Origin of the sequence: Streptomyces sp. NPDC059224, assembly GCF_042754285.1 — a bacterium.
Classification (GTDB): domain Bacteria; phylum Actinomycetota; class Actinomycetes; order Streptomycetales; family Streptomycetaceae; genus Streptomyces.
The window spans coordinates 1-50756 of the sequence record NZ_JBHZAN010000055.1 but is presented as its reverse complement, the minus strand read 5'-3'; the positions used below and the strand labels follow the sequence as shown (position 1 = coordinate 50756).

At 71.3% G+C, this 50756-nt stretch carries 42 protein-coding genes and 2 pseudogenes; 17 read left to right on the top strand and 27 right to left on the bottom strand.

Features of this window, described 5'->3' with window-relative positions; genetic code table 11:
• Window positions 1-213 precede the first annotated feature (213 nt).
• The 3 genes from ACFXI4_RS40155 to ACFXI4_RS40145 all read right to left on the bottom strand — a co-directional run bounded on the left by ACFXI4_RS40155 (window position 214) and on the right by ACFXI4_RS40145 (window position 3743).
• Complete coding sequence (locus tag ACFXI4_RS40155; RefSeq protein ID WP_385001268.1) at window positions 214-2133, bottom strand: protease pro-enzyme activation domain-containing protein; 1920 nt, start codon at window positions 2131-2133, stop codon at window positions 214-216.
• Between the two features lie 324 nt (window positions 2134-2457).
• Window positions 2458-3081 carry a DUF305 domain-containing protein gene (locus ACFXI4_RS40150; RefSeq protein ID WP_385001256.1) on the bottom strand — a complete coding sequence of 208 codons (624 nt, stop codon included), beginning with the start codon at window positions 3079-3081 and terminating at the stop codon, window positions 2458-2460.
• Window positions 3081-3743, bottom strand: coding sequence for a DUF3105 domain-containing protein (locus tag ACFXI4_RS40145; protein ID WP_385001253.1), 663 nt, complete (start codon window positions 3741-3743; stop codon window positions 3081-3083). Before ACFXI4_RS40145 ends, ACFXI4_RS40150 begins: the two co-directional genes overlap by 1 nt.
• A 170-nt stretch (window positions 3744-3913) precedes the next feature.
• Here ACFXI4_RS40145 and ACFXI4_RS40140 point away from each other — a divergent pair, with 170 nt between their 5' ends.
• Window positions 3914-4357 (top strand): Rrf2 family transcriptional regulator, encoded by a 444-nt coding sequence (locus tag ACFXI4_RS40140; protein WP_385001251.1) that lies wholly within the window; start codon window positions 3914-3916, stop codon window positions 4355-4357.
• Between the two features lie 17 nt (window positions 4358-4374).
• Here ACFXI4_RS40140 and ACFXI4_RS40135 read toward each other — a convergent pair whose 3' ends face one another.
• Complete coding sequence (locus ACFXI4_RS40135) at window positions 4375-5568, bottom strand: globin domain-containing protein (protein ID WP_385001248.1); 1194 nt, start codon at window positions 5566-5568, stop codon at window positions 4375-4377.
• A gap of 313 nt (window positions 5569-5881) precedes the next feature.
• Here ACFXI4_RS40135 and ACFXI4_RS40130 point away from each other — a divergent pair, with 313 nt between their 5' ends.
• A complete protein-coding gene (locus ACFXI4_RS40130) occupies window positions 5882-7243 on the top strand; it encodes a glutamine synthetase family protein (protein ID WP_385001245.1) in 1362 nt (453 codons plus the stop codon).
• A gap of 182 nt (window positions 7244-7425) precedes the next feature.
• Window positions 7426-8193: a calcium-binding protein gene (locus tag ACFXI4_RS40125; RefSeq protein WP_385001242.1), complete on the top strand. Its 768-nt coding sequence runs from the start codon at window positions 7426-7428 to the stop codon at window positions 8191-8193.
• A gap of 69 nt (window positions 8194-8262) precedes the next feature.
• Here the strand turns inward: ACFXI4_RS40125 and ACFXI4_RS40120 are convergent, their stop codons facing one another.
• From ACFXI4_RS40120 to ACFXI4_RS40105, 4 genes are all read right to left on the bottom strand, one after another.
• Entirely contained in the window at window positions 8263-9282 is a 1020-nt protein-coding gene (locus tag ACFXI4_RS40120) for a TolB family protein (protein ID WP_385001265.1), read from the bottom strand.
• Between the two features lie 5 nt (window positions 9283-9287).
• Window positions 9288-10556 carry an MFS transporter gene (locus ACFXI4_RS40115; protein ID WP_385001239.1) on the bottom strand — a complete coding sequence of 423 codons (1269 nt, stop codon included), beginning with the start codon at window positions 10554-10556 and terminating at the stop codon, window positions 9288-9290.
• A gap of 1 nt (window position 10557) precedes the next feature.
• Window positions 10558-11430 (bottom strand): alkaline phosphatase family protein, encoded by an 873-nt coding sequence (locus ACFXI4_RS40110; protein ID WP_385001262.1) that lies wholly within the window; start codon window positions 11428-11430, stop codon window positions 10558-10560.
• Window positions 11431-11614: 184 nt separating this feature from the next.
• The gene (locus tag ACFXI4_RS40105) at window positions 11615-12124 is read right to left on the bottom strand and encodes a pyridoxamine 5'-phosphate oxidase family protein (protein ID WP_362730401.1); all 510 of its coding nucleotides are present in this window, start codon (window positions 12122-12124) and stop codon (window positions 11615-11617) included.
• 145 nt (window positions 12125-12269) lie between these two features.
• Here ACFXI4_RS40105 and ACFXI4_RS40100 point away from each other — a divergent pair, with 145 nt between their 5' ends.
• Window positions 12270-15290 carry a bifunctional [glutamine synthetase] adenylyltransferase/[glutamine synthetase]-adenylyl-L-tyrosine phosphorylase gene (locus ACFXI4_RS40100; protein WP_385001235.1) on the top strand — a complete coding sequence of 1007 codons (3021 nt, stop codon included), beginning with the start codon at window positions 12270-12272 and terminating at the stop codon, window positions 15288-15290.
• Window positions 15291-15492: 202 nt separating this feature from the next.
• Here ACFXI4_RS40100 and ACFXI4_RS40095 read toward each other — a convergent pair whose 3' ends face one another.
• The 3 genes from ACFXI4_RS40095 to ACFXI4_RS40085 all read right to left on the bottom strand — a co-directional run bounded on the left by ACFXI4_RS40095 (window position 15493) and on the right by ACFXI4_RS40085 (window position 17832).
• The gene (locus ACFXI4_RS40095) at window positions 15493-15699 is read right to left on the bottom strand and encodes a hypothetical protein (RefSeq protein ID WP_385001232.1); all 207 of its coding nucleotides are present in this window, start codon (window positions 15697-15699) and stop codon (window positions 15493-15495) included.
• A gap of 197 nt (window positions 15700-15896) precedes the next feature.
• Complete coding sequence (locus ACFXI4_RS40090; protein WP_385001229.1) at window positions 15897-16718, bottom strand: phosphatase PAP2 family protein; 822 nt, start codon at window positions 16716-16718, stop codon at window positions 15897-15899.
• Between the two features lie 70 nt (window positions 16719-16788).
• Window positions 16789-17832 carry a LacI family DNA-binding transcriptional regulator gene (locus ACFXI4_RS40085; protein WP_385001227.1) on the bottom strand — a complete coding sequence of 348 codons (1044 nt, stop codon included), beginning with the start codon at window positions 17830-17832 and terminating at the stop codon, window positions 16789-16791.
• Between the two features lie 394 nt (window positions 17833-18226).
• On the opposite strand from ACFXI4_RS40085, the gene ACFXI4_RS40080 reads away from it, so the two are divergent.
• The 5 genes from ACFXI4_RS40080 to ACFXI4_RS40060 all read left to right on the top strand — a co-directional run bounded on the left by ACFXI4_RS40080 (window position 18227) and on the right by ACFXI4_RS40060 (window position 24930).
• Window positions 18227-19501, top strand: coding sequence for an extracellular solute-binding protein (locus ACFXI4_RS40080; protein WP_362718491.1), 1275 nt, complete (start codon window positions 18227-18229; stop codon window positions 19499-19501).
• A 102-nt stretch (window positions 19502-19603) separates the two neighbouring features.
• Window positions 19604-20608 (top strand): carbohydrate ABC transporter permease, encoded by a 1005-nt coding sequence (locus ACFXI4_RS40075; RefSeq protein ID WP_385001223.1) that lies wholly within the window; start codon window positions 19604-19606, stop codon window positions 20606-20608.
• Between the two features lie 13 nt (window positions 20609-20621).
• Window positions 20622-21533, top strand: coding sequence for a carbohydrate ABC transporter permease (locus ACFXI4_RS40070; RefSeq protein WP_362718498.1), 912 nt, complete (start codon window positions 20622-20624; stop codon window positions 21531-21533).
• Between the two features lie 210 nt (window positions 21534-21743).
• Window positions 21744-23405 (top strand): glycoside hydrolase family 13 protein, encoded by a 1662-nt coding sequence (locus ACFXI4_RS40065; RefSeq protein ID WP_362718501.1) that lies wholly within the window; start codon window positions 21744-21746, stop codon window positions 23403-23405.
• Between the two features lie 151 nt (window positions 23406-23556).
• Window positions 23557-24930 carry an alpha-amylase family protein gene (locus ACFXI4_RS40060; protein WP_385001218.1) on the top strand — a complete coding sequence of 458 codons (1374 nt, stop codon included), beginning with the start codon at window positions 23557-23559 and terminating at the stop codon, window positions 24928-24930.
• Between the two features lie 67 nt (window positions 24931-24997).
• Here ACFXI4_RS40060 and ACFXI4_RS40055 read toward each other — a convergent pair whose 3' ends face one another.
• The 4 genes from ACFXI4_RS40055 to ACFXI4_RS40040 form a co-directional block, all read right to left on the bottom strand.
• Window positions 24998-25588 (bottom strand): DUF4232 domain-containing protein, encoded by a 591-nt coding sequence (locus ACFXI4_RS40055; protein WP_385001215.1) that lies wholly within the window; start codon window positions 25586-25588, stop codon window positions 24998-25000.
• Window positions 25563-26093 (bottom strand): carbohydrate-binding module family 20 domain-containing protein, encoded by a 531-nt coding sequence (locus ACFXI4_RS40050; RefSeq protein WP_385001259.1) that lies wholly within the window; start codon window positions 26091-26093, stop codon window positions 25563-25565. Before ACFXI4_RS40050 ends, ACFXI4_RS40055 begins: the two co-directional genes overlap by 26 nt.
• Window positions 26094-26196: 103 nt before the next feature.
• A complete protein-coding gene (locus ACFXI4_RS40045; RefSeq protein ID WP_385001212.1) occupies window positions 26197-26715 on the bottom strand; it encodes an alpha amylase C-terminal domain-containing protein in 519 nt (172 codons plus the stop codon).
• A gap of 2 nt (window positions 26716-26717) precedes the next feature.
• Window positions 26718-26948, bottom strand: coding sequence for a hypothetical protein (locus ACFXI4_RS40040; RefSeq protein WP_385001209.1), 231 nt, complete (start codon window positions 26946-26948; stop codon window positions 26718-26720).
• Window positions 26949-27148: 200 nt separating this feature from the next.
• On the opposite strand from ACFXI4_RS40040, the gene pulA reads away from it, so the two are divergent.
• The 3 genes from pulA to ACFXI4_RS40025 all read left to right on the top strand — a co-directional run bounded on the left by pulA (window position 27149) and on the right by ACFXI4_RS40025 (window position 34617).
• Complete coding sequence (gene pulA, locus ACFXI4_RS40035; RefSeq protein WP_385001206.1) at window positions 27149-32521, top strand: pullulanase-type alpha-1,6-glucosidase; 5373 nt, start codon at window positions 27149-27151, stop codon at window positions 32519-32521.
• 72 nt (window positions 32522-32593) lie between these two features.
• A complete protein-coding gene (locus ACFXI4_RS40030) occupies window positions 32594-34216 on the top strand; it encodes a SpoIIE family protein phosphatase (protein WP_385001203.1) in 1623 nt (540 codons plus the stop codon).
• Between the two features lie 35 nt (window positions 34217-34251).
• Window positions 34252-34617: a 5-carboxymethyl-2-hydroxymuconate Delta-isomerase gene (locus ACFXI4_RS40025; RefSeq protein ID WP_385001200.1), complete on the top strand. Its 366-nt coding sequence runs from the start codon at window positions 34252-34254 to the stop codon at window positions 34615-34617.
• 151 nt (window positions 34618-34768) lie between these two features.
• Here ACFXI4_RS40025 and ACFXI4_RS40020 read toward each other — a convergent pair whose 3' ends face one another.
• From ACFXI4_RS40020 to ACFXI4_RS40010, 3 genes and pseudogenes are all read right to left on the bottom strand, one after another.
• The gene (locus tag ACFXI4_RS40020; protein ID WP_362731235.1) at window positions 34769-35458 is read right to left on the bottom strand and encodes a TetR/AcrR family transcriptional regulator; all 690 of its coding nucleotides are present in this window, start codon (window positions 35456-35458) and stop codon (window positions 34769-34771) included.
• Between the two features lie 56 nt (window positions 35459-35514).
• Window positions 35515-36066 (bottom strand): annotated as a pseudogene (locus ACFXI4_RS40015) (flavin reductase family protein); the annotation flags it as partial.
• Between the two features lie 52 nt (window positions 36067-36118).
• Entirely contained in the window at window positions 36119-38047 is a 1929-nt protein-coding gene (locus ACFXI4_RS40010) for a hypothetical protein (protein ID WP_385001197.1), read from the bottom strand.
• Between the two features lie 159 nt (window positions 38048-38206).
• Here ACFXI4_RS40010 and ACFXI4_RS40005 point away from each other — a divergent pair, with 159 nt between their 5' ends.
• Window positions 38207-38614, top strand: a complete 408-nt coding sequence (locus ACFXI4_RS40005) for a hypothetical protein (protein ID WP_362727852.1) — start codon at window positions 38207-38209, stop codon at window positions 38612-38614.
• Between the two features lie 83 nt (window positions 38615-38697).
• Here the strand turns inward: ACFXI4_RS40005 and ACFXI4_RS40000 are convergent, their stop codons facing one another.
• The 9 genes from ACFXI4_RS40000 to ACFXI4_RS39960 form a co-directional block, all read right to left on the bottom strand.
• Window positions 38698-40251: a DUF1996 domain-containing protein gene (locus ACFXI4_RS40000; protein WP_385001194.1), complete on the bottom strand. Its 1554-nt coding sequence runs from the start codon at window positions 40249-40251 to the stop codon at window positions 38698-38700.
• A gap of 173 nt (window positions 40252-40424) precedes the next feature.
• A complete protein-coding gene (locus ACFXI4_RS39995; RefSeq protein WP_385001191.1) occupies window positions 40425-41075 on the bottom strand; it encodes a LuxR C-terminal-related transcriptional regulator in 651 nt (216 codons plus the stop codon).
• Complete coding sequence (locus ACFXI4_RS39990) at window positions 41060-42334, bottom strand: sensor histidine kinase (RefSeq protein WP_385001188.1); 1275 nt, start codon at window positions 42332-42334, stop codon at window positions 41060-41062. The genes ACFXI4_RS39995 and ACFXI4_RS39990 overlap by 16 nt, the downstream gene beginning before the upstream one ends.
• A 172-nt stretch (window positions 42335-42506) precedes the next feature.
• On the bottom strand, window positions 42507-43514 hold the full coding sequence (locus tag ACFXI4_RS39985; RefSeq protein ID WP_385001185.1) for an NAD-dependent epimerase/dehydratase family protein: 1008 nt from the start codon (window positions 43512-43514) through the stop codon (window positions 42507-42509).
• Window positions 43515-43579: 65 nt separating this feature from the next.
• Complete coding sequence (locus ACFXI4_RS39980; protein WP_385001182.1) at window positions 43580-44182, bottom strand: winged helix-turn-helix domain-containing protein; 603 nt, start codon at window positions 44180-44182, stop codon at window positions 43580-43582.
• 328 nt (window positions 44183-44510) lie between these two features.
• Window positions 44511-45449, bottom strand: a complete 939-nt coding sequence (locus ACFXI4_RS39975) for a DUF6891 domain-containing protein (RefSeq protein WP_385001179.1) — start codon at window positions 45447-45449, stop codon at window positions 44511-44513.
• An 82-nt stretch (window positions 45450-45531) separates the two neighbouring features.
• Window positions 45532-46563: a glutamine synthetase gene (gene glnII, locus ACFXI4_RS39970; protein ID WP_360493662.1), complete on the bottom strand. Its 1032-nt coding sequence runs from the start codon at window positions 46561-46563 to the stop codon at window positions 45532-45534.
• Between the two features lie 284 nt (window positions 46564-46847).
• Window positions 46848-47558 (bottom strand): hypothetical protein, encoded by a 711-nt coding sequence (locus ACFXI4_RS39965; RefSeq protein WP_385001175.1) that lies wholly within the window; start codon window positions 47556-47558, stop codon window positions 46848-46850.
• 130 nt (window positions 47559-47688) lie between these two features.
• On the bottom strand, window positions 47689-48057 hold the full coding sequence (locus ACFXI4_RS39960) for an arsenate reductase family protein (RefSeq protein ID WP_362728590.1): 369 nt from the start codon (window positions 48055-48057) through the stop codon (window positions 47689-47691).
• A 144-nt stretch (window positions 48058-48201) separates the two neighbouring features.
• Here ACFXI4_RS39960 and ACFXI4_RS39955 point away from each other — a divergent pair, with 144 nt between their 5' ends.
• The 4 genes and pseudogenes from ACFXI4_RS39955 (at window position 48202) to ACFXI4_RS39940 (ending at window position 50679) form a co-directional block, all read left to right on the top strand.
• Window positions 48202-48612, top strand: a complete 411-nt coding sequence (locus tag ACFXI4_RS39955; RefSeq protein WP_385001172.1) for a hypothetical protein — start codon at window positions 48202-48204, stop codon at window positions 48610-48612.
• Window positions 48612-49256, top strand: a pseudogene (locus ACFXI4_RS39950) (caspase domain-containing protein); the annotation flags it as partial. The gene ACFXI4_RS39955 and the pseudogene ACFXI4_RS39950, both read left to right, overlap by 1 nt.
• Window positions 49257-49616: 360 nt before the next feature.
• On the top strand, window positions 49617-50168 hold the full coding sequence (locus ACFXI4_RS39945; protein WP_362728594.1) for a peptidylprolyl isomerase: 552 nt from the start codon (window positions 49617-49619) through the stop codon (window positions 50166-50168).
• A 196-nt stretch (window positions 50169-50364) separates the two neighbouring features.
• Window positions 50365-50679, top strand: coding sequence for a hypothetical protein (locus tag ACFXI4_RS39940; protein WP_385001169.1), 315 nt, complete (start codon window positions 50365-50367; stop codon window positions 50677-50679).
• Window positions 50680-50756 lie beyond the last annotated feature (77 nt).

Here is a 50756-nt window from a genome sequence, read left to right as displayed (position 1 = left end):
GGGGGGGGGGGGGGGGGGGGGGGGGGGGGGGGGGGGGGGGGGGGGGGGGGGGGGGCGGGGGGGGGGGGGGGGGGGGGGGGGGGGGTGGGGGTGGGGGGGGGCGGGGGGGGGGGGGGGTTTCGGGGGGGGGGTGGGGCTCTGGCTCTGGGTTGTCGTTTGTTAATCAACCCCCCCGCCCCCTGCGCTCAGCCGCTGAAGGCAGCGGCGGCGGGATCAGTGCTTCCGGTGCGCCTGAGCCTTGTACGACTCGACGTAGCCGCCCGCGGGCGAGCCCACGCCCGTCACGTCGTCGTAGCCCTTCACCGCGGACAGGGAGCTGTCCTTGCCGAGGCTGCGGACCGAGGTCAGCAGACCGTCGGCGGCGTCGACACCGTTGGCGAAGTCCACGCGGGCGACCGCGAGACCCTTGCCGGTCGGGTTGTCGGTGACGTCGTGGAAGACGCCCTTCTTCCCGTACTTGGCGTAGATCGACGGGTTGGCGAAGCCGAGGGCCTTGCCGCCGGCCGCCTCCTGGGCGAGCGCCTGGACCGCAGCGATGGTCGGCGCGGCCAGCGAGGTGCCGCCGATGCGGTACTCGCTGTACTGCTGCGACCCGTCGGGGAAGGTCTGGGTCTGGCCGACCAGGAAGCCGGTGTTGGGGTCGGCGATCGCGGAGATGTCCGGGACCACGCGGTTGCCGGTGGCGCTGTTGGCCGTCGCCAGGGAGTTCGGGACGACGTCCTTCTGGTAGTACGGCTCGGCGACCGTCGCGCTGGTGCCGCCGCCCGCGCCCGAGGTGAAGGCACCCGGGAAGGAGGTCCAGCTCTTGCCGTCCGCCGACAGGGTCGCCTTCTGGGTGCCCCAGCCGGTCTCCCACTGGTACTTGTCGCCCTTGCCGACGGCCAGCGAGGTACCGCCGACCGCCGTCACCCACGCCGAGTTGGCCGGGGTGTCGACCTGCTTCGTACCGGTGTTGGCGACCTCGTCGCCGTTGTCACCGGAGGAGAAGTAGAAGCCGATGCCCTGCACCGCGCCCAGCTGGAAGACCTGGTCGTAGGCGGCCGCGAGGTCCGGGGTCTGGTTGGCCTCGATGTCGCCCCAGGAGTTGGAGACGATGTCGGCCAGGTGGTTGTCCACGACCTTGCTGAGCGAGTCGAGCAGGTCGTCGTCGTAGCAGGAGGCGGCGCCCACGTAGGTGACGTCCGCGTCCGGCGCGACCGCGTGCACGGCCTCGACGTCGAGGGTCTCCTCGCCGTACCAGCCGGCCGCCGAGCACTCCTCGGTCTTGGTGTACGTGCCCGGCAGCACCTGGTGCAGCTGGCTGGTCTTCCAGGCCGCGTCGCCGTTCTTCTTGGCGTAGGTGCCGGCGTCGAAGGCGATGGTCGGCGAGGCGTACGCGTCGGTGATCGCGACGCGGACCTTCTTGCCGGTGTACTTGCCGGCGCCGTAGGCCGCGCGCAGCTGCTTGCCGGTGTAGCCCTTGATCGCGTAAGGGATCTTCGAGCCGTAGGCCGACGGCAGCGTGGTCGCGGTCTTCGAGCCGTAGTACGACGAGAACGGCCCGGCGTTCTTGAACACGGCGTCCGGGGGCGGCAGCGTGTCGTCGTGGCTGGCCTTGTGCGGCGCGCTGTCCAGGCCGGTGACGGTGAGGATGGAGCTGCTCACGGCCGCCGGCACCGAGGCGGTCTTCTCCGGCGCGCGGTAGGTCTTCGAGCCCTTGGCGTAGTTGTGCAGCTGGGTGCCGAACGCCTGCTCGACGGCGGAGACGTCGCCGGAGACGGCTATGTAGTGCTGGGTGACGCCGGTGACCTTCAGGCCGGACGCGGTCAGCCAGGACTTGACGGCCTTCACCTGGGCCGCGGTGGCGCCGAAGCGGGCCTGTGCCTGCTTGGCGCTGAGGTACTTGCCGTAGTACGGCGAGCTGGGGTCGGACACGGCCTTCGCGTAGGCCGCGAGGCCGCTGGCGTTCCGGCCGGCCAGGTAGACCCGGGCCTTGACCTGCGCGCTGTTGGAGGTGGCGCCCTTGTCCGCCTTGGCCGTGGCCCAGGTGGGCTTGGTGCCCTTCAGGGTGTCACGGGCCGGGCTGTCCGCGGCGTGCGCCGCGGGTATGCCGAGCGCGAGCGCGCCGGCGATCATCGGCAGTGTCGCTGCCATGCTCACGCTGGCCCGCACCTTGGCACGGTTCGATCTCATACTGCCCCCTGCTATGCGGTTCGACGCATGGAGTGGTCGGTCAGGCGTGATCATCAGGAGGCCAGCGGCGGAACGGCCCGTGAATGGATCACACGATGGGGGTCACTCTTGCGGTGAACTGTTCATGCCAGGGGAATGAAAAGGCCAAGGAAACCCCAAGTCGGCGATAATTAGGGGTCTTTGGCCCGATTTTGATGCCGCACCGAACGTTACGGATCGATTGCGATTGTCGGCTTGCTCTTGCGGTGCCGTTAAGTCGACAAATCCCCCACCCGGCAGGGCGGTTCAGTCACGCGGCTCGGCGCCGCGCTCCTTCAGCATCTGCGCCATCGTCGTCAACTCCGACTGCTGCGCGTCCACCATGCCCTGGGCGAGGCTCTTCTCCACCCCGACGGTGCACTTGGCCACGCATCCCTCGGCCATGTGGATACCGCCCTTGTGGTGGTCCGTCATCAGCTGCAGATAGAAGATCTCCGCCTGCTTGCCGTTCAGGGTCCCGAGCTTCTTCAGCTCGGTGTTGGTCGCCATGCCCGGCATCAGCGAACCGTCCTTGCCGGAGGCCATGTCACCCATGCCCATCCAGGTCATCGGCGGATCGGCCGACACCTTCGGCAGCCCCCACAGGTCGAGCCAGCCCAGCAGCATGCCGCGCTGGTTGGCCTGCGTCTGCGCGATGTCGTAGGCGAGCCGCCGCACATCGGCGTCCTTCGTGCGGTCGCGCACGATGTACGACATCTCGACGGCCTGCTGGTGATGGACCGCCATGTCCCGTGCGAACCCCGCGTCCGCGGAGCCGGCGCTCGGGACCGCGCCGGCGCCGTCGCCGTCCTCGCCCGCGACCGCGTAGGTGATCGCGCCGGCCGCGACCAGCACCGCCACCGCGGAGCCCGCGATGAGCACCGACCGCATCACTGGCCCTTGCCGCCCGTGCACGCGGCACCCGGCTCGGGCGTCTGCTTGCCCTGCACGAACTCCTCGAAGAACTTGCCCACGTTCGGGTCGTCGGCCCCGGTCACGGTGCGCTGGTGCGCCCACGCCGTCAGCATGATCGGGTCCTTCTGCTTGTCGTCCGGGCTCATCAGCGTGTACGGCGTCTGCTTCACCTTCGCCGCGAGCGCGTCGACGTCGGCCTTCTTCGCCTTGCTGTTGTACGTCACCCAGACCGCGCCGTGCTCCAGGGAGTGCACCGCGTTCATGTTGTCGAGGGCCTCGGTGTAGACGTCGCCGTTGCAGTTCTGCCAGACCGGGTTGTGGTTTCCGCCCACCGGAGGCTCGGTCGGGTAGTGCACGGCCGTCGTCACGTGCGTCCGCCCCAGTGTGCCCTTCCAGGTGTTCACCCCGTCCTTGCCGGCCACGAAGTGCCCGGAGGTCTTCGCGTCGGCCGCCGCGGTGTCGTCGCCGGACCCCTTCTTCACCAGCGCCACCCCGCCGACCACGAGACCGGCCACGACCACCACGCTCGCGGCGATCACCAGGATCCGGTTGCGACGCTCGCGCGCCTGCTCCGCGCGCCGCATCTGCTCTATGCGCGCCTTGCGTTCGGCGTTGCTGCTCTTCTTCGCGGAACCCATGGGGTGTGTCCTTCTGGGGGGTTGAGAGGTGTGAGAAGTGGGCCCGCTGATCGTAATCGGGAGAGGGGGCCAGTCGTAGGGAGGGCACAGGAAAGGCCTGGAAAGTCCTGTGATCCGACAGGAAACCGATAATTTGAACGACGGATGCGTATTAACCTACGCTGGCCGGTATGAGGCTGTTGCGCTCCACCGACCTGGCCCTGCGGCTCCTGATGCGGCTCGCCGTCGCGGGCGAGTCCAGCCCCACGACCCGCGAGGTCGCCGGCGACATGGACGTGCCGTACACGCACGCCGCCAAGGTGGTAGCCGAACTGCAGCACCTGGGACTGGTCGACGCCCGGCGCGGCCGGGGCGGCGGGCTCACGCTCACCGAGCAGGGCCGTACCGCCTCGGTGGGCGCGCTCGTGCGGACCTTCGAGGGGGACGGTGACGTCGTCGACTGCGAGGGCACCGCCCCCTGTCCCCTCCACACCGGCTGCCGGCTCCGTGGCGCCCTGCGCCGGGCCCGGGAGGCCTTCTTCGCGACCCTGGACCCGGTGACCGTGACGGACATCGTGCGGGAGCCCACCGGGCCACTGCTGCTGGGGATCACGCAGCGACCGCACGACGGCTGAACGCCGACGGGGTCCTTTCAGCCCCGCGCGAGCCACAGGTCGGGGCCGAACACCTCGTAGTGGATGTCGGCCGGTGCCACGCCCTTCTCGATCAGCCGCGTCCGGACGGCGCGCATGAAGGGCAACGGACCGCACAGGTACGCGCGCGTGCCCGGCCGCACGAGGACGTCCGCCCGGTCGAGGTCGACCCGGCCGGGGTGGCTGCCCGGAGCCGCGTCGCGTTCGTAGAAGAAGTGGACGGCCGCGGCCGGGAGCTTCGCCGCGTAGGCCTCGTGGTCGGCGCGCAGGGCGTGGTCGGCGGGGGAGCGGTCGCCGTGCACGACGGTGACCGGGGCGCGGTGACCGTCGGCCGCGAGGGCGGCGAGCATCGCCACCATCGGGGTCACGCCGATGCCGGCGGAGGCGAGCAGCAGGGGCCGGTCCGTGGCGCCGTCGAGGACCAGGTCGCCGTAGGGTTCCGACAGTTCGAGGACGTCACCCTCCCGTACGCGCGCGTGCAGGTGCCGGGAGACCTCGCCGTCGGGCGCCGTGCCGTCGCCGCGCACCCGCTTGACGCTGAACTGGCGGACCGACTCGCCCGGCGCGCCGGACAGGCTGTACTGGCGTATCTGGCGGGCGCCGTCGGGGAGCGTGACGCCCACGGAGACGTACTGGCCGGCCCGGAAGCCGCGGACCGCCCCGCCGTCGGCCGGCCGCACGCGGAAGGTGACCACGTCCGCGGTCTCCCTGATCCGCTCGACGACCTCGAAGGGCCGCGGACCCGTCCCGCCGCTCTCCTCGTACAGCCGCTTCTCGATCGCGACGAGCGCGTTCGCCATCAGCCAGTAGACCTCGTCCCAGGCGGCCGCGACCTCGGGTGTGACCGCCTGGCCGAGCACCTCGGCGATGGCGGCGAAGAGGTGCTCGTGCACCACCTCGTACTGCTCGGGCGCGATCCCGAGGGAGGCGTGCTTGTGGGCGATGCGGCCCAGCAGGGCGTCGGGCCGCTGCTCCGGGCGGTCCAGCAGATGGGTGGCGAACGCCGCGATGGAGCCGGCGAGGGCCTGGCGCTGGGTGCCGGCTGCCTGGTTGCCGCGGTTGAAGAGGTTGCGCAGGAGGTCGGGGTGGGCGTCGAAGAGCCGGGCGTAGAAGCGCTCGGAGATCTCGCCGATGGCCGCGCCGACGGCGGGGAGGCTGGCGCGGACGGTGATTGCGGACTTCTCGGACAGCATCGGGGCTCCTTGGGGCGTGGCGCGGTGCGACGTCTCGCACGCTATTAAAACTTGCATCTGAGATTCAAATTAAAGGGCCGTGGTGTCCGTCACCCCGGAACCCGATCAGCCATTACGGATGTCGGCGCGAGCAGGCAAGATGGGCGCCAGGGCGGTACACCTGCCGTACGGGAGCCGTTCAGGCCGAGGGCGTCGGGGCGATCATGGTCCGCAACGCGCATGAAATGCTGTTGTGGTGTGATGCTCAGGTGCCCGACCGCCTCCCGTGGGACCGGGAGAGGCGGCCTGACCAGCAAGGATGGGGAAGCGGAAGATGGACAAGCAGCAGGAGTTCGTGCTCCGGACCTTGGAGGAGCGGGACATCCGGTTCGTACGTCTGTGGTTCACGGACGTGCTGGGTTTCCTCAAGTCCGTCGCGGTGGCCCCGGCCGAGCTGGAACAGGCCTTCGACGAGGGCATCGGCTTCGACGGCTCCGCGATCGAGGGCTTCGCCCGGGTCTACGAGTCCGACATGATCGCCAAGCCGGACCCGTCCACCTTCCAGGTCCTGCCGTGGCGCGCGGAGACCCCCGGCACGGCCCGCATGTTCTGCGACATCCTGATGCCGGACGGTTCCCCGTCCTTCGCCGACCCGCGCTACGTCCTCAAGCGGGCCCTGGCTCGCACCTCCGACCTGGGCTTCACCTTCTACACCCACCCGGAGATCGAGTTCTTCCTGCTCAAGGACCGTCCGCTGGACGGCTCCCGCCCGATCCCGGCCGACAACTCGGGCTACTTCGACCACACCCCCACCAACGTCGGCATGGACTTCCGCCGCCAGGCGATCACCATGCTGGAGTCGATGGGCATCTCGGTCGAGTTCTCCCACCACGAGGGCGCGCCCGGCCAGCAGGAGATCGACCTCCGCTACGCCGACGCGCTCTCCACGGCGGACAACATCATGACGTTCCGCCTGGTCATGAAGCAGGTGGCGCTGGAGCAGGGGGTGCACGCGACCTTCATGCCGAAGCCGTTCTCCGAGCACCCCGGCTCGGGCATGCACACCCACCTCTCCCTCTTCGAGGGCGACCGGAACGCGTTCTACGAGTCGGGCGCGGAGTTCCAGCTCTCCAAGGTCGGCCGTTCCTTCATCGCGGGCCTGCTGAAGCACGCGGCGGAGATCTCGGCGGTCACCAACCAGTGGGTGAACTCCTACAAGCGCATCTGGGGCGGCTCCGAGCGCACCGCCGGCGCCGGCGGCGAGGCCCCCTCGTACATCTGCTGGGGCCACAACAACCGCAGCGCGCTGGTCAGGGTCCCGATGTACAAGCCTGGCAAGACGGGCTCGGCGCGCGTCGAGGTCCGCTCCATCGACTCCGGAGCCAACCCGTACCTGGCCTACGCCCTCCTGCTGGCGGCCGGCCTCAAGGGCATCGAGGAGGGCTACGAGCTGCCGCCCGGCGCCGAGGACGACGTCTGGGCGCTCTCCGACGCGGAGCGCCGCGCGATGGGCATCGAACCCCTCCCGCAGAACCTCGGCGAGGCCCTCACCCTGATGGAACGCAGCGAGCTGGTCGCCGACACCCTCGGCGAACACGTCTTCGACTTCTTCCTGCGCAACAAGCGCCAGGAGTGGTACGAGTACCGCTCCGAGGTCACCGCCTTCGAGCTGCGCAAGAACCTGCCGGTGCTGTAGGCGCGGGCCGGGGCGCGTTCCCGGCGTCCCGGTGCGAAGGCCGGCGGTCGTGGATCGCCGGCCCTTTCGCGTCCCGGGCGGACGGGCGGTGAACAGGGCGCGGCCCGCCGTACAACCAACAGGCCACCTCGCGTGTCTTCCGCACGCCCGGACGAGGATCCGGCTGATCGTGTGGGAGAGAGATGCACATCCGTACGGCCGCGGCCGCCGCCGCGGGCACCCTGGCGGTGCTTGCCCTGTCCGCCCCCGCCGCGCAGGCGGACACCCACAAGGGCGACACCGCCTTCACGTCGGTGATCTTCAGCAAGTCCACCGTCTATCTCGGCGTCAGCAAGGGGCACGGCCTGACGGTCACGGCGACCGTCAAGGACAACTCCGGCATCAAGAACATCTACGGCGACAAGCTGGTCAGCCCCGCCGGCCGCATCGCCTTCGCCAGGAGCGCCGACTGCACCAGGCCCTCGTCGACGACGATGAAGTGCGTCTTCACGTACGCCCTGGACCCGAACGGCGCCGACTACGAGAACCTCAGGAACGCCGACGCCGGCACCTGGCACCTCGACGCCGAGGCAGCGGCCTACGACGGCGACTACTACCAGCTGACCACCAGCAAGTGGATGAAGGTCAAGCGCTACGCCCGGCTCACCGCGACCCAGGCGGGTCCGGAGCCCGTGGCCAAGGGGCACGCGCTCACCGTGACCGGGGCCCTGACCCGCGCCGACTGGACCACCGGCGCCTACGCCGGCTTCGGCGGCCAGCACGTCGCCCTGCAGTTCAAGAAGGCCGGCTCCTCGACGTACCGCACCGTCAAGACGGTGACCACGGACGGCGGCGGGAAGCTGAGGACGACCGTCACCGCGGACTCGGCCGGTACATGGCGCTGGAGGTTCGCGGGCACCGGCACCACCGGCGCGGCGAACGCGGCCGGGGACGGCGTGGCCCTGAAATAGCGGCTCCGGGCATTCGCGGCGGACCGGCTCCCAGGGCTTCGGGGGCCGGTCCGCGCCGTTCCGTGCCGGTCAGGGCAGGTACGCCGGCGACACCGCCGACACGCTGATCTGCCGCGGCTTGCCCGTGCCGTCCGCCGGGATCTCGTACAGGTCCGCCCCGTAGTCGCCCGGCATCGCGTAGACCAGGGTGTGGTCGTCCTTCCAGACCGCCTGGTCGTCGACGCTGCGGGGCTCCGCCAGGGGGGTCTCGCGCATCGTGTCGAGGCTGAGGACGTACAGGTGCCAAGGGGCGTCCTTCGGGAGGCCCCTGACGCGCTTCTTGTAGGCGATGCGGGTGCCGTCGGGGGAGAGGGACGGGCACTCGACGTTCGGGTGGAGGGTGGTGACGGTGCGGGTGGAGAGGTCGCCCCGGACCAGGTAGGTCGAGCCCCTGGTCGCGAGCGTGGCGTAGAAGGTGCGGTCGTCGGACGCGAACGTCACGCCCCAGAAGTTGGCGTCCGCCGAGTGGTGGACGCTGCCGTCCTTCACGATGCGGAACGCCTCCAGGGAGGGGATCAGCGTGCCCGTGCGGGTGTCGGCGATCGCCGTGCGCGTGGAGAAGTCCGTGCCCGCGTACGAGTCGCCGCCCACGAACGCCGTCCAGGCCGCGAAGCGGCCGGTGGGGGAGACGCGGGCGCGGGACGGGATGCCCGGGACGCCGTAGTGCGCGGTGGTGTGCAGCCTCGCGTCCAGGATCAGGGCGCGGTAGGTGTCCGAGACCGGGCCGTGGACGGCCTGGAGGCAGACGCCGGTGCCCGCGGCGGCGTGGAAACGCAGGCACTTGAGGCCCGACGCGGTACGCGGGGCCGACGGGTCCGACGCCGGGACCGTCGTCAGTTCGTCGCGGTGCGGGCCCCATGCCATGTTGCGGAAGACCATGCGGCCGGGGGCGGTCAGGGTGACCGTCCCCGCGGTGACCTGGGGACCGCCCGCCTGGGCCTGGTCGCGGCGCTCCGCCCGCGCCGACGCGTGCAGGACGGCGGTCAGGGCGACCGCCGCCAGGACCACCAGCGCCGAGAGCAGGATCACGACGCGGGAGCGGAACGTCATCGGCGTCATGCGGCGGCCTTCCGGAAGGGGCGCAGGAAGACGGCATAGGCGGCGCAGGCCGTGAGGGCGGCCGTGGCCAGCAGCAGCGCCGTACGGTCGCCCCACAGCGTCCACGCCGCGCCGAACGCCAGTGAGCAGGCGAAACGCGCCCCCGCCTGGCCCGTCTGGACCAGCGCCAGGCCCGACGAACGCAGCCCCTCCGGCACGCTGTCCGACGCGGCCGCCATCAGCACCCCGTCGGTCGCCGCGTAGAACGAGCCGTGCAGGGCGAGGACCGCGTAGGGCAGGGCCGTGCCGTGCCAGGACGTGAGCAGCAGGGCGTACACCAGCAGCAGGGCTGCGTGGCCGGTCAGGAAGACGCGCCAGCGGCCCCAGCGGTCCGCCAGGCGGCCCAGGGGAACGGCCAGCAGGAGGAACGCGGCCGCCGTCCCGAGGGGGAGGAGGGCGAACCAGCGGTCCGGGACGCCGAGCCGGCGTTGCAGCAGCAGGTAGACGAAGGAGTCGCTCACCGTCGCCAGGCCGAGAAGCAGCGCGCAGACCGTGATCCGGCGCAGGCCGCGGTGGGTGAGCAGGGCCAGCGCCGCGCGGAGGGTGGGAGGGGTGGCGGAGGGGGCCGCCTCGCCGCGGCCTCCCGGCACGAAAAGGACCAGCACCAGGACCCCGGCCACCGCCACGCAGAAGCTCACCGTGAACACCGCGTCGTAGCCGTCCACCGTCGCCCGGAGGATGAGAAAGGCGGCCAGGGGGCCGAGCAGGGCGCCCGCCGTGTCCATGGCGCGGTGGACACCGAAGGCGCGGCCCCGGTTCTCCGGGGTGCTGGAGAGCGAGATCAGGGCGTCGCGCGGAGCCGTGCGCAGGCCCTTGCCCGTGCGGTCCGCCGCCAGCACCAGACCGATGGGGGTGAGGGTGTGGGCGATCAGCAGCAGGGGTTTGCACAGGGCCGACAGGGCGTAGCCGGCGCCCGCCACCCACTTGTGCCGGCCGCCGCCGCGGTCGGCGAGATGGCCGCCGGCCAGGCGTACGACCGCCGAGAAGCCGTTGTACACGCCGTCCAGGAGGCCGAAGCCCAGCGGGGACAGGCCCAGGCCCGCCACCAGGTACAGCGGGAGGACCGCCGTCACCATCTCGGAGGACACGTCCGTGATCAGGCTGACCGTGCCGAGGGCGAGGACGGTGGGGGCGACCGCGGTGCGGTACCGCCCGGCTGTCGTCGGCCGGGCGGTACCTTCCGCGGACGCCGCCGGAGTGCTCGCGCGGCTGTCCGCTACGTACACGTCAGGACGCCCAGATCCCGGTGATGTCGTCGGCCGAGGCCGCGTTGCCCGCGTGCGCGCTCAGGCCCTGGCCGTCCTCCAGGGTGCGCAGCAGGTCGTAGTGGTTGTAGGTGGTGGCCGAGGTCGCCCCCGCCTTGACCGGCTGTCCGTACAGGACCGTCGGGATGCGGTTGCCGGCCAGCCGGTTGTCCTCGTCCATGGTGACGACGAGGAGGCTGTTGTGCGTCTTGGCCCAGGTCGCGTACGCGCCGAGCTTGTTCTTCAGCCAGGTGTCACCGGTGGACACCGAGCAGTCGTGCATGTCGCTGCACAGGTTCGGGGTCACGAAGGAGAGCTGGGGCAGGGTGGTGAAGTCGGTGGGGAACTGGGCGAAGGTCTTCGCGGTCGACGTCGGCACGTTCTTGAAGCCGAACCACGGGTTGTGCTTGCGCGCGTAGTCGCCGCTGCTGCACGTGGTCGAGCCCTGGCTGGGCAGCGTCTCGTTGTAGCTGGCCCAGGTGCGGCCGGCCGCGAGCTGCTCGGAGGCCAGGTTCGCCGCCGAGGAGAAGCCCGCGGTGTAGCAGCTGTCGTCGGTGATGCCCTGGGTGGCGCCGGAGAACAGGGCGAAGTAGTTGGGCTGGCTCGGGTGGGTCTCGGCGTACATCTGGGTCAGGTTGGCGCCGCCGGCCGCCAGCGAGTTGATGTAGGGGGCACTGGACGAGCCGACGACCTGGCTGTAGGCGTGGTTCTCGAAGACCACGACGATCACGTGGTCCGGGGTCGGTACGGCACTCGCGGCGTGCGCGGACGTACCGCCGAGCCCGGTCCACAGGCCGACCGCGGCCGCGGTGAGGGCGGTGGCGGAGGCCACCGCCGTACGGGCTCGGCGCAGCATCGCCGAACGTGCGGAACTGCCGGACACATGAACCTCCGGTGCTGGAGAAGGGGGAGGGGATCGGTGGCGGTGCGGAGACAGCATGCGCACGCCAAAGATCTCCCGTCCCACCGCGCCCGGCCGGACGGATGAAGAGCGGGTGAACTGCTCCCGCCGGACGCCCGGGAGGGCCGAACGACAGGTCCTAGTCGCTCCAGGTCCACTTCGTCTGGCTGAACGGCTCGCCCTTGCCGAAGCCGAGGACCTTGCGGGGCCGGACCGCGAAGACCAGGGCCCGGCCGGGCCCGTGCCGGAAGCAGCCGTCGGCGACCTCGTAGTGCCAGACGGGGCCGTACTTCGCCTCCCAGGCCGCCGCCAGCTCGTGCAGCCGGCCGTCGTCGGTGACCCGAGCCGCCGCACCCTCGACGGTCAGGTCGTACCCCTGGGCCCAGGTGTTGGTGCCGGTGGTCAGGACGACGTGCGGGTTGCCGGCGAGGTTGTGCGCCTTGTGTTCCCCGGGGCCGGTGCTGAAGTGCAGGGCGCCGTCGTGCCACACCGCGAGCAGCGGGGTGACGTGCGGCCGCCCGTCCGGCCGTACCGTGGAGAGCCAGAACAGTTCGGCGCCGGTGAGCAGCTTCTCCGCCTCGGACCAGTCGTGGGCCCGGATGCCGGGGCTGCTGTAGCGGGCGTCCAGCACACCCTCGGGTTCGCGCATGACGACTCCTTCCGTCTCGTGCCGGTGCACACCGGGTACAGACCACGATCGCGCCGCGAACTCATCGGCGCCCGTGAGCGGGTCTGCGGTTAGGCTCTGGCGTGGACGACCTTGATCCGGTTCTCGATCCCTGGGGAGGCCGCGGATGACGCCGGGGCGCAGGAGCAGCACCTTCACGCGACTGCTGCGGCACGGCTTCACCGATGCCTCGGCGGCCGAGCGCCTGCTGGACAGCCCCGAACTGGCGGCCGTACGCGACGACCCGGTCCTCCTGGAGGCACTCGGTGCCACCGCCGACCCGGATCTGGCCCTGCACGGCCTGGTACGGCTGCTGGAGGCCCAGCCCGGCCCCACCGCCCACCAGGGGCTGCTCGACACCCTGATAGCGGCCAAGCCGCTGCGGGACCGCCTGCTGGGCGTCCTGGGCGCCTCCGCCGCCCTCGCCGACCACCTGGCCCGGCACCCGCGGGACTGGGAGGCCCTGGTCACCTACGAGCCCCGCGACCTGCACCCCGGCGTCGCGGAGTTCGAGCGCGGCCTGGCCGAGGCCGGCGACCCGGTCGGCCTGCGGGTCGCCTACCGGCGCTGCCTGCTGTCCATCGCCGCCCGGGACGTGTGCGGCACCACCGACGTCGCCGAGACCGCCGCCGAGCTCGCCGACCTCGCCACCGCCACCCTGCGCGCCGCCCTCGCCCTCGCCGAGCGCGCCGCGCCCGAGGACGCCGCCGCCTGCCGGCTCGCGGTGATCGCCATGGGCAAGTGCGGCGGCCACGAGCTGAACTACGTCTCCGACGTCGACGTCATCTTCGTCGGCGAGGCGGCCGCCGGCGCGGACGAGGCCAAGGCCCTGCGCTCTGCCACCAAACTCGCCTCGCACATGATGCGGATCTGCTCCGAGACCACGGTGGAGGGTTCGATCTGGCCGGTCGACGCCAACCTCCGGCCCGAGGGCCGCAACGGCCCCCTCGTGCGCACGCTGAGCAGCCACCTCGCCTACTACCAGCGCTGGGCCAAGACCTGGGAGTTCCAGGCGCTGCTCAAGGCCCGTCCGGTCGCCGGTGACCCCGACCTCGGCCAGGAGTACCTCGACGCCCTGGAACCGATGGTCTGGAAGGCCGCCGAGCGCGAGAACTTCGTCGCCGACGTGCAGCAGATGCGCCGCCGGGTGGTGGAGAACATCCCCCTCGCCGAGGTCGACCGCGAGCTGAAGCTCGGCCCCGGCGGCCTGCGCGACGTCGAATTCGCGGTCCAGCTCCTCCAGTTGGTGCACGGGAGGGCCGACGCCACGGTCCGCTCCGGCACCACCCTCGTCGCCCTGAAGACCCTGGCCGCGGGCGGCTACGTGGGCCGCGCCGACGCCACCCAGCTCGACGACGCCTACCGATTCCTGCGCTCGATGGAGCACCGCATCCAGCTCTACCGGCTGCGCCGCACCCACCTGGTCCCCGAGGACCAGGCCGACCTGCGCCGCCTCGGGCGCTCGCTCGGCCTGCGCACCGACCCGGTGGCCGAGCTGACCCGCGAGTGGAAGCGGCACACCGGTGTCGTACGGCGTCTGCACGAGAAGCTCTTCTACCGCCCGCTGCTCGACGCGGTCGCCCAGCTCGGCCCGGGCGAGGCGAGGCTGAGCCCGAAGGCGGCCCGGGAACGCCTGGAGGCGCTCGGCTACGCCGACCCGGCGGCCGCCCTGCGTCATCTGGAGGCCCTCGCCTCGGGCGTCACCCGCAAGGCCGCCATCCAGCGCACCCTGCTGCCCGTCCTGCTCGGCTGGTTCGCCGACTCCGCCGATCCGGACGCGGGTCTGCTGAACTTCCGCAAGGTCTCCGACGCCCTCGGCAAGACCCCCTGGTACCTGCGGCTGTTGCGGGACGAGGGCGCCGCCGCGGAGAACCTCGCCCGGGTGCTGTCGGCCGGCCGGCTCGCCCCCGACCTGCTGATGCGCGCCCCGGAGGCGGTCGCCCTGCTCGGCGACGGCGACGCTGGTGCCCGCGAGGGCGGCGGCCCGGGCGGCGGCCTCGAACCCCGCCCGCGCGGCCAGCTGGAAAGGGAGACCCTGGCCGCCGTCGGCCGCGCCGACAACGCCGCGGACGGCGTGCGGGCCGCGCGGGGCGTGCGCCGCCGTGAGCTGTTCCGTACGGCGGCGGCCGACATCGTCGACTCCTACGGCACCGAGACCAACCCCGCCGAGGCCGACCAGGGCGCCCTGGTGGACCGGGTCGGCGGCGCGGTCTCCGACCTGACGGCGGCGACCCTGGCCGGAACCCTGCGGGCGGTGGTCCGCGAGGGCTGGGGCGACACCCTGCCGACCCGGTTCACGGTCATCGGGATGGGCCGGTTCGGCGGCCACGAGCTGGGGTACGGCTCCGACGCGGACGTGCTGTTCGTGCACGAACCGCGGGACGGCGTGGCCGACCGGGAGGCCGCCGACGCGGCGAACAAGGTCGTCTCCGAGATGCGCCGGCTGCTCCAGATCCCGAGCGCAGACCCGCCGTTGCTGATCGACGCCGACCTGCGGCCGGAGGGCAAGTCCGGGCCGCTGGTGCGCACGCTCAAGTCCTACGAGGCCTACTACCGCCGGTGGTCGCTGGTATGGGAGTCGCAGGCCCTGCTGCGGGCCGAAACGGTCGCCGGCGACGAGGAGTTGGGCAGCCGGTTCATCGAGCTGATCGATCCGCTGCGGTATCCGGCGGAGGGGCTCGGCGAGGACGCGGTACGCGAGATCCGGCGGCTGAAGGCCCGGATGGAGTCCGAGCGGGTGCCGCGCGGGACCGACCCGAAGCTGCACACCAAGCTCGGGCCGGGCGGGCTCTCCGACGTCGAGTGGACCGTGCAGCTGATCCAGCTGCGGCACGGCTGGGCCGAGCCGGGTCTGCGGACCACCCGGACCCGTGAGGCGCTGGCCGCGGCGTGCGCGGCGGGGCTGCTCGGGCCCGAGGAGGCAGCGATCCTGGACGAGGCGTGGGTGCTGGCCACGCGGGTGCGGAACGCGGTGATGCTGGTGCGGGGGCGGGCCGGCGACACGTTTCCCTCCGGGAGCCGGGAGCTGGCCGCCGTGGGCCGGTACCTGGGGTACGGGGAGGGGCACGCGGGGGACATGCTGGATGCGTACCGGCGGACCGCGCGGCGGGCCCGGACGGTGGTGGAGGAGCTCTTCTACGGGGCGTAGGAGTCCTGACCGGGGGCCGGGTCGCGCCTTCGGCGCAGGCGGGTGGGGGCTGGTCGCGCAGTTCCTCCCCCAGCCTTCGGCCGGCGGTACCACGAGCGCCCCTCACGGGGCGCCGAGCATCGACCGTGCGCGGTTCATCAGGCCCGTCGGGCCCGCCCCGAAGGCCCGGCCGGCGGGGCGGTCCGCCACCGCCGCCGGCGCCTTAGCCAGCCGCGGGGCCGGGGTCCGCGCGGTCAGCTCCCACATCGTCTCCTGGCGCCGCCGGCTCCAGCGCCGTCCCCAGCACCAGGTTCCCCAGGGCGATCAGCAGCGGCACGACGTCCGCGGCGGCGAAGCCCGCGTCCAGCAGCACCGTGACCGCACGCTCGTACTGCTCCAGGACCCTGGGGGCCCGCACCGGCGAGGTCATCAGGAGCGGGATCGCCTTCGGTGGGCGGTGAACGCGGCCCGGTAGGAGCGGGCCCAGGCCTCCAGTGCGCGGTGTCCCGGGGTGCCGGATCCCACCGTCACGGTCGAGCGCCGCCGCCGGGCGCCCGCGCGGCGGCGACGAAGGACCGGCGGACGCGGGAGACCAGTGGGCGGAGGAGGCCGGTGGCCGCGGCGGGGCTACGTCCGTCTCGGCAGGGCGTGGGGCGGTCTGCCGTACCACAGGCGGGCCAGGGTCAGGCCGAACGCCAGGCACAGCATGCCGCCCACCGCGTCCAGCCAGAAGTGGTTGGCCGTGGAGACGATGACCAGCAGAGTCGCCGTCGGGTACAGCAGCCCCAGCACCCGTGCCCACGGCACCGACGCCAGCGCGAAGATCGTCAGTCCGCACCACAGGGACCAGCCGATGTGCATGGACGGCATCGCCGCGTACTGGTTGGACATGTGCTTGAGGTCGCCGGAGGCCATCGAACCCCAGGTGTGGTGGAGCGTCACCGTGTCGACGAAGCCGCCGCCGTACATCAGCCGAGGCGGGGCGAGCGGGAACAGGTAGTAGCCGAGGAGGGCCACGCCGGTCGTGGCGAAGAGGGCGAGGCGGGCCGCCGCGTAGCGGCCGGGATGGCGGCGGTAGAGCCACACCAGTACACCCAGCGTCACCAGGAAGTGCAGCGTCGCGTAGTAGTAGTTCATCCCGACGATCAGCCAAGTCACCGAGTTCACGGCATGGTTGACCGACTCCTCGACGGCGACCCCCAGGTGGTGCTCGACCCCCCAGATCCGGTCCGCGTTGCGCAGCGCCTGCGCCTTCTGTTCCGGGACCGCGTTGCGGATGAGCGAGTAGGTCCAGTAACTCACCGCGATCAGCAGGATCTCGAACCACAGCCGGGGCCGGCCCGGCGTGCGCAGCCGGCGGAGGAACCCCTGTTCTCCCTCGCCCGTGACGGTCCGCGGAAGGGTCTGTGGTGCGCGACCTTCCGGCTCTGTCACGGTCGAGTCACTCATAGGCACAGAGTCTGCCAGAAAAGACGTCTTCGACAGATCATCCCAAGGTTGGGTTCACCACGCATGTCCGTCAGGGGCGGCTGGCGCGCTCCCGGTCTCCCGGTGCCGACGCCGTAGAACCGCGTACCACCAATTCCGGCATGAAAACGAACTCGCTGTGCGGAGCCGGCGTCCCGCCGATCTCCTCCAGCAGTGTGCGGACCGCGGCCTGGCCCATCGCCGGGACCGGCTTGCGGATCGTGGTGAGCGGCGGGTCGGTGAAGGCGATCAGCGGGGAGTCGTCGAAACCGACCACCGAGATGTCCTTGGGGACGTCCAGACCCCGCTGCCGGGCCGCCCGTATCGCGCCGAGGGCCATCATGTCGCTGGCGCAGACGATCGCCGTGCAGTGGCGGTCGATGAGCGCCGTTGTCGCCGCCTGACCGCCCTCCAGGGTGTAGAGGGAGTGCTGGATCAGCTCGGTCTCGATCGTCTCGGCCGGCAGCCCCAACTGGTCCTGTACGGCCCGTACGAAGCCCTCGATCTTGCGCTGTACGGGGACGAAGCGCTTCGGACCGAGGGCGAGGCCGATGCGGGTGTGGCCGAGGGAGGCGAGGTGGGTGACGGCCAGGGTCATCGCCGCCCGGTCGTCGGGGGAGATGAACGGCGCCTGCACCTTGGGCGAGAAGCCGTCCACCAGCACGTACGGCACACCCTGCGCCCGCAGCCGTTCATAGCGCTGCATGTCGGCGGTCGTGTCCGCGTGCAGGCCGGAGACGTAGATGATGCCCGCGACCCCGCGGTCCACCAGCATCTCGGTCAGCTCGTCCTCGGTGGACCCGCCGGGGGTCTGGGTGGCGAGCACCGGGGTGTAGCCCTGCCGGGTCAGCGCCTGGCCGATGACCTGGGCCAGTGCCGGGAATATCGGGTTCTCCAGCTCGGGGGTGATCAGCCCCACCAGTCCCTCGCTGCGCTGCCGCAGCCGTACCGGCCGCTCGTAGCCGAGCACGTCCAGCGCGGCGAGCACGGACTGGCGGGTGGTGGCGGCGACGCCCGGCTTACCGTTGAGGACCCGGCTGACGGTCGCCTCGCTCACCCCCGCCTGCGCTGCGATGTCGGCAAGCCGTGTGGTCACGGCACTGGACTGTACCGGCCGTATGTCCCCTTGCACACCGACCGGGCGCCTGATGCGGCCTGGGGGGCGGCCCGTTCCGGGCTGCTGCGTCATCGCACTCCCTCGTGAAACGTGATGGCAAGAGCTTGCAGAGTCTTGCACAAGTGACGGTCGTACCGCTCTACCGCCGTAAACAAGCAGCAAGCAAGCGTCTCACGGTGGTCGCCGACAGGTCACGCGCGGATAACTTCGGAGATCTCTTGCACTTTTTTGCTGCAAGGTCTTTCGTCGCGCTTACATCGCTGTTACGTTCCCTGACGCCCGGCCGCCGCAAAGGCGCTGTCGGCACGACAGCGAGGACGGCGGACGGGGCCGCCCTCGCATCACTCGGGCTTTTCACCCTCAAGGAGAACTCATGCGGCGTGGCATAGCGGCCTCCGCGCTGGTGGCGTCCCTCGCCCTCACGGCGACGGCGTGCGGCGGGAGCGACAGCGGGAGCAAGTCGGACGGCCCGGTCACCATCACCTGGTGGGACACCTCCAACGCCACCAATGAGGCACCGACGTACAAGGCCTTGGTCAAGGAGTTCGAAGCCGCGAACAAGGACATCAAGGTCAACTACGTCGACGTCCAGTTCGACCAGGCGCAGAACAAGTTCGACACGGCGGCCCAGTCCGGCAAGGGCGCCCCCGACGTGCTGCGCTCCGAGGTCGGCTGGACCCCCGCCTTCGCCAAGGCCGGCTACTTCCTGCCGCTCGACGGCACCAGCGCGCTCGCGGACAAGGACAAGTTCCAGTCCAGCCTGATGACCCAGGCCCAGTACGAGGGCAAGACCTACGGCGTCCCGCTGGTCACCGACACCCTCGCGCTCGTCTACAACAAGGCCCTGCTGAAGAAGGCCGGCATCGCCGAGGCCCCCAAGACCTGGGACGAGGTGCGGACCGACGCGGCCAAGATCCAGGACAAGGCCAAGGTCACCGGCTACTGGGGTCCCGAGGCCGCGTACTACACGCAGCCCTTCCTCTACGGCGAGGGCACCGACATGGTCGACGCCTCCGCCAAGAAGATCACCCTCACCTCGGCGGCGGCCAAGAAGGGCTACCAGACCTGGCTGGACCTGTACTCCGGCAAGGGCCTGCAGAAGGCGGACACCACCGCCGACGCCTACGCCCACCGCCAGGACGCCTTCGTCAACGGCAAGGTCGCCATGACCATCGAGGGCCCCTGGGAGATCACCAACTTCTACAAGGGCTCCGCGTTCAGCGACAAGTCCAACCTCGGCATCGCCACCGTCCCGGCCGGCTCCACCGGCAAGGCGGGCGCCCCCACCGGCGGCCACAACCTCTCCATCTACGCCGGCATCGACAAGGCCCACCAGGAGGCGGCCGAGAAGCTCGTCGCCTTCATGACCTCGGCCAAGACCCAGACGCAGATCGCGCTGAAGAACTCCACCCTGCCGACCCGCTCCGACGCCTACACGGCCGAGGTCAAGGCCGACCCGGGCATCGCCGGCTACCAGGCCGTCCTGTCCTCCGCGCAGCCGCGTCCGGCGCTCGCCGAGTACTCCTCCCTGTGGGGTCCGGTCGGCACCGAGCTGACCAAGATCGCCGGCGGCAAGGAGTCCCTCGACAAGGGCCTGAGCACCGCCGAACTCGGGGTCGAGAAGCTCGTCCCCGACTTCAGCAAGTAAGCCCCGCGTGGCCGTCGGATCCCCCCGGAACGCCGGGAGAGGGTCCGGCGGCCACCGGCCTGTGCCCAGCCCGATCCCGGAAAACCCAGAAGGTGTCGAACCATGACAGTCGCCATCGACCGCGCGACCGGCAAGCGCCACGGCGACCGCGCGCCCCGCCCCGGGCTGGGCCAGCGGATCCGCAGCAACTACCAGAAATACTGGTACGCCTACGCGATGATCGCCCCGGTGGCGGTCGTGCTCGGGGCGCTCGTCATCTACCCGCTGGTGTACGGCTTCTACCTGACGCTGACGGACGCCAACAGCCTGAACACCGCCCGCACCATCGGCGTCAACCACATCGACGCCACCTACAAGTTCATCGGCCTGGACAACTACAAGGACATCCTGTTCGGCCCGACGTCCTACGACCGCTTCTGGTCGCACTTCGTCTGGACGATCGTCTGGACCGCGCTCTGCGTCACCCTGCACTACACCATCGGCCTGGGCCTCGCCCTGCTGCTCAACGAGAAGTTCCGCGGCCGCACCTTCTACCGCATGGTCCTGGTGCTGCCCTGGGCGGTGCCCACCTTCGTCACCGTGTTCGGCTGGCGGTTCATGCTCGCCGACGGCGGCATCATCAACGCGACCCTGCACTTCCTCCATCTGCCGCAACCCGACTGGCTGGAGGACACCTTCTGGCAGCGGGCGGCCGCCATCCTCGTCAACACCTGGTGCGGTGTGCCGTTCATGATGCTCTCGCTGCTCGGCGGCCTCCAGGCCATCGACGGCACGCTCTACGAGGCCGCCGAGATGGACGGCGCGACCGCCTGGCAGCGCTTCCGCCACGTCACCCTTCCGGGTCTGCGGTCCGTCAGCTCCACGGTGGTCCTCCTCGGCATCATCTGGACGTTCAACCAGTTCGCCGTCATCTTCCTGCTGTTCGGCAACACGGCCCCCGACGCGCAGATCCTGGTCACCTGGGCCTACTACCTCGGTTTCGGGCAGCAGCCGCGTGACTTCGCCCAGTCCGCCGCCTACGGCATGCTGCTGCTGGCCGTCCTGATCGTCTTCACCTCCTTCTACCGCCGCTGGCTCAACCGCAACGACCAGCAGCTCGCGATCTGAGGCAGGAGTTCCCATGAGTACGACCACTGTCGAGACCTCCGCCCAGGTCGCCGAGGAGGCCCCTGTGACCAGCAGTACCCGCCGTGTCCGCGGCCGGGGCGAGCGCGGCCCGCTCGGCACCGCCGTCACCCACGGCATCCTGGGCGTCGCGAGCCTGATCGCGTTCTTCCCGGTCGGCTGGCTGATCTTCCTGTCCCTCGGCCCGGACAAGGACGACTACCTCCATCCGAGTGGCATCTGGCACAAGATGACGCTGGACAACTACTCCTTCGTCCTCCAGCACACCGGCTTCTGGGACTGGTTCAGGACGACGATGATCGTCGTCGGCGGTACCACGGTCATCGGGCTGATCCTCGCCTCCACCACCGGCTACGCCGTCTCCCGGATGCGGTTCCCGGGGTACCGGAAGTTCATGTGGCTGCTGCTGGTCACCCAGATGTTCCCGATCGCCGTCCTGATCGTGCCGATGTACCAGATCCTGTCGCGGCTCGGCCTCATCGACAGCTACCTCGGGCTGATCCTGGTCTACTGCACCACCGTCGTCCCCTACACGGCCTGGCTGCTCAAGGGCTACTTCGACACGATCCCCTTCGAGATCGACGAGGCCGGCCGGGTCGACGGGCTCTCGCCGTTCGGCACCTTCTTCCGGCTGATCCTGCCCCTGGCCAAGCCGGGCCTCGCGGTCGCCGCGTTCTACAACTTCCTCACCGCCTTCGGCGAGGTGGCGTTCGCGTCCACGTTCATGCTCAGCGACGACAAGTACACCTTCGCGGTGGGGCTGCAGAGCTTCATCAGCGAGCACGACGCGCAGCGCAACCTGATGACCGCGACGGCCGTGCTGATCGCGATACCGGTGGCCGTGTTCTTCTACCTCGTGCAGAAGAACCTGGTGACCGGGCTCACCGCCGGCGGCACGAAGGGCTGACCGCCCGGTGCAGCCGCGAGGGCCGTCGTCCGTCCGCGGCCTCACCGTGGCTGGTCGCGCAGTTCCTCCCCCAGCCTTCGGCCGGGGGGACCCAGCGCCCCTTCGGGCGCGGGGTGGCGGCCGCGGTCACCATCCGACCCCGCTGCGACCGCGGCCGCCCCATCCCTCACCTACCTCTGACCGATGACTCCGTTACGCATCAAGGACGCCATGAGCCAGCAGCAATCCGCCGCACCGGCCACCGCCACGACCACCGTCGCCCGTCGCCGCGACTGGTGGCGGGACGCGGTGATCTACCAGGTCTATCCGCGCAGCTTCGCCGACAGCAACGGCGACGGTATGGGCGATCTGGAGGGCGTACGTTCCAGACTCCCGTACCTGCGCGACCTCGGCATCGACGCCGTGTGGCTCAGCCCGTTCTACGCCTCCCCGCAGGCCGACGCCGGCTACGACGTCGCCGACTACCGGGCCGTGGACCCGATGTTCGGCAACCTGCTCGACGCGGACGCGCTGATCCGGGACGCCCATGAGCTGGGCCTGCGGATCATCGTCGACCTGGTCCCGAACCACTCCTCCGACCAGCACGAGTGGTTCAAGCGGGCACTGGCGGAAGGCCCCGGCTCGCCGCTGCGGGACCGGTACCACTTCCGCCCGGGCAAGGGCGCGAACGGCGAACTGCCGCCCAACGACTGGGAGTCCATCTTCGGCGGCCCGGCCTGGACGCGGGTGCCGGACGGCGAGTGGTACCTGCACCTCTTCGCGCCGGAGCAGCCCGACTTCAACTGGGAGCACCCGGCCGTCGGCGACGAGTTCCGCTCCATCCTGCGCTTCTGGCTGGACATGGGCGTGGACGGTTTCCGGATCGACGTGGCGCACGGCCTGGTGAAGGCGGCGGGTCTGCCCGACCTCGGCGGCGCGGACCAGCTGAAGCTGCTGGGCAACGATGTCATGCCGTTCTTCGACCAGGACGGCGTGCACGAGATCTACCGGCAGTGGCGGCACGTCCTCGACGAGTACGCGGGCGAGCGCATCTTCGTGGCCGAGGCCTGGACCCCGACCGTGGAACGCACCGCCAACTACGTCCGCCCGGACGAACTGCACCAGGCCTTCAACTTCCAGTACCTGAGCACCGCCTGGGACGCGAAGGAGCTGCGCGCGGTCATCGACCGCACCCTGGAGGCGATGCGCCCGGTCGGCGCCCCCGCCACCTGGGTGCTGTCCAACCACGACGTCACCCGGCACGCCACCCGCTTCGCCAACCCGCCCGGCCTCGGTACCCAGATCCGCACCGCCGGTGACCGGGAGCTCGGGCTGCGCAGGGCACGGGCGGCCAGCCTCCTCATGCTCGCGCTGCCCGGGTCCGCGTACGTCTACCAGGGCGAGGAGCTGGGCCTCCCGGACGTCGTCGACCTGCCCGACGAGGTCCGCCAGGACCCCGCGTACTTCCGTGGCGCCGGGCAGGACGGCTTCCGGGACGGCTGCCGGGTGCCGATCCCCTGGACGCGGGAGGGCTCGTCGTACGGCTTCGGCGACGGGGGCAGCTGGCTTCCGCAGCCCGCGAGCTGGGGGGAGCTGAGCATCGAGGCGCAGACCGGGGTGGCGGGCTCCACCCTGGAGCTGTACCGGTCCGCGCTGCGCGTGCGTCGTGCCCAGTCCGACCTGGGTGCGGGCGAGGCGGTGGAGTGGCTGCGCGCCGCGGACGGCGTACTCGCCTTCCGGCGCGGGGAGTTCGTGTGCGTCGCGAACACCGGCGGGGAGTCGGTGACCACTCCGGCGTACGGCCGGATGCTCCTGGCCAGCGGTGAGGTGACCGAGGCGGACGGCGAGGCGAAGCTGCCGGCCGACACCACCGTGTGGTGGAGCACCGCCTGACGGACCATCACGCAGTAATTTATTGCGGCAACTTCTGAGGGCCCGCTACCCATCCGGGGAGCGGGCCCTTAACATCTGCGCAACCGCAAGGTTTCAGCAACCTTTCAGCAAGAGCCTTCCATGGCGCCTTCAATGTCGAAGGAACCCCCACATGGCATCCAAGACCCTCTCCGCCGCGCTGGCGCTCGCCGCCTGTAGCGTTGTCATGACCCCGTCCGTCGCCTCCGCCTCCCCGCCCGGCACCAAGGACGTCACCGCCGTCCTCTTCGAGTGGAAGTACGCCTCGGTCGCCAAGGAGTGCACCGCCACCCTGGGCCCCGCCGGCTACGGATACGTCCAGGTCTCCCCGCCCGCCGAGCACATACAGGGCTCCCAGTGGTGGACCTCCTACCAGCCGGTGTCGTACAAGATCGCGGGCCGGCTCGGCGACCGCACGGCCTTCCAGAACATGGTGAACACCTGCCACTCGGCCGGTGTGAAGGTGGTCGTCGACTCGGTCGTCAACCACATGTCGGCGGGCAGCGGCACCGGCACCGGCGGCTCGTCGTACACGAAGTACGACTACCCCGGCCTGTACTCCTCCTACGACTTCGACGACTGCACCTCGCCCGTCTCCAACTACTCCGACCGGTGGAACGTCCAGCACTGCGAGCTCGTCGGCCTCGCCGACCTGGACACCGGCGAGGAGTACGTCCGCAAGACCATCGCCGGCTACCTGAACGACCTGCTGAGCCTCGGCGTCGACGGCTTCCGCATCGACGCGGCCAAGCACATCCCGGCCGAGGACCTCGCCAACATCAAGTCCCGGCTCACCAACCCGTCGGCCTACTGGAAGCAGGAGGTCATCTACGGCGCCGGCGAGGCCGTCCAGCCCACCGAGTACACCGGCAACGGGGACGTCCAGGAGTTCCGCTACGCCTACGACCTCAAGCGTGTCTTCAACGACGAGAACCTCGCCTACCTCAAGAACTACGGTGAGGGCTGGGGGTACATGAGCAGCTCGGTCGCCGGGGTCTTCGTCGACAACCACGACACCGAGCGCAACGGGTCGACCCTCAACTACAAGGACGGCGCCAACTACACCCTGGCCAACGTCTTCATGCTCGCCTACCCCTACGGCGCCCCGGACATCAACTCCGGTTACGAGTGGTCCGACGCCGACGCGGGGCCGCCGAACGGCGGGACGGTCAACGCCTGCTGGCAGGACGGCTGGAAATGCCAGCACGCCTGGCCGGAGATCATCCGCATGGTCGCCTTCCGCAACGCGGTGCGCGGCCAGGCGGTGACGAACTGGTGGGACGACGGGGCCGACGCGATCGCCTTCGGACGGGGCACGAAGGGATACGTGGCGATCAACCACGAGACGGGGTCCCTCACCCGGACCTACCAGACGTCCCTGCCGGCGGGCACCTACTGCAACGTGCAGAACAACACGAGCGTGACGGTGAACGGCTCCGGACAGTTCACCGCGACCCTCGGCAGCAACACGGCCCTCGCGGTCTACGCCGGGAAGTCCACCTGCTGATCCTTCCGGCTCCGCCGGTTCCTGCCGCGGGCGGACCTGTCCGCCCGCGGCGTCGTCGGCCGCGTGGTCACGGGGTGATGTCGATGTGCTTGGCCAGGGCGGTGACCGAGAGGTCGGCGTGGTCGACCCACTGCGGGAAGGCGCCCGTCCTGTGCTGGGTGGCGGCGGGCGGGGTGATCTCCAGGTAGGAGGCGTGCACCGCGTCCGAGGTGCCGGTGTTGGCGTGCGTCCAGGCCGCGACGGCCTCGGCGCTCTCCCCGTCCTTCAGCACCAGGGTCTTCTTGCCGGGGTCCTTGGCGTACCAGGTGCTGCCCCAGTGCGTGTGGGTGGTGAGCGCGTGGTGCGCGGAGTTCTCCAGACCGAGACCGGGGTAGCCACGCAGGACGCAGGTCCTGCCGCTGAGGTTGCGCAGTCTGATGACGACACCCTCGTGGTTCATGCCGCCGGCGAGCTGCCGGCCGAAGGTGGCCTTGAGCGCGCCCGCGGAGCAGGTCGGCACCGGATTCGCGGTGCTCTGGCTCGCCGCCTCCGCGGTGCCCGCCCAGGCGAGCCCCAGGCCGGTGACGGCGGCCACGGCGAGCACCGTGCGCCCGAGCCTGCGGTAAGCGCGGTGCTCGGCGGTGCGGGCCTGGTCAGTGATGTTCCGGTGATCGTTCACGGTGACAGTGCTCCACTCGTGCTCCGCGGCGCACTCGGCGACGGTGTCTCCACCCTCGTCGCGCGCCGTCCTCTGGTGACCTACACCAGGTTCGATGCGCGATACGGCCGATTTGTTCACCGGAGCACGGAAAATCTCCCACGTGTCGCTTGCCCCGGTGCCCCACCCGCCGGAGACGGGTGGGGCACCGGCGCCTTCGCTGCTTCCAGCTGTCGCTCGTCGTGTAACCGGAGGAGCCGTCCGTGGTGTAGGAGCGGTTGGTGCCCGACCCCCACGTCACGTTCCCCGAGCCGTCCTTCTGGACGTACGTGTAGGTGAAGGCCGTGTTCTTCGGGACGATCACCAGCCTGCTCCAGGTCGGGTACGACTCCGACGACAGGGGAACGGCGTCGGCGGTGTTCCAGGAGCCGAGGGACGCGACCGAGCCGACGACGTGGACGTCGGTGCCCCAGCCGGTGGTGGCGTACTCGTGGAAGGTGACGTCGGTGGCCGGGCCGCTCGCCAGGTTCCAGGAGCTGTTCAGCGAGAGCGCCGAGGTCGTGGTCGCCGTTCTATTGGTGTTCGATTCCCGCGTGACGTTCCCGGAGGCGTCCCTCTTCAGGTGTTTGTTAGGTGAAGGACGTGTTGAGCGGGACGTTCGCCGCGCCCGACCGGACCGGGTAGCCGCAGGACGACAGCCGGACCGCCTTCGGGGCGTCCCGGCCGCCCGGCGCGTCGATGGAGCCGGCGACGCAGGTGGCGCCGCCGTCGACCACGTCGGAGTACGTGCCGTCGGCCATGCCGGTCGCGAAGGTGCAGGCCACCGCGCCCGAACCGTTGTTGACGGCGAAGAAACCGGCGCCGCTGCGGCCGAAGCCGATGACCGGGGACGACTTGGTCTGCCAGTCGGAGACGGCCGCGCCGCCGGTCGCGTGGTGCCGGGCGACCATGCCGACGACGGCCGTGTCCCGGTCCAGGCGGTCCCAGCCGTTGGAGCAGTCGGTGTCGGTGACGAACCCGGCCGAGTTCGGCGGCGCCTGGTCGCTCTGCGTCCACTGCCGGCCGGCGTAGACGGTCGGCGTCGACCACTTGTGGGCCGGCTCGAAGAGGTTGGCGAGCTTGTGGCTGTCGCCGTCCTTGCAGCTCATGTTCAAGCCGTTGCGTTCGGTGTCGTGGTTGGGCCGAGGGCGTCGGTGCATCCGGACGCGATCGAGTTCCGGTTCCCCTCCCACGGGCCGGCGATCGTATTGCCCTTGGCCGTGGTGTCCGCCTGTGCGGGCGCGGCCGGGAGGGCGATCGGGCCGGCCAGGGCGAGGGTGCCCGCGGTGAGCGCGCCCGCCGTGCGGCGGAGGGCGCCCGGGGGTCGGTGCCCGGTGGTCATGTGCGGCTCCGGAGCGACTCCAGAAGGAGGGAGCGGGCCTCAACAACCCGTCAGAGTGCGGCAGTTGAGAAGAGCACGTCAATACAGTGGTTGAAAGTTCTTTCTGTGAATTGCAAGGCTCTTGCTGTAAGCCTTTCGACGGCGGTACGGTCGCGCGGGGTCGGACCCAACAGAGCCGCAATCGCTAGGAGTTCACACCGGTGATACATGTCAGACGGGTCGCGGCCGTCGCCGTCGCCGCCCTCGCCGCCGCGCTCGTGCAGCCCCTCGCCGCACATGCCGCCGCACCGCCCGCACCGCCCTCCGACGCGAAGCTCGCGGCCGAGCCCGCCCGGCACGACGACACCCGTGAGCAGTTCTACTTCGTCATGCCGGACCGTTTCGCCAACGGTGACACCGGCAACGACAAGGGCGGCCTCACCGGCTCCCGCCTCTCCACCGGCTACGACCCCACCGACAAGGGCTTCTACCAGGGCGGTGACCTCAGGGGCCTGACCAAGCGGCTCGACTACATCAAGGGGCTCGGCACCACCGCCCTCTGGATGGCCCCGATCTTCAAGAACAAGCCGGTGCAGGGCACGGGCAGCAACGCCTCGGCCGGCTACCACGGCTACTGGATCACCGACTTCACCCAGGTCGACCCGCACTTCGGGACCAACAAGGACCTGGAGACCCTGATCTCCAAGGCGCACGCCAAGGGGATGAAGGTCTTCTTCGACGTCATCACCAACCACACCGCCGACGTCGTCGACTACGAGGAGAAGTCCTACGACTACCTCTCCAAGGGCGCCTTCCCCTACCTGACCAAGGACGGCCGCCCCTTCGACGACGCCGACTACGCGGCCGGCGGCAAGGGGTTCCCCGCCGTCTCCGACGCCTCCTTCCCGCGCACGCCCACCGTGGCCAGCCGGTCGAAGGTGCCCTCCTGGCTCAACGACCCGACGATGTACCACAACCGGGGCGACTCCACGTTCGCCGGCGAGTCCGCCACCGACGGCGACTTCTCCGGCCTCGACGACCTGTGGACCGAGCGTCCCGAGGTCGTCAGCGGCATGGAGAAGATCTACCAGCGGTGGGTGCGGGACTACGACGTCGACGGCTTCCGGATCGACACCGTGAAGAACGTCGACATGGAGTTCTGGACGCAGTGGGCGACCGCGCTCGACACCTACGCGGCGCGGCAGGGGCGTAAGAACTTCTTCATGTTCGGCGAGACCTACTCCGCCGACACCTCGGTCACCTCCCCGTACGTCACCCAGGGGCGGCTGGACGCGACCCTGGACTTCCCCTTCCAGGACGCGGCCCGCGCCTACGCCTCCCAGGGCGGCAGCGCGCAGAAGCTCGCCTCGGTCTTCGGCGACGACTACAAGTACACGACCGACAAGGCCAACGCGTACGAGCAGGTCACCTTCCTCGGCAACCACGACATGGGGCGGATCGGGTACTTCCTGGAGCAGGACAACCCGAAGGCCACGGACGCCCAGCTGCTGGCCAAGGACCGGCTCGCCAACGAGGTGATGTTCCTCAGCCGGGGCAACCCGGTCGTCTACTACGGCGACGAGCAGGGCTTCACCGGCTCGGGCGGGGACAAGGACGCCCGGCAGACGATGTTCGCGTCGAAGGTCGCCGACTATCTCGACGACGACGAGATCGGCACCGACCGGACCGCCGCGAGCGACGCCTATGACACCAGTGCGCCGCTCTACCGGCAGATCAGCGCTCTTTCCAAGCTGCGCGCGGCCAACCCGGCCCTCGCCGACGGGGTGCAGACAGAGCGCTACGCGGCCGACGGCGCCGGCGTCTACGCGTTCACCCGGACGGACGCGAGGACCGGCCAGGAGTACGTCGTCGCCTTCAACAACGCCGAGGCGGCGAAGACGGCGACCTTCACCACCGGCTCCGCCGGCATGCGCTACCGCGCGCTCTACGGCACGGACTCCACCCTGACCTCCGACGGCGCGGACCGGCTGACCGTCACCGTCCCGGCCGGATCCGCCGTCGTCTACAAGGCCGCCGGCCCCCTCGCGAGGCCCGCCACGAGCCCGGAGATCACCCTCGCCGCCCCGGCCGCCGGCGCCACCGGCACCGTCGGCCTCACCGCGAACGTCACCGGCGGTCAGCTCAACCGGGTGGTCTTCGCCGCCCAGGTCGGCAACGGCAGGTGGACCACGCTCGGCTCCGCCGACCACGCCCCCTACCGGGTCACCCAGACCCTCGCCGCCGACGTGCCGGCCGGCACCGCGCTGCGCTACAAGGCGGTCGTCGTCGACTCGGCGGGCCACCGCACCGCCGCCACGGCCGAGAGCGCCTCCGGCACCCCGCCGGTCCCCGAGACCCCCACCGCCTCCTCCCGCGACTACGCGATCGTCCACTACAAGCGCACCGACGGCGACTACGCCGACTGGGGCCTGTACGCCTGGGGCGACATCGCCGACGGCGAGGCGACCACCTGGCCCGCCGGCCACCCGTTCACCGGCCGTGACGCGTACGGCGCCTTCGCGTACGTCAAGCTGAAGCCAGGTGCCTCGAACGTGGGCTTCCTCGTCGTCGACAAGGACGGCGACAAGGACGTCTCCGCCGACCGCTCCATCGACGTCACCGAAACGGGCGAGGTCTGGATCGAACAGGGGAAGGCGGACGTGATGACCGAACGGCCCGCCTACCCCGCCCAGGACACCGCCGAGGCGGTCATCCACTACCACCGTGCCGACGGGGACTACGACGGCTGGGGCCTGCACGTCTGGACGGGCGCCGCGAACCCCACCGACTGGTCGAGCCCCCTCAAGCCGGTGCGGACCGACGCCTACGGCGCCGTCTTCGAGGTGCCGCTCACCGACGGCGCCACCAGCCTCAGCTACATCCTGCACGACGGCGACGAGAAGGATCTGCCCGCCGACCAGTCCCTGGACCTCAAGGCCGACGGCTACGAGGCGTGGCTGCTGAACGGCCAGGAGCAGTACCTGCTCCCGCAGCCCGCGGGCAGCGCCGCCGCCCTCGACCTGACCACCTCCAAGGCGGTCTGGATCGACCGTGACACGGTCGCCTGGGACGGTGTCGACGGCGCCGTCTCCACGCAGCTCCTCTACTCCCGCGACGGTTCGATCGCCGTCAAGGACGGGACGCTGACGAGCGACGACGAGCGGTGGCTGCGGCTGACGAAGACCACCCTCACCGACGCCCAGAAGGCCAGGTTCCCGCACCTGAAGGAGTACACCGCCTGGTCGGTCGACCCGCGCGACCGGGGCCGGGTGCGCGAGGCGCTGGGCGGACAGCTCGTCGCCTCCCAGCGGACCGCGAACGGCGCGGTTCTGGCCGCGACCGGGGTCCAGACCGCCGGGGTGCTCGACGACCTGTACGCCAAGGCGACGACGGCCAGTCTCGGCCCGGTCTTCCACCGCGGAAAGCCGACCCTCTCCGTCTGGGCGCCGACCGCACAGAGCGTGGGAGTCGAGATCGACGGCTCCACCGTGGCCATGAAGCGGAACGCCAGCACCGGCGTCTGGTCCGTCACCGGCCCCGGGTCCTGGAAGAACAAGCCCTACCGGTACGTCGTGAAGGTCTGGGCTCCCAGCGTCCGCAAGGTGGTGACCAACAAGGTCACCGACCCCTACTCGGTCGCCCTGACCGCGAACTCCGAGCGCAGCCTCGTCGTCGACCTGGACGACCGGTCCCTCGCCCCCGGCGGCTGGTCCGGCTACACCAAGCCCAAGGCGGTGCCCCTGAAGGACGCCCAGATCCAGGAACTGCACGTCCGGGACTACTCGGTGGCGGACTCCACGGTCCCGGCCGCCGACCGGGGCACGTACCTGGCCTTCACCGACAAGGGCAGCGACGGCTCGAAGCACCTGCGTGAACTCGCGAAGTCCGGTACGTCGTACGTCCATCTCCTCCCGGCCTTCGACTTCGCCACCGTGCCCGAGAGGAAGGCGGACCAGGCGAGCCCCGGCTGCGATCTCGCCTCCTACCCCGCCGACTCCGACCGACAGCAGGAGTGCGTCGCCGCGACCGCCGCCAAGGACGCCTACAACTGGGGTTACGACCCCTATCACTTCACGGTCCCCGAGGGCTCGTACGCCACCGACCCCGACGGCACCGCCCGCACGGTCCAGTTCCGGCAGATGGTCAAGTCGCTGAACGAGGACGGCCTGCGGGTCGTCATGGACGTCGTCTACAACCACACGGCCGCCAGCGGGCAGGCGGACACGTCCGTCCTCGACAAGATCGTGCCCGGCTACTACCAGCGGCTGCTCGCCGACGGCTCGGTCGCGAACAGCACCTGCTGCGCCAACACCGCTCCCGAGAACGCCATGATGGGCAAGCTGGTGGTCGACTCGATCGTCACCTGGGCCAAGGAGTACAAGGTCGACGGCTTCCGCTTCGACCTGATGGGCCACCACCCGAAGGCCAACATCCTGGCCGTCCGGAAGGCCCTGGACGCGCTGACCCTCGCGAAGGACGGCGTCGACGGCAAGAAGATCATCCTGTACGGCGAGGGCTGGAACTTCGGCGAGGTCGCCGACGACGCCCGCTTCGTGCAGGCCACCCAGGCCCACATGGCCGGCACCGGCGTCGCCACCTTCTCCGACCGGGCCCGGGACGCCGTACGCGGCGGCAGCCCCTTCGACGAGGACCCCGGCGTCCAGGGCTTCGCGTCCGGGCTGTACACCGACCCCAACGCGTCGACGGCCAACGGCACTGCGGCCGAGCAGAAGGCCCGGCTGCTGCACTACCAGGACCTGATCAAGATCGGCCTGAGCGGCAACCTGGCCGCGTACCGGTTCACCGACACCGACGGCAAGGAGGTCACCGGCGCCGAGGTCGACTACAACGGCTCGCCCGCCGGGTACGCGGACGCGCCCGGTGACGCCCTCGCCTATGTCGACGCGCACGACAACGAGTCGCTGTTCGACGCGCTGACGTACAAGCTGCCGGCCGGCACCAGCGCCCCCGCCCGGGCCCGGATGCAGGTCCTCGCGATGGCCACGGCCGCCCTGTCGCAGGGCCCGTCGCTCTCCCAGGCGGGCACGGACCTGCTCCGCTCCAAGTCCCTGGACCGCAACTCCTTCGACAGCGGCGACTGGTTCAACGCCATCCACTGGAACTGCTCCGACGGCAACGGCAACGGCTTCGGGCGCGGGCTGCCGATGGCCGCCGACAACGCCTCCAAGTGGCCGTACGCCAAGACGCTGCTGGGTTCGGTGCGGGTCGGCTGCGCGGAGATCGACGAGACCTCGGCCGCCTACCGTGATCTGCTGAGAATCCGTACGACCGACAGTGTGTTCTCGCTGGACACGGCTGGACAGGTGCAGTCGAAGCTCTCGTTCCCGCTGTCCGGAAAGGACGAGACGCCCGGCGTGATCACGATGGAACTCGGTGATCTGGTCGTCGTGTTCAACGCGACGCCGGAACGCCAGGAACAGCGGGTCGGCGCGCTGGCCGGAACGGGATACCGGCTGCATCCGGTGCAGGCGGCAGGGGCCGATCCCGTCGTCAAGTCCGCATCGTACGACCGGAGCGCGGGTACGTTCACCGTTCCGGGGCGCACTGTGGCGGTGTTCTCCCGGACCGCGTGACATCGGCATTACGTTGGTGGGGCAGGCCCAGAACCGGGTGCTGCCCCACCGGCGTTGTCCAGGGGTTGGTAAATGGACGTCAACGGCAACCTCGCCGACACCACCGTGCTGATCGTGGACGACGAGGCCGCGAGCCGGTACGCGATGGGCACCGTGCTGCGCCGGGCCGGGCACGAGGTCGTCCCGGTCGCCCGCGGCCAGGAGGCGCTCAGCGAACTCGACGTACGGCTGCGCAAGGGCCGGCTGCCCGACGTGGCCCTCGTCGACGTGCACCTGCCGGACATGAGCGGCTTCGAGCTGTGCCGCCGGCTCAGGGAACGGCCGCACATGGCCGGTCTGCCCGTCGTGCACTTCTCGGCCCAGTCGGCCGTCCCGGCGGACCGCTGCCAGGGGCTGGAGACCGGCGCCGAGGCGTATCTGACCGTGCCCGCCGAGCCGGAGGACATCGAGGCCGCGGTCCGGGCCGCGGTCCGCGCCGCCCGGCTGCGCGCCGACGACCAGGCCCTGGTGCGGCGGCTCAGGCTGCTGTCGGAGACGATCGTCGCCATCCAGTCGGCGCGCTCGCTGCACGAACTGGCCGACGCGGCGGCGGACGGCGCCGCCCGGCTGCTCGGTGGCCCCGCCGCCGTCTTCGTCCTCGACCGGGACGGCGAGCTGTACCGTGGTCTGAGCCGCGCGCGCACCTCCCTCGCCCTGCCCGACGAGGGTGCCCACCGGGAGGTGGCCGGGCTGCTGCGGCGGCTCACCCGGGGACAGCCCGGGGTCCGGATCACCACCGTGCCGGCGCCGCTGTGGCCCACCGGGTTCTTCCGGCCCGGGGTGCAGCACGACGCCCGGCTGACCCTGGTCCTCACCCAGGACGGCAGGACACCGGTCTGTCTGGCCACCCCCACCCGCGGCCGGCGCCGGGTCAGCCCCGAGAACGAGGCGCTGCTGGCCCAGCTGGCCCAGGCCACCGCGCTCGCCGCCGAGCCGCTGCTCATGTACCAGGTGGAGCGGCACGTCGCGCTCACCCTCCAGCACAGCTTCCTGCCCCGTCCGCACCAGCTGCCCGAACTGCCGGGCGTCGACATAGCGGTGCGGTACGAGCCGGCCTCCCAGGAGACGGAGATCGGCGGCGACTTCTACGCCGCGCTACGGGTCGGCGACGGCGTGCTCACCGCGGTGGGGGACGTCGTCGGGCACTCGCTGGACGCGGCCACCGTCATGGTCGAACTGCGGCACGCGCTGCGCGCCTACTGCCTCGCGGAGAGCGACCCGGCCGCGCTCGCCGAGCGGCTCGACCAGCTCCTCCAGCACTACCACGCCGAGGTCACGGCCACCGTCTGCCTGGCCCTGATCGACCCCGGCACCGGACGCACCCGTATCGCCAACGCCGGCCACATCCCGCCGCTGATACTGGGCGACGACGGCAGCGCCGAGTACGTCAAGGCGTCCGGTCCGCTGCTCGGCGTGGGGCTGCCGCACCCGCCGCCCACCGAGCTGGTCCTCGGACCCACCGACCGGCTCCTCATGGTCACCGACGGCCTGATCGAGACCCGGGGCACCGACCTCTCGGTCTCGATGGAACAGCTCCGCGCCGCCGCCGTCGGCGCGCTGCCCGGCCTGGAGGCCCTCTGCGACACCCTGCTGGCCTGCTTCGGCCGGGACCGCGAGGACGACGTGGCCCTGCTGGCGCTGAGCCTTGCGGACTAGGCTGGGCGCCGGTTCCACGCTGCCCAGGAGGGTCCATGCCGCAGATCACCGTCGACTACTCGCACCCGGTGGAGGACGCCTTCGACTTCGGGGGATTCGCACGGGAGCTGCACGAGGCGGCCGCCGAGATCGCCGCGGCGAAGCCGGAGGCGTGCAAGACCCTGTTCAGGCCCACCGACTACTGCGCGTTCGGATACGAGGATCCCCGGGCGGGCGGCCACGCCATCGTGCACGTGACCTTCGGGCTCCTCGCCGGGCGCAGCGACGAGACGAAGGAGCGGCTGACGCAGGCCGCGCTGGAGCTGCTCCGCAAGTACGTCGAACCGGAGGACGGGGTCGTCCTGCACGCGTCCGCGGAGGTGCGGGACCTGGACGCGTCGTACCGCAAGTACGACGGCTAGGCCGGGGGTTCCGCCGCCCGGCGTCGTCGTTCGGCTGTCGTGCCCCGTAAGGCGCGCTGGGGGTACCCCGGCCGGAGGCTCGGGGAGGAACTGCGCGACCAGCCCGAACGGCGCCGCAGCCGCCGGCGGCACACGGCGCCCTCCCAGGTGGCTAGCCCGCCAGCGCGAGGAGGCGGACGGCCAGGTCGGCGAACGGGCCGTCGCCCGGCTCGTCCTTGACCATCCGCTTCAGCAGGGCGCTCATCTCCTCGTCGTGGGCGGCGCTGACGGCGGCCAGCGCCGCGAAGTCGTGCACGAGCTGGACCTCCAGTTCGGCACGGGGGATGCGCCGGCCGTCCAGCCAGATCAGCGCGGTCGACTCGGCGAGTGAGATCCAGGAGCGGATGACCAGTTCCAGACGGGCCGGCGCCTCGGTGACGTCGAGGTGCGCGAGGATCTGCTCGTAGGCGGCCTGCCGTACGGAGTCGATCAGCGCGTTGGTGGCCGAGGAGCCGACCGCGGGACCGCCGCGCATCAACGCGGCGAAGCCGGGACCGTGTTCGTCCACGAAGTCGAAGAACCGCCGCATCACCCGCAGCAGCCGCGACCCGAGCGGGCCTTCCCGCGGTTCGGCGAAACGGCCCGCAAGGTCCTCCGAGGCACGCTTCAACGCGGCCTCGTACAGGCTGAGTTTGCCGGGGAAGTAGTGGTAGACGAGGGGCCGCGAGATGCCCGCGGCCGACGCTATCTCGTCTATCGAGACCTCGTCGGGCGATCGGCGGCTGAACAGTTCGAGGGCGACGCCGATCAACTGCTGCCGCCGCTCCTCGACTCCCAATCTGCGGCGTACCCCGGTACTCATACGAACACCTTACCGATCGGATCCGGCCTCTCAGGGACCCGACCCGCCACCGGCGTTCACAGATCCAGCACAAGTCTCCCCCCGCGCGCCCGGGATACGCAGATCAGCATCGAGTCGGCACGCTCCGCGTCCGTCAGCAGCCCGATCCGGTGCTCCACCTCCCGGGCGCAGGAGTACGCCGTGTCGGGGAGCTCCGCCCGCACCGCGGCCAGCACCGTCGAGTCGGCCGGCACCGTCAACGTCCGCCCGGTGCGCCGCAGTTCCACCTCGAACTCACGGTCGACGGCGCCCCCGGTGTGCGGAGCGAAGCGTTCGAGGCGGACGGCGGGGAACCGCTCCTCGACCGCCGCCATCAGTCCCTGCGGGCCGCAGCAGTAGACCAGGGCGCCCTCGGGGACCGTCAGCGCGCCGAGGTCAGGGCGGCCGTCCTCGTCCTCGGCGACGACGGTGACCCGGTGGTCCCCGGCCGGCTCCGCCAGGAACGGCATCGAGGCCCGGCTGCGCCCGCAGTACAGCAGGCGCCACTCCACCCCCGCCGGCACGGCCCGCACCATGGACAGGACCGGGGTGATGCCGATGCCCCCGGCGACGAAGACGGAAGTGTCAGCAAGGGTCGGGCGCTGCCCGGCCAGGTACGGGCAGTGATCCTGCGAGGGATTCTCACCGCAGCCCGGTGATCTTGCTGCCGTCCTCCAGCGTTCCCGTCAGGTCGGCCTGTGCCCCCTGTTTCGCCCTGGCCGTGAGCAGCGTCCCCTGCGCCGACGCGGTGACCCCGCCGGTCGCCCGGACCGACGCCGTGTCGCGGCTGCCCGCGGCCAGCAGGTACCACTGCCCGGCCCCGGACTTCCACAACACCCCGGCCAGTACGTGCGGATCACGCGGGCCGCACGCCGTCACGTCGGACCCCTTCGCCGCCACCGCCCCGTACGGACTGCCCGGCGTCCGGAACTGGGCCAGCGACACCGCGCCGTCGCCCCGCCACGTCTCCGCTCGCGTGCACACCCAGGACCCGGTACCACCGGCGTCCGGCAGCGGCTGCTCGGCGAAGGCCCAGGCGTTGACGCTGCGCACCCCCGCGAACCGCTCCGCCGACAGCGAGCAGGCGAACGGTGCCCAGTCGCGCAGCGCCCGCGCACCCGAGGCGTCCTCGGTGTACCCGGGCCGGCCCGAGGTGAGGCGGGCGGGCACCAGCTCGCCCAGGTCGGTGGTGAGGTGCACGCCCTGCGCGTCGGTCAGCTGGAGCACGTTCCAGGACGTGCACGCCCCCTGCTGGAGGGCGGAGCCGGCCAGCGGACCGGTCACCCCGTCGGTCAGCCCGAGGTCCATCGCCCCCGAGGTCGGCTTCAGCAGGTCCCGCTCCGCCGCCCTGGTCACCCAGGGGGCCGTCAGATAGCGGACGTTGCCGTCGGAACGGCCGAGGACCAGCGCGTCCGCCTCGGCGCCGGTCGCACCGTCGACGCGGGCGAAGTCCAGGGCCGCGCCCTGCGTGCCGTCCTTCGGCTCGGCGTAACGGGCGATGCGCAGACCGTCGTAGAGGATCACCACCCGGGCGCCGTCGACGACGTCCGCGTAGAGCAGCTGGGGTGGTCCCGCCGGGCCGCCGGTCTGGGTGCCGGGGGTCGCCGAGACGCGGACGGTCTCACCGGGACGGGCCCAGACGGCGAGCGCCCGGCGCAGCAGCGCGGTGTCGCCGGTGAGGGCGCCGCGGGCGGGCCAGGCGGAGAAGTCGGTACGGGCGGCGGTCTTCCAGGCGGTGGATGGCGCCTTCGTCAGCTGGGCCGGGTCGAGGGCGGCCTGGGCCGCCGGGTTCTGCGCGTACACCGGAGCCGCCGCGCCGTCGGCGCCCCAGCCGCCGCCCGGCAGCGTGACCAGTGCGCCGCACACCGCGAGCGCGGCGGCCGCGGCGAGCGCGGCCTTGGTGTGCTGGCGGCGCCGCATCAGATCGGGGGGCCGGACCCGCAGGGAGCAGGGGTCGAACTCGGGGGAGCTGAGCAGCGCGTACTCGGCCGGCACGCCGTTCGCGTCGGCGAGCGCGGCGTCCGGGTGCTCGATCCCGGCCGCCGCCAGGATCCTGCGGACGTCGCCGTCGGGGAGCTGTTCGAGACCGCGCAGGGCGTAGGCGGCGCGGGCCGGCCCCGACAGGGTGGCGAGCCTCTGGTCCAGGGCGAGTTCGTCGGCGCCGCCGGAGCGCGGGAACAGCCGCAGGCCCCACACCTGGGGGAGCAGCGGTGGCAGCTGGGCCCGCCTGGGCCAGGCCGTGACCTTGAGGGGCCGGCCCGCCTCCAGTGCCGTACGCACCACTTCGAGGCGGACCAGGGCGTACCCGGGGTCGGTGTTCCGGCCGGTGGACTGGGCCGGGATCACCGGGGCCTGCCTGCGCCCCCGGGGCAGCGCCCGCTGGACCAGGGAGTGCGCGGTCAGGACACGGCGGCCCCGGGCCAGGCCCGGCGGCAGCACCAGGTAGGCGAGGCGGACCAGCCCCGGGTAGTGCTCGATGAGCGCGGCCTCGGCCTGCTCGACATCGACGGCCGGACCCGGGGCTCCGGTGGAGGCGGCTGCGTGACGCTGGGCTACATCCTGTGACTGCACGTCCTGGAGAACGAGCGAATCGGTGGCAGGTCACCGCCACGCGGGTGGCTGGGGCATCCTGGACCCCTCTTCGATTTGAGCGCCCCGTGCCCCGCAGCCGTATCGATGGGGAGGGCCCCGAAGGCATTCCCGGGGCCGGCAACGCGACCGGAGGAACAGATGAGGTTGACCCGACCGATGCTCGCCGCGGCCGGCGCGGCGGCCGTACTGGCGCTGGCGGGCTGTGGATCCGGTGACAGCACCGCGGAGGCGAAGATCCCGGTGGCCGCCACCGGCAGCCTGGAGAGCCTGGCCGCCAAGGTGAAGTGCACCCCGGACATGCAGATCGACTCCGACGAGGTCCGCCAGGCCATCTGCAAGACCTCCGCCGGCAAGTTCGTCTTCGCCACCTTCGCCACCGACCGCGGCCAGCGCGAGTGGATCAACGACGCCAAGGACTACGGCGGTTTCTACCTCGTCGGCCGCAAGTGGGTCGCCGTCGGCGACGACGTGGTGGTCAAGACGCTGCAGACCACGCTGGGCGGCGAGGAGGAGATCGGGACCGACCACAGCAAGCACACCGGCTGAACGTCCCGGCACACACAAGGAAGCGGGCGGTGGGAGATTCCCACCGCCCGCTCCGTGTTTCCGGGTCACCGGCTAGCTACGGCTCACTGGCACTTGCGGCCGGAGTTGACGCAGTTGGCGATCTTCGCCGCCAGGTTGTTCTTGGTGACGCTGATGAAGTCGTCGTGGTCGGTCGACGGCTTGTGCAGCTGCTCCGGGAAGCCGTCCACCGCGTAGGCGTTCTTCACCTGGCCGTTCTGGACGGTCGGCGGGGTGATCTTGTAGACCAGACGCATCGTCAGCTGCGGAATGGCCTTGAAGCCGTTCCCGCAGACACCGCTCGCCGGGTCCGCGAAGGCCACGTGCGTACGGTGGTTGGCGCTGTCGATGTTGACGCCGTCCCAGCAGCTCTGGAAGGCGAACGTCCGGACCACGTTGCTGCCCCGCGGGCAGATCGGGTACTGCTCGGTCAGCTGGACCTTGTTCTCGAAGCCGGTGCAGCTCCAGTGCGCGTTGGCGTTGGCCAGACCGTTGGTCGTGGTCTTGGCGTCACCGGTGATGATGCGCAGGAACTGCGGCATCGCGACGACCTTGCTCGCCGGGCTGCCGACATACTTGATCTCCGCCGACTGCGGGGTCAGGATCTTGCCGACGTTGCCTTCCTTGCCACCGCCGTCCGCGTTCTGGTCGAAGTCCTGCGTGCCGTTCTGCACACGCACGACCGGCCAGTAGTACGACGACAGGTCGCTCTGGTTCTGGCAGGAGCTCGGCGCCGCCAGCATCGAGTCGTTGGTGGCGAAGGCGTTGACCTTCTGGTTGCCGACGTAGTCGTGCAGGTGGTGCGCGCCGTTGGCCACGCCGGGCGCCACGATGACGTTGTCGGTGTTGTGGTTCTTGTTGGCGTTCACACCGCAGCGGGTGGTGAAGGAACCCGTCGAGGCGGTGCGCTGCTTCTGCGGCTTGGCCAGGACGTTCGGCGCGACCTTCGTGATGTCCACGAAGTCGGCCGCGACCGGGCCGTTGCCCGCCTGCCCGCCGATGTTGGCCGGGGCGCTGGCGCTGGCACTCGGGGCGGCCGTGGCCTGGCCGTTGTTCCCGTTGTTCTGGCCGCCGTTGTTGTTGTTCTGACCACCGTTGTTGTTGTTCTGGCCGCCGTTGTTGTTCCCCCCGCCGGCGGTGGTCTGGTTGGCGGTCTGCGTGGTGCAGGCGGCGAGCTGGGCCAGCGAGCTGTCGAACTGTCCGCCGACCCGGGTGATGTCGATCCGGATCCGGTCGATCGTGGCCGCCCGCTTCTCCTTCAGGGGGGCGACGATCGCGTTCTGCACGAAGTTCGCGTCGTTCGCCTGGGCCTGGCGGGTGGAGGCGAGACGGGCGTAGGCCTCGGTGATCTGCTTGTCGAGTTTCGCCAGTTCCATCGCCACCCCCTGCCTGGCCTTCCACGGCACGTTCGTCAGCTTCTGGCCGACGTCCGGGCAGGAGATCGTCGCGACCGTGGCAGCGGCGGCCTTGGTGTAGTTCTGGGCAGAGTTGTTCGACTCATGCGCCGAAGCGTTCATCTGTGCCCAAAGCAGCCCGCCCCCGCCGAGCACTAGGGCCGCCGATGCGGCTATGGCCTTGGTGGCCAGCGGCGTACGGCGTTTGCGTGTGTTGCGTCCCATGGAACTCCTCTGACTTCCTTGGCGGGGCAGCATCGAGGCGCCCGACAGGAGTGAAGCGGCGCCCTCTCATACGAAGGGCGCCTCAGTGGTGTTCAGCCGTCTCATAAATTCATCAGAGACTTGTTACCGACTTGGGGCACAACTGCCGTTTGAGCAGGGCAACTTCTGGAAATTCAGCGGTCGCGGTCCAGATACGCGAGCACGGCCAGGACGCGCCGATTGTCATCGTCCGACACCTCGAGTCCCAGTTTGGTGAAGATGTTGGAGGTGTGTTTGGCGATGGCCCGTTCCGTGACGACGAGCTGGGCGGCGATCGCCGCGTTCGAACGGCCCTGCGCCATCAGTTCCATGACCTCCAGCTCCCGCCGTGTCAAGGCCCCCAGGGGCCGGTCGCCGGCCCGCCGGGACAGCAGCTGCTGGATCACCTGCGGATCCATGGCCGTACCGCCTGCCGCGACCCGCCGTACGGCGTCCACGAACTGCTCCGCGTCGAACACCCGGTCCTTGAGCAGATACCCCACCCCGCCGCTGCCGTCGGCCAGCAGCTCCCGCGCGTACAGCTGCTCCACGTGCTGGGAGAGGACCAGCACCGGCAGCCCCGGCCGGTCCCGCCGCGCCCTGAGCGCGCACTGCAGCCCCTCGTCGGTGTGCGTGGGCGGCAGCCGTACGTCCACCACGGCCACGTCCGGCTCCAGCTCGGCCAGTGCCCGGGTGAGTTCGGGGCCGGTCTCGACGGCGGCCGCGATCTCGAAGTCGTAGGCCTCCAGCAGCCGGACCAGCCCGTCGCGGAGCAGGAACAGGTCTTCGGCTAGGACAACGCGCACGGAATCTCCATGGTGACCATGGTGGGACCGCCCGCGGGGCTGCTGACGGCCAGGACGCCGTCGAATGTACCGAGCCGCCGTTCGACCCCGGCGAGCCCCGACCCGGCGCCGATCACCGCGCCGCCCCTGCCGTGGTCGGTGACCGAGATCCGCAGCATGCCGGCGCCTTCCGGCACGTGGTGCACGTCCACCCAGATCCGGTCGGCGCCGGAGTGCTTGACCGCGTTGGTCAGCACCTCGCTCACCGCGAAGTACGCGGCCGACTCCACCGGCGCGTCCGCCCGGCCCGGCAGGTCCACGGTCACCTCCGTGGGCACCGGCAGCCGCAGTGCCAACGCCCGTACGGCATCGCCGAGTCCGCGCTCGGCGAGCACCGGCGGGTGAATGCCCCGCACCAGGTCGCGCAGCTCGCCCAGGGCCTCCACGGACGCCTGCCGGGTCTGCGCGAGCAGCCGCTTCGCCTTCTCCGGGTCCTTGTCGAGGAGCATCTCGACGGTCCCGAGGTCCATGCCCATGGCGACCAGCCGGGCCTGCGCCCCGTCGTGCAGATCCCGCTCGATCCGCCGCAGTTCGGCCGCCGAGGTGTCCACCGCGTCCTTCCGGGTCTCGGTCAGCACCCGCACCCGCTCGGTGAGTTCGCCCTCCCCGGGGGCGAGGACGGCACGGGTGAGCCTGAAGTGGACGGTCAGCAGGGCCGGGGCGTACCGCGCGGCGGCGACGAGGATGACGGCGCCGAGTCCGGCGGCGGCGAACGCGGTGGCCTGCCCGGTGACCGGCACGAAGCCGTACCAGTAGCCGTCCCCGAGCACCCGCCACAGCCCGGCGGCCACCGCGAACCCCTCCAGCGGATAGAACACGGCCAGCGCGGGCAGCAGCGCGGTCACGAACCCTGCCGTCATGTCGGCCGGCAGCCACAGCACGTCCCGCCCGACCTGCGGGTCCCGGAGCAGCGCGAGGGTGCGGGTCCAGGGGCCGGCCTTGGCCGGCAGCGGCCGGTAGGCCGACGGGATCCGCATCCCGCACCACTCGTGGGCGAGCCGTCGCCGCACGTCCGCCACGTCCCGCACACCGCCGAGGACCGCCGGGGTGGTGAGGATGCCGAGGCCGGCCGGGATCAGCGCGACGGAGACCACGGTCAGGACAAAGCAGAGAATCGAGAGCGCCGGCATCACCAGCGCCAGCACCAGCCCCCGTACGGCGGCGAGCACGACCTCCCGTACCCTGGCACGGAAGCCCCGGCTGTTCGTGTTCGTCATCATGGCGCCAGTCTGTCCGACCACTGCGCCGCGGGTCACTGGCCCAAAGCCCCGTGCGAGGGGGTGGTGCTGCGTACACCCCCGAGGGGTGCGACGACCCGCCAGGGGCGCGGGCTGCGGCGATCTGCGGCTCCGCCGCGTGGGCGCGCTCAGCCCCCAACGGCTCGCGCACCGATCACGGCCCTCCTGCCGGAAGGCCGAGCGCCCTCGCCTCGACTTCGGGGTCGAGTCCGACGGCCGGCCGGTCCGCTCGCACCGGCACCTCACCCCCGGTCTCCCGCAGCCACTCCCACGTGTCCGCCACCGTCTCCTCGGCCGGCCGGCACACCAGCCCCGTCCCCACCGCCCGCGACACATCCATGCGATGCACCGCGTCGTACGTCTCGCTCCCCGGCGGTACCCACACCGGCAGCTGGACCCACGGCTCGATCCCGGCGGCGAGGACCACCTCGGGGCCGGTCCAGCGCAGCTCGGCCGCCGAGCCCGTGACCCGGCGGCACGCCTCCAGCAGCGCGCCCATCGTGGTGTGGCCGAACGGCGCGACCAGGTTGTACGGCCCGGACAGGCCCCGCTCGACCGCGCCCAGAGTCCACTCGGCGAGATCGCGGGCGTCCACGAACTGGACGGGCAGGTCGTGCGGCCCGGGAGCCAGGACCGGGCCGCCCCGGGCGATCCGGTTCAGCCACCACGGCAGCCGGCCGACGTTCTCGTACGGCCCGAGGATCAGCCCGGCCCGCACCAGTACCGAGCCGTCCGCGCCGAAGGACTCCACGGCGGCCAGCTCACCGCCCCGCTTGTCCCGCGCGTACTCGGTGTGCCCGGCGGCGGCGGCCCCCGTCACCAGGGCCGTGTCCTCGGCGAACCCGGCCGGGCGCGGCCAGTCGTAGACCGAGCAGCTGGACACGTAGACGTACCGTCCGGCGCGGTCCCGCAGCAGCCGTGCCGTCTCCCGCACGGCGCTCGGCGCGGCCGACCAGGTGTCGACGACCGCGTCCCACCGGGTGCCGTCGGCGAGCGCGGCCAGACCGCCGGGCGCCGTGCGGTCGCCGTGCAGTGACCGCACGCCCGGCGCGGGCGGGTGGTGTCCCCGGTGGAAGACGGTCACCTCCCAGCCGCGCCCCAGCGCCGCCGCCACGACGGCCCGCCCCACGAACTCCGTACCACCCAGCACCAGAAGTCTCATGCGAGTGATCGTGCCCGGACACGGCGCCGGAGGGAACGGGACTCTGCCGAGGGCAGAGCGTCCCGTCAGCGGCCGGTCGGCGGGGTGTACTTGTAGCCGACCCGGCGGACCGTCTGGATCGCCTTGCGGTGTTCCGCGCCGAGCTTGCGGCGCAGCCGGGCGACATGGACGTCGACCGTGCGGCCGTCGCCGACGTGGCCGTAGCCCCAGACCGTGGTGACCAGCTGGTCGCGGGTGTGCACCCGGTTCGGGTGCGCGACGAGGTGGGCCAGGAGCTCGAACTCCAGGTAGGTGAGGTCGAGTTCACGCCCGTCGACCTGGGCGGTGCGCTGCACGGGGTCGACGGTGACGAGCGGCCGGACGCCGCTCGCGTCCCGCTCGCCCGGTGCGTCGGCCTGCTCCCGCGCGTCCGGCACCGCGACCGGCAGGAACGGCGGCCGCTGGTCGGCGGGAACCAGCACCAGGTAGCCGATCATCGGCGGCCGGCCCGGCAGGGCGGGCACGGTGTGCTGCGGGGCGGGCAGCCAGGTGGCGCCCGGCGGCAGGAAGTCCGCCATGTCCACCACCTCGTCCCGGTCGACGGCGCGCAGCCGGTGCCGGGCGGCCGAGGAGGCGGCGAGGGTGGAGGCGGGGGCGGAGGCGGAGGAGAGAGAACGAGTGGTCGCCATGAGACGTCAGCTCTTTCGCGCGAGGAGTTCGTCGGTCGGGACGACGGCCGCGATTCGTGGTCGGGCGCGCCGGGACGTTCTGCGTTTCGCGCTGGCCGAAGGCCGGGGTGTACGGCTTTAGAGGGCCCGCGCGTTCGTCGCGCGGCAACACACCCGGTCGAAGTCGTGGTGCTGACGGGAAGGCCAGAAGGGCTCGAGGTCATGGCGACCCGTCGCGCTGCACTTCTGGTAGCTGGCCATGCGCCCATTGAAGCAGAGACAGCCCGGAAACAGGACCCTCCTCTCACTGCTTGGACGCGTCCCTGGCGGGATCCGGACGTCGGCCTCCTCATCCCACCAGGCGTTTGTGCCAGGTCAGCGGGGTGAGCTCGATCGCCTTGTCCGGATTGCCGTCCCACACTGCGGACAGCCCGGCGGCGGTGAGGGCGGCGACCACCTCGCGGCCCACGGCGGTGGTCGTCTCCGCGGAGCCGTCGAAGCCGCCGTAGTAGAGGCTGAGGCCGTGGCCCTCGGCGGCGGAACGGGTGCCCTGGTGGTGGAAGAAGACGAAGCCCCTCGTCCCGCCCGCGTCCTCGGCCTCGGCGCCGATCTCGGCCAGGCCGCAGGAGCGGCAGCAGGTGAAGTCCTCGCGGGCGACGACGCCTTCGCGCTCCAGTGCCGCGAACGCCCGGGTCAGCCGGTCGGGGTCGGTGGGTCCGCGCCAGGCCCGCTGCTCCGCCACCCGCGCCACCCAGAGCCGCTCCACGAGCTCGCGCGCCTGGGCCGCGGAGACCGGCGCCGGGCCGTCCCGCTCGTCGTCCGCCATCAGGTCCACGGTCTCCCGGACGAGCCGGTCGATCCCCAGGTAGCCGTCCTGGAGCAGGACGCGCACCTGGGCCTCGGCGCGGGCCGCGACGTCGGCCGCGAGCGCCGGTGCCTCCTCGCGCGGCGGCACCGGCACCGGTTCCCAGGCGACGCCCGCGTCCCAGCCCTCGTCCTCCCGTGCCCAGCCGGTCAGCAGCTCCGCCACCCGGTTCGGGTCCGTGAGGTCCGTACCGGAGAACTCGTCAGCGCCGCGCCGGTGTTCGAGGCGGTAGCCGCCGCCCTCCTCGTGCCACACCTGCGCGAACACCTTCGGCAGGTCCGGGACGCGCTGGGCGATCAGGAAGCGGTTCCCGGCCGCGCCGAGCCCGCGCACCGCCTCGCGCAGGACGTCCGGCGAACCCCACAGGTACCTCTGCCCGTTCTCCGTCCAGGCGTTGACGGCGAGCTCCTCGTCGATCTCCATGCGCCCACCATGGCACGCGCCACCGACAACGCCGCGGGGGCGTCCACCGTGACGGTGGACGCCCCCGCGGGGAGTTCGCGGATCAGACCTGGCCGGCCTTGTCCAGGGCGGTGCAGCAGGTGTCGACGATCAGCCGGGTCACCAGGTACGGGTCGACGTTGGCGTTCGGGCGGCGGTCCTCGATGTAGCCCTTGCCGTCCTTCTCGACCTGCCAGGGGATGCGGACCGACGCGCCGCGGTTGGAGACGCCGTAGGAGTACTCGTTCCACGGGGCGGTCTCGTGCAGACCCGTCAGCCGGTCGTCGATGCCGGCGCCGTAGTTCTTGACGTGGTCGAGCGGCTTGGAGCCCTCGCCGAGCGACTCGCACGCGGTGATGATCGCGTCGTAGCCCTCGCGCATCGCCTTCGTGGAGAAGTTGGTGTGCGCGCCGGCGCCGTTCCAGTCGCCCTTGACCGGCTTGGGGTCGAGGGTGGCGGAGACGCCGAAGTCCTCGGCGGTGCGGTAGAGCAGCCAGCGGGCCACCCACAGGTGGTCGGAGACCTCCAGCGGGGAGACCGGGCCGACCTGGAACTCCCACTGGCCGGGCATGACCTCGGCGTTGATGCCGGAGATCGCCAGGCCCGCCTTCAGGCAGTTGTCCAGGTGGGCCTCGACGATCTCGCGGCCGAAGATCTCGTCGGCGCCGACACCGCAGTAGTAGCCGCCCTGCGGGGCCGGGAAGCCGCCCTCGGGGAAGCCCAGCGGGCGGGCGCCGTCGAAGAAGGTGTACTCCTGCTCGATGCCGAAGATCGGCTCCTGCGCGGCGAACTTCTCCGCGACCTCGGCCAGCGCGGCACGCGTGTTGGAGGAGTGCGGGGTGAAGTCGATGTCCAGGACCTCGCACAGGACGAGTACGTCGTCGCCGCCGCGGATCGGGTCCGGGCAGGTGAAGACCGGCTTCAGCACACGGTCCGAGGAGTGCCCCTCGGCCTGGTTCGTGGAGGACCCGTCGAAGCCCCAGATCGGCAGCGCGTCCAGACCGGCGGGGGCACCCGCGATGATCTTCGTCTTCGAACGCAGCTTGGCCGTCGGCTCGGTGCCGTCGATCCAGATGTACTCAGCCTTGAAGGTCACGGGCCACATCCTTCGGGGTGGGTCGGGCGCACTTGCGGGTGCAGCGGCGCTACGGCACTGGGGCGCCTCGGTGTCGCCCGGCAGCCTGTCAACAGGCGATTTCCCGATCGTTGCTCGAATGTGAACCCGGTGTTACCTGGCGGTTCTGTGGTGCGGCTCACGTTGTGAGGCCGGGGCGGGCGGGGTACAGAGCCCATTTCGGGCGCCGTGCGCGGGCCCCGCCCGGCGGCCGCCGGCTTTCCCTCCGTGAAAGCCGGCGGCCGGGCCGCAGCCCGTCCCGTCGATCAGCCGACCTTCTGGATCAGGGCGCGGCGGATCAGGAACTTGCCGGGCTCCCGGACCTGCTCGAAGGCGGCGTTGTTGAGCAGCACGCAACTGCCGGACACCGAGGTGACCTTCACCGTCGTGGACTTGTTGTTGTCCAGGTTGGTGACCTTCAGCGTGGTTCCCGCCGGGAACTGGTTGCTGGAGGCGGCCGGCGCGCCGGCCTCGCCGGAGAGCGTGACGGTCGAGCCGTTGCAGACCTGCTGGCCCGCGGCTGCGGCACCGCCTCCGGTGTTCCCGGTGGCCGGGCTCTTCGAGGGCGCCGGCGCGGCGGTCTGCTGGCCGGTCTGGCCCGTCTGACCGGTCTGGCCCGTCTGCGCGCCGCCCGCCGCCTGGGAGCCCTGAGCCGACTCCCCAACGACGCAACCGGACGCCTTCTGCTGGACCTTGATCTGTGCGATGACCGCATCGCGGTTGGCGATCCGGGCCGCCGACTGGGCGTCCGGGTTCGCCCTCTGGTCCGCGATGAACTTCTGGTTGTTGCCGAGGGCGGTGGCCAGCCCCGAGCAGACGGTCGAGTCCGCGGCCGACGACAGGGTCTTCGCGTTCTGCGGGGTCTGCGCGGCGTTCGAGGTGGACGCCAGGACGAAGGCCCCGCCGCCGGCCACGGCCGCGGCGCCGACCAGCAGAGCGATCGACTTCTTGGCGCCGAGAGTTCTCCTACGCGACATGCGCGCCTCCTGGGAGGGGTGGGGGAACGTACGCCGCTATGTACGAGATACCGAACGGAGTTACTCAACGGTTACCGGAGTCGCCGAAGTAACGTACGTCACAGGGCAGTTGAGGGGCGCTCCGCTCCGGTCACCGCTCGACCCTGGCCAGCGCTTCCTGCACCGCCTCGTCGGTACGGGCCACCAGCGCCGTCCCGTCGTCCGCGGTGATGATCGGCCGCTGGATGAGCTTCGGGTGCTCGGCGAGCGCGGTGATCCAGCGGTCGCGCGCCGCCTCGTTCCGCGCCCACTCCTTCAGCCCCAGCTCCTTCGCCACGGCTTCCTGGGTGCGGGTGATGTCCCACGGTTCGAGCCCCAGCCGCCCCAGTACGGCCCTGATCTCGTCCGCGCTCGGCACGTCCTCCAGATAGCGGCGGACGGTGTAGTCGGCACCCTCGGCATCGAGCAGGCCGATCGCGGTACGGCACTTCGAGCAGGCCGGGTTGATCCAGATCTCCATACCGGCCACGGTAGCCACCCCCCGGCACCCCTCGGCACCGCCCGGCGCACCGGCGCCCGGCTTCGCGGACGGATCACCCCGGGCGCCCTTTTTCCCTATCGTGGTCGGACGGCCGACGGAATCGGGGGAGCGATGCGGGTCCGGATGACGACGACGGCGGACGGCGGGCAGGACGCCGTACGAGATCTGTACCGATGGCTGCGCGAGGATCCCGACGCGCGCCGCGCGGCCACCCCCGCCCTGGTGCCCGCGCCGGACGCGCCCACGCCGCCTCCTGGTACCGCGATGGGAGCGGTCGAGATCATCGAACTGGTCCTCGGCCAGGGCTTCTCGGCGCTCAACCTGGCGCTCGCGTACGCCGCCTGGCGCGGCCAGCGGCCGGCCGCCCCGCCGATCGTCATCCAGCTCGGGGACGGCCGGTCGGTCACCGTGCAGGACGGCTCGGCCGAGACCGTACGCCGCATCGTGGCCGCCCTGGAGGAACCCGCCGCCCGTCCGCGGGACCCGGACCCGGACGGGGCGGGGTCCGGGCCGGGAACGCCGGGAGGGTCGTGATGGGCCTGCCCGACCCGGCGGCCTCCCGCGCGCTGCTGATCGGCGTGAGCGAGTACGCCACCCTGCCCGTGCTGCCCTCCGTGGCGGGCGGCGTCGACGACCTGGCGAGCCTGCTCGGCGCCGACGACCTGTGGGGGCTGCGCGGCCCCAACTGCCGTGTCCTGCACGATCCGGCGTCCCCGGAAGCGGTCCTGGACGCCGTCCACGACGCCGTCACCGAGGCGGCCGACCTGATGCTGGTGTACTTCGCGGGGCATGGACTGGTCTCCCAGGACGGCGACCTGTATCTCGCGCTGCCGCGCGCGGACGCGAGCCGCCTGTACCGGGCGGTGCCCTACGACGCGGTCCGCCGGATGCTGGTGTACGAGTGCGACGCGCCCCGCAAGGTCGTCATCCTGGACTGCTGCTACAGCGGCCGGGCGATGACCGGCCACCTCGGCGCGGACGGCACGCTCGCCACCCTGGCCGAGGCGGACGGGACCTACCTGATGACGGCCGCGGCCGAGACCAGGACGGCCTGGGCGCCGGAAGGGGAGAAGTACACCGCGTTCACCGGCGAACTGATCGCCGCGCTGGGCGGTGGCGTGCCCGGCGGAGCCGCACTCCTGCAGATGGACACGCTGTTCTGGCACGTGCACCGCGAACTGACCGCCAAGTCGAGACCGAAGCCGCAGCAGCGCGCCCGCAACGGCGGACACGGCATCACCCTGGTACGGAACCGGTGGGCGGCGACGCCCGGGACGGACCGCGGCGGGACGTTCACCGACGGGGCTGACGCCGGCGATGTGGGGGCGGCGGCCGGCGGCGAGGGGGTCGTGGTGCCGGGCTTCGGCGGGGTGGACACCGATGGTCCGGCGGCTGCTGCGCCGGTCGCGGTGCCGGCCCGCCGGCCGGGGAACATGGGCGGGAAGCCCGGGGGGAACCGGGCGACGGATCTCGTGGAGGCCGCCGAGACGGTGGCCCGGAGCCGTGAGGCGCTCGCCGCGCCGTCCGGCCGCCCCCGGGTGCCCGACGGCGAACTCCACGCCGTCCTGCACACCAGCCTCGGGGACGTCACGCTGCGCCTCCTGCCGGACCACGCGCCCGGCACCGTACGGAACTTCGTCGATCTGGCCGAGGGGGCACGGGAGTGGACCGACCCGCTCAGCGGGCGGAAGACCCGGGCCAGGCTCTATGACGACACCGTCTTCCACCGCGTGATCAAGGGATTCATGATCCAGGGCGGTGACCCGCTGGGAACCGGACGGGGCGGCCCCGGCTACCAGTTCCGGGACGAGTTCCATCCCGACCTGGCCTTCGACCGGCCCTACCGGCTGGCGATGGCCAACGCCGGACCGCACACCAACGGCTCCCAGTTCTTCATCACCGTGGCACCCACTCCCTGGCTGAACCGCAAGCACACCATCTTCGGCGACGTCCTCGACGCGGCCGGCCGACGCGTCGTCGACGCCATCGCCGCGACCCCCACGAGGGCCGGTGACCGTCCCGTACGGGACGTTGTTCTGCACGGCGTCAGCGTGCACGAATCCGACTACCCCGACCAGGTCCAGCGCTAGCCGTGTTCGAATTTCCGCCGCCCCACGCGCACCATCCGAAACCGCTGAACCGGGACCGCAACAACGCGTGTCACCTGCTGTTTTGACGGCTCGTTCGGGACCCCCGATTGTCAGTGGCGGCCAGTACACTGGAAGCAGTGTTCGAGAGAGTCGCCGGGGTGTCCGGAGGCCCTCTGACCGCGACAGGAGGATGCCTGTGCCCGCTGCCGCTCTGAAGCCGAAGCCGTTGCCGACCCAGTCCACCGCGAAGCGTGCCGTCCTGCTCGACTCGCCCTACGCGCCGGCGGAGAAGCACCCGCTGCCGGCCGGGCGGCCACGCGAGTGGTACGTCATGCACAACCGCCGCCTCAAGGCCATGCGTCTGGCCATCGCCCTGCTCGACTCCGGCGTCTACCTGCCCAACCAGGCGCGCGACGAGACGATCAGGAGCACGGCGCAGGACATCGGCATCCACCCGCCGTCCGCCAGCACGTGCCACATGGTGCGGGCGCTGATGCGATATTCGCGGTGAGCCGCCGGCGCCCGGGGCGGGCGGCCGGCAACGCCCCCGCGCCCCCCCCCCCCCGGCGCCCACCGCCCGCCCCCCCG

Coding starts and splice junctions, on each gene's coding strand:
- ACFXI4_RS40020 (WP_362731235.1), bottom strand. CDS start 35,458: ATGAGTACCGGGGTACGCCGCAGATTGGGAGTCGAGGAGCGGCGGCAG.
- ACFXI4_RS39980 (WP_385001182.1), bottom strand. CDS start 44,182: ATGGCGACCACTCGTTCTCTCTCCTCCGCCTCCGCCCCCGCCTCCACC.
- ACFXI4_RS39975 (WP_385001179.1), bottom strand. CDS start 45,449: ATGGAGATCGACGAGGAGCTCGCCGTCAACGCCTGGACGGAGAACGGG.
- ACFXI4_RS40025 (WP_385001200.1), top strand. CDS start 34,252: ATGCCGCAGATCACCGTCGACTACTCGCACCCGGTGGAGGACGCCTTC.
- ACFXI4_RS40150 (WP_385001256.1), bottom strand. CDS start 3,081: ATGCGGTCGGTGCTCATCGCGGGCTCCGCGGTGGCGGTGCTGGTCGCG.
- ACFXI4_RS40095 (WP_385001232.1), bottom strand. CDS start 15,699: ATGACCTCGCCGGTGCGGGCCCCCAGGGTCCTGGAGCAGTACGAGCGT.
- ACFXI4_RS40135 (WP_385001248.1), bottom strand. CDS start 5,568: ATGCTGTCCGAGAAGTCCGCAATCACCGTCCGCGCCAGCCTCCCCGCC.
- ACFXI4_RS39960 (WP_362728590.1), bottom strand. CDS start 48,057: ATGGAGATCTGGATCAACCCGGCCTGCTCGAAGTGCCGTACCGCGATC.
- ACFXI4_RS40045 (WP_385001212.1), bottom strand. CDS start 26,715: ATGAGCTGCAAGGACGGCGACAGCCACAAGCTCGCCAACCTCTTCGAG.
- ACFXI4_RS40110 (WP_385001262.1), bottom strand. CDS start 11,430: ATGCTGCGCCGAGCCCGTACGGCGGTGGCCTCCGCCACCGCCCTCACC.
- ACFXI4_RS40145 (WP_385001253.1), bottom strand. CDS start 3,743: ATGGGTTCCGCGAAGAAGAGCAGCAACGCCGAACGCAAGGCGCGCATA.
- ACFXI4_RS40080 (WP_362718491.1), top strand. CDS start 18,227: ATGCGGCGTGGCATAGCGGCCTCCGCGCTGGTGGCGTCCCTCGCCCTC.
- ACFXI4_RS40100 (WP_385001235.1), top strand. CDS start 12,270: ATGACGCCGGGGCGCAGGAGCAGCACCTTCACGCGACTGCTGCGGCAC.
- ACFXI4_RS40130 (WP_385001245.1), top strand. CDS start 5,882: ATGGACAAGCAGCAGGAGTTCGTGCTCCGGACCTTGGAGGAGCGGGAC.
- ACFXI4_RS40000 (WP_385001194.1), bottom strand. CDS start 40,251: ATGGGACGCAACACACGCAAACGCCGTACGCCGCTGGCCACCAAGGCC.
- ACFXI4_RS40105 (WP_362730401.1), bottom strand. CDS start 12,124: ATGCGCGAACCCGAGGGTGTGCTGGACGCCCGCTACAGCAGCCCCGGC.
- ACFXI4_RS40065 (WP_362718501.1), top strand. CDS start 21,744: ATGAGCCAGCAGCAATCCGCCGCACCGGCCACCGCCACGACCACCGTC.
- ACFXI4_RS40005 (WP_362727852.1), top strand. CDS start 38,207: ATGAGGTTGACCCGACCGATGCTCGCCGCGGCCGGCGCGGCGGCCGTA.
- ACFXI4_RS40075 (WP_385001223.1), top strand. CDS start 19,604: ATGACAGTCGCCATCGACCGCGCGACCGGCAAGCGCCACGGCGACCGC.
- ACFXI4_RS40040 (WP_385001209.1), bottom strand. CDS start 26,948: ATGACCACCGGGCACCGACCCCCGGGCGCCCTCCGCCGCACGGCGGGC.
- ACFXI4_RS39955 (WP_385001172.1), top strand. CDS start 48,202: ATGACGACGACGGCGGACGGCGGGCAGGACGCCGTACGAGATCTGTAC.
- ACFXI4_RS39985 (WP_385001185.1), bottom strand. CDS start 43,514: ATGAGACTTCTGGTGCTGGGTGGTACGGAGTTCGTGGGGCGGGCCGTC.
- ACFXI4_RS40090 (WP_385001229.1), bottom strand. CDS start 16,718: ATGAGTGACTCGACCGTGACAGAGCCGGAAGGTCGCGCACCACAGACC.
- ACFXI4_RS40120 (WP_385001265.1), bottom strand. CDS start 9,282: ATGACGTTCCGCTCCCGCGTCGTGATCCTGCTCTCGGCGCTGGTGGTC.
- ACFXI4_RS39965 (WP_385001175.1), bottom strand. CDS start 47,558: ATGTCGCGTAGGAGAACTCTCGGCGCCAAGAAGTCGATCGCTCTGCTG.
- ACFXI4_RS40140 (WP_385001251.1), top strand. CDS start 3,914: ATGAGGCTGTTGCGCTCCACCGACCTGGCCCTGCGGCTCCTGATGCGG.
- ACFXI4_RS40070 (WP_362718498.1), top strand. CDS start 20,622: ATGAGTACGACCACTGTCGAGACCTCCGCCCAGGTCGCCGAGGAGGCC.
- ACFXI4_RS40060 (WP_385001218.1), top strand. CDS start 23,557: ATGGCATCCAAGACCCTCTCCGCCGCGCTGGCGCTCGCCGCCTGTAGC.
- ACFXI4_RS40155 (WP_385001268.1), bottom strand. CDS start 2,133: ATGGCAGCGACACTGCCGATGATCGCCGGCGCGCTCGCGCTCGGCATA.
- ACFXI4_RS40030 (WP_385001203.1), top strand. CDS start 32,594: ATGGACGTCAACGGCAACCTCGCCGACACCACCGTGCTGATCGTGGAC.
- ACFXI4_RS40125 (WP_385001242.1), top strand. CDS start 7,426: ATGCACATCCGTACGGCCGCGGCCGCCGCCGCGGGCACCCTGGCGGTG.
- ACFXI4_RS39990 (WP_385001188.1), bottom strand. CDS start 42,334: ATGATGACGAACACGAACAGCCGGGGCTTCCGTGCCAGGGTACGGGAG.